The 57,671-nt window shown below is 48.7% G+C and carries 47 protein-coding genes and 1 tRNA gene (2 of these 48 only partly in view); 35 read left to right on the plus strand and 13 right to left on the minus strand.

Features of this window, described 5'->3' with window-relative positions; all coding sequences use genetic code 11:
- Positions 1 to 90 carry the end of a regulatory protein RecX gene (locus L6475_RS14125; RefSeq protein ID WP_237821129.1) on the plus strand. 366 nt of this gene lie to the left of the window's left edge, so the window shows 90 of its 456 coding nt (coding positions 367–456); the start codon falls outside the window, past its left edge; it ends in the stop codon at positions 88 to 90.
- Here L6475_RS14125 and L6475_RS14130 read toward each other — a convergent pair.
- The 3 genes from L6475_RS14130 to L6475_RS14140 form a co-directional block, all read right to left on the minus strand.
- The gene (locus L6475_RS14130) at positions 87 to 1,004 is read right to left on the minus strand and encodes a ComEA family DNA-binding protein (protein ID WP_237821132.1); all 918 of its coding nucleotides are present in this window, start codon (positions 1,002 to 1,004) and stop codon (positions 87 to 89) included. The genes L6475_RS14125 and L6475_RS14130 overlap by 4 nt on opposite strands.
- Before the next feature lie 49 nt (positions 1,005 to 1,053).
- Complete coding sequence (locus tag L6475_RS14135; RefSeq protein WP_237821133.1) at positions 1,054 to 2,412, minus strand: sodium-dependent transporter; 1,359 nt, start codon at positions 2,410 to 2,412, stop codon at positions 1,054 to 1,056.
- A gap of 77 nt (positions 2,413 to 2,489) precedes the next feature.
- Entirely contained in the window at positions 2,490 to 3,851 is a 1,362-nt protein-coding gene (locus L6475_RS14140; RefSeq protein ID WP_237821135.1) for a sodium-dependent transporter, read from the minus strand.
- A 142-nt stretch (positions 3,852 to 3,993) separates the two neighbouring features.
- Here L6475_RS14140 and L6475_RS14145 point away from each other — a divergent pair, with 142 nt between their 5' ends.
- Complete coding sequence (locus L6475_RS14145; RefSeq protein WP_237821137.1) at positions 3,994 to 4,416, plus strand: VanZ family protein; 423 nt, start codon at positions 3,994 to 3,996, stop codon at positions 4,414 to 4,416.
- A 79-nt stretch (positions 4,417 to 4,495) separates the two neighbouring features.
- Here L6475_RS14145 and L6475_RS14150 read toward each other — a convergent pair whose 3' ends face one another.
- The 4 genes from L6475_RS14150 to L6475_RS14165 all read right to left on the minus strand — a co-directional run bounded on the left by L6475_RS14150 (position 4,496) and on the right by L6475_RS14165 (position 8,225).
- Positions 4,496 to 4,996, minus strand: coding sequence for a CYTH domain-containing protein (locus L6475_RS14150; protein ID WP_237821139.1), 501 nt, complete (start codon positions 4,994 to 4,996; stop codon positions 4,496 to 4,498).
- 4 nt (positions 4,997 to 5,000) lie between these two features.
- Complete coding sequence (locus L6475_RS14155) at positions 5,001 to 5,165, minus strand: hypothetical protein (protein WP_237821141.1); 165 nt, start codon at positions 5,163 to 5,165, stop codon at positions 5,001 to 5,003.
- Positions 5,166 to 5,288: 123 nt separating this feature from the next.
- Positions 5,289 to 6,410 carry a peptide chain release factor 2 gene (prfB, locus tag L6475_RS14160; RefSeq protein ID WP_237821143.1) on the minus strand — a complete coding sequence of 374 codons (1,122 nt, stop codon included), beginning with the start codon at positions 6,408 to 6,410 and terminating at the stop codon, positions 5,289 to 5,291.
- A gap of 6 nt (positions 6,411 to 6,416) precedes the next feature.
- Positions 6,417 to 8,225, minus strand: a complete 1,809-nt coding sequence (locus L6475_RS14165; protein WP_237821145.1) for a long-chain fatty acid--CoA ligase — start codon at positions 8,223 to 8,225, stop codon at positions 6,417 to 6,419.
- Between the two features lie 126 nt (positions 8,226 to 8,351).
- On the opposite strand from L6475_RS14165, the gene L6475_RS14170 reads away from it, so the two are divergent.
- The 12 genes from L6475_RS14170 (at position 8,352) to L6475_RS14225 (ending at position 22,735) form a co-directional block, all read left to right on the plus strand.
- Positions 8,352 to 11,927: a two-component regulator propeller domain-containing protein gene (locus L6475_RS14170; RefSeq protein ID WP_237821147.1), complete on the plus strand. Its 3,576-nt coding sequence runs from the start codon at positions 8,352 to 8,354 to the stop codon at positions 11,925 to 11,927.
- 100 nt (positions 11,928 to 12,027) lie between these two features.
- Positions 12,028 to 13,356 (plus strand): DUF6242 domain-containing protein, encoded by a 1,329-nt coding sequence (locus L6475_RS14175; RefSeq protein WP_237821149.1) that lies wholly within the window; start codon positions 12,028 to 12,030, stop codon positions 13,354 to 13,356.
- Positions 13,357 to 13,398: 42 nt separating this feature from the next.
- A complete protein-coding gene (locus L6475_RS14180) occupies positions 13,399 to 14,109 on the plus strand; it encodes a DUF6089 family protein (protein WP_237821150.1) in 711 nt (236 codons plus the stop codon).
- A 14-nt stretch (positions 14,110 to 14,123) separates the two neighbouring features.
- Complete coding sequence (locus tag L6475_RS14185) at positions 14,124 to 14,855, plus strand: isoprenyl transferase (protein ID WP_237821151.1); 732 nt, start codon at positions 14,124 to 14,126, stop codon at positions 14,853 to 14,855.
- A gap of 27 nt (positions 14,856 to 14,882) precedes the next feature.
- A complete protein-coding gene (locus L6475_RS14190) occupies positions 14,883 to 17,558 on the plus strand; it encodes an outer membrane protein assembly factor (protein ID WP_237821153.1) in 2,676 nt (891 codons plus the stop codon).
- A 35-nt stretch (positions 17,559 to 17,593) separates the two neighbouring features.
- Positions 17,594 to 18,112, plus strand: a complete 519-nt coding sequence (locus L6475_RS14195) for an OmpH family outer membrane protein (protein ID WP_237821155.1) — start codon at positions 17,594 to 17,596, stop codon at positions 18,110 to 18,112.
- Positions 18,113 to 18,218: 106 nt separating this feature from the next.
- Positions 18,219 to 18,722: an OmpH family outer membrane protein gene (locus L6475_RS14200; RefSeq protein WP_237821156.1), complete on the plus strand. Its 504-nt coding sequence runs from the start codon at positions 18,219 to 18,221 to the stop codon at positions 18,720 to 18,722.
- A gap of 18 nt (positions 18,723 to 18,740) precedes the next feature.
- A complete protein-coding gene (locus L6475_RS14205) occupies positions 18,741 to 19,301 on the plus strand; it encodes an OmpH family outer membrane protein (protein ID WP_237821158.1) in 561 nt (186 codons plus the stop codon).
- A gap of 118 nt (positions 19,302 to 19,419) precedes the next feature.
- Positions 19,420 to 20,253: a glutamate racemase gene (gene murI, locus L6475_RS14210; RefSeq protein ID WP_237821160.1), complete on the plus strand. Its 834-nt coding sequence runs from the start codon at positions 19,420 to 19,422 to the stop codon at positions 20,251 to 20,253.
- 84 nt (positions 20,254 to 20,337) lie between these two features.
- Entirely contained in the window at positions 20,338 to 20,673 is a 336-nt protein-coding gene (gene rbfA / locus L6475_RS14215; RefSeq protein WP_237821162.1) for a 30S ribosome-binding factor RbfA, read from the plus strand.
- A gap of 37 nt (positions 20,674 to 20,710) precedes the next feature.
- The gene (locus L6475_RS14220) at positions 20,711 to 21,940 is read left to right on the plus strand and encodes an FtsX-like permease family protein (RefSeq protein WP_237821164.1); all 1,230 of its coding nucleotides are present in this window, start codon (positions 20,711 to 20,713) and stop codon (positions 21,938 to 21,940) included.
- 123 nt (positions 21,941 to 22,063) lie between these two features.
- The gene (locus L6475_RS14225; RefSeq protein WP_237821166.1) at positions 22,064 to 22,735 is read left to right on the plus strand and encodes a four helix bundle suffix domain-containing protein; all 672 of its coding nucleotides are present in this window, start codon (positions 22,064 to 22,066) and stop codon (positions 22,733 to 22,735) included.
- 74 nt (positions 22,736 to 22,809) lie between these two features.
- Here L6475_RS14225 and L6475_RS14230 read toward each other — a convergent pair whose 3' ends face one another.
- Both L6475_RS14230 and L6475_RS14235 read right to left on the minus strand, forming a co-directional pair.
- A complete protein-coding gene (locus L6475_RS14230) occupies positions 22,810 to 23,727 on the minus strand; it encodes a site-specific tyrosine recombinase (protein ID WP_237821168.1) in 918 nt (305 codons plus the stop codon).
- A gap of 252 nt (positions 23,728 to 23,979) precedes the next feature.
- Positions 23,980 to 24,747: a lipocalin family protein gene (locus L6475_RS14235; RefSeq protein ID WP_237821170.1), complete on the minus strand. Its 768-nt coding sequence runs from the start codon at positions 24,745 to 24,747 to the stop codon at positions 23,980 to 23,982.
- A 215-nt stretch (positions 24,748 to 24,962) separates the two neighbouring features.
- Here L6475_RS14235 and aroQ point away from each other — a divergent pair, with 215 nt between their 5' ends.
- From aroQ to L6475_RS14270, 7 genes are all read left to right on the plus strand, one after another.
- The gene (gene aroQ, locus L6475_RS14240; protein ID WP_237821173.1) at positions 24,963 to 25,388 is read left to right on the plus strand and encodes a type II 3-dehydroquinate dehydratase; all 426 of its coding nucleotides are present in this window, start codon (positions 24,963 to 24,965) and stop codon (positions 25,386 to 25,388) included.
- Between the two features lie 215 nt (positions 25,389 to 25,603).
- Positions 25,604 to 26,341, plus strand: coding sequence for an O-methyltransferase (locus tag L6475_RS14245; protein WP_237821175.1), 738 nt, complete (start codon positions 25,604 to 25,606; stop codon positions 26,339 to 26,341).
- Between the two features lie 41 nt (positions 26,342 to 26,382).
- Complete coding sequence (locus L6475_RS14250; RefSeq protein ID WP_237821177.1) at positions 26,383 to 28,422, plus strand: tetratricopeptide repeat protein; 2,040 nt, start codon at positions 26,383 to 26,385, stop codon at positions 28,420 to 28,422.
- A gap of 77 nt (positions 28,423 to 28,499) precedes the next feature.
- Complete coding sequence (locus L6475_RS14255; RefSeq protein ID WP_237821179.1) at positions 28,500 to 29,258, plus strand: LytTR family DNA-binding domain-containing protein; 759 nt, start codon at positions 28,500 to 28,502, stop codon at positions 29,256 to 29,258.
- Between the two features lie 182 nt (positions 29,259 to 29,440).
- Positions 29,441 to 32,263: a pitrilysin family protein gene (locus tag L6475_RS14260; protein WP_237821181.1), complete on the plus strand. Its 2,823-nt coding sequence runs from the start codon at positions 29,441 to 29,443 to the stop codon at positions 32,261 to 32,263.
- An 88-nt stretch (positions 32,264 to 32,351) separates the two neighbouring features.
- Entirely contained in the window at positions 32,352 to 32,648 is a 297-nt protein-coding gene (locus L6475_RS14265; protein ID WP_237821183.1) for a DUF4160 domain-containing protein, read from the plus strand.
- A gap of 27 nt (positions 32,649 to 32,675) precedes the next feature.
- Positions 32,676 to 32,909, plus strand: coding sequence for a hypothetical protein (locus L6475_RS14270; protein WP_237821185.1), 234 nt, complete (start codon positions 32,676 to 32,678; stop codon positions 32,907 to 32,909).
- Between the two features lie 114 nt (positions 32,910 to 33,023).
- Here the strand turns inward: L6475_RS14270 and L6475_RS14275 are convergent, their stop codons facing one another.
- Entirely contained in the window at positions 33,024 to 33,221 is a 198-nt protein-coding gene (locus tag L6475_RS14275) for a hypothetical protein (RefSeq protein WP_237821187.1), read from the minus strand.
- A 48-nt stretch (positions 33,222 to 33,269) separates the two neighbouring features.
- On the opposite strand from L6475_RS14275, the gene L6475_RS14280 reads away from it, so the two are divergent.
- From L6475_RS14280 to L6475_RS14335, 12 genes are all read left to right on the plus strand, one after another.
- Complete coding sequence (locus tag L6475_RS14280) at positions 33,270 to 34,004, plus strand: hypothetical protein (RefSeq protein WP_237821189.1); 735 nt, start codon at positions 33,270 to 33,272, stop codon at positions 34,002 to 34,004.
- Positions 34,005 to 34,263: 259 nt separating this feature from the next.
- The gene (gene metK / locus L6475_RS14285) at positions 34,264 to 35,550 is read left to right on the plus strand and encodes a methionine adenosyltransferase (RefSeq protein WP_237821191.1); all 1,287 of its coding nucleotides are present in this window, start codon (positions 34,264 to 34,266) and stop codon (positions 35,548 to 35,550) included.
- Between the two features lie 59 nt (positions 35,551 to 35,609).
- Positions 35,610 to 36,497, plus strand: a complete 888-nt coding sequence (locus L6475_RS14290; RefSeq protein ID WP_237821193.1) for a DUF4271 domain-containing protein — start codon at positions 35,610 to 35,612, stop codon at positions 36,495 to 36,497.
- A gap of 13 nt (positions 36,498 to 36,510) precedes the next feature.
- Complete coding sequence (locus L6475_RS14295) at positions 36,511 to 37,260, plus strand: uroporphyrinogen-III synthase (protein WP_237821195.1); 750 nt, start codon at positions 36,511 to 36,513, stop codon at positions 37,258 to 37,260.
- A 20-nt stretch (positions 37,261 to 37,280) separates the two neighbouring features.
- On the plus strand, positions 37,281 to 37,793 hold the full coding sequence (locus L6475_RS14300) for a ribonuclease P protein component (RefSeq protein ID WP_237821197.1): 513 nt from the start codon (positions 37,281 to 37,283) through the stop codon (positions 37,791 to 37,793).
- Between the two features lie 101 nt (positions 37,794 to 37,894).
- Positions 37,895 to 38,137 (plus strand): membrane protein insertion efficiency factor YidD, encoded by a 243-nt coding sequence (gene yidD, locus L6475_RS14305; protein WP_237821199.1) that lies wholly within the window; start codon positions 37,895 to 37,897, stop codon positions 38,135 to 38,137.
- A gap of 257 nt (positions 38,138 to 38,394) precedes the next feature.
- The gene (tyrS, locus tag L6475_RS14310; protein ID WP_237821201.1) at positions 38,395 to 39,693 is read left to right on the plus strand and encodes a tyrosine--tRNA ligase; all 1,299 of its coding nucleotides are present in this window, start codon (positions 38,395 to 38,397) and stop codon (positions 39,691 to 39,693) included.
- Positions 39,694 to 39,904: 211 nt separating this feature from the next.
- Positions 39,905 to 41,851 carry an Omp28-related outer membrane protein gene (locus L6475_RS14315; RefSeq protein ID WP_237821203.1) on the plus strand — a complete coding sequence of 649 codons (1,947 nt, stop codon included), beginning with the start codon at positions 39,905 to 39,907 and terminating at the stop codon, positions 41,849 to 41,851.
- Positions 41,852 to 41,983: 132 nt separating this feature from the next.
- Positions 41,984 to 42,054, plus strand: a tRNA-Gln gene (locus tag L6475_RS14320).
- A gap of 159 nt (positions 42,055 to 42,213) precedes the next feature.
- Positions 42,214 to 43,071: a 5-dehydro-4-deoxy-D-glucuronate isomerase gene (gene kduI / locus L6475_RS14325; protein WP_237821205.1), complete on the plus strand. Its 858-nt coding sequence runs from the start codon at positions 42,214 to 42,216 to the stop codon at positions 43,069 to 43,071.
- Between the two features lie 237 nt (positions 43,072 to 43,308).
- Positions 43,309 to 44,112: a gluconate 5-dehydrogenase gene (locus L6475_RS14330; protein ID WP_237821207.1), complete on the plus strand. Its 804-nt coding sequence runs from the start codon at positions 43,309 to 43,311 to the stop codon at positions 44,110 to 44,112.
- Positions 44,113 to 44,260: 148 nt separating this feature from the next.
- Entirely contained in the window at positions 44,261 to 46,261 is a 2,001-nt protein-coding gene (locus L6475_RS14335; protein ID WP_237821210.1) for an alpha-L-arabinofuranosidase C-terminal domain-containing protein, read from the plus strand.
- A 224-nt stretch (positions 46,262 to 46,485) separates the two neighbouring features.
- On the opposite strand, the gene L6475_RS14340 is transcribed toward L6475_RS14335, so the two are convergent.
- Both L6475_RS14340 and L6475_RS14345 read right to left on the minus strand, forming a co-directional pair.
- Positions 46,486 to 47,808, minus strand: a complete 1,323-nt coding sequence (locus L6475_RS14340) for a hypothetical protein (RefSeq protein ID WP_237821212.1) — start codon at positions 47,806 to 47,808, stop codon at positions 46,486 to 46,488.
- Entirely contained in the window at positions 47,805 to 50,537 is a 2,733-nt protein-coding gene (locus tag L6475_RS14345; RefSeq protein ID WP_237821214.1) for a family 78 glycoside hydrolase catalytic domain, read from the minus strand. The genes L6475_RS14340 and L6475_RS14345 overlap by 4 nt, the downstream gene beginning before the upstream one ends.
- 325 nt (positions 50,538 to 50,862) lie before the next feature.
- On the opposite strand from L6475_RS14345, the gene ndk reads away from it, so the two are divergent.
- Entirely contained in the window at positions 50,863 to 51,327 is a 465-nt protein-coding gene (ndk, locus tag L6475_RS14350) for a nucleoside-diphosphate kinase (RefSeq protein WP_237821216.1), read from the plus strand.
- A gap of 457 nt (positions 51,328 to 51,784) precedes the next feature.
- Here the strand turns inward: ndk and L6475_RS14355 are convergent, their stop codons facing one another.
- Positions 51,785 to 55,552 carry a glycosyl hydrolase gene (locus L6475_RS14355; protein ID WP_237821218.1) on the minus strand — a complete coding sequence of 1,256 codons (3,768 nt, stop codon included), beginning with the start codon at positions 55,550 to 55,552 and terminating at the stop codon, positions 51,785 to 51,787.
- Between the two features lie 247 nt (positions 55,553 to 55,799).
- Between L6475_RS14355 and L6475_RS14360 the strand changes: the two genes are divergently transcribed.
- Positions 55,800 to 57,671: the 5' portion of a hypothetical protein gene (locus L6475_RS14360; protein ID WP_237821220.1), read on the plus strand. It continues 1,302 nt past the right edge of the window; 1,872 of the gene's 3,174 nt are visible here — the first part of the coding sequence; it begins with the start codon at positions 55,800 to 55,802; the stop codon falls past the right edge of the window.

Here is a 57,671-nt window from a genome sequence, read left to right on the forward strand (position 1 = left end):
GAGCGTAACATGAAACTCATGAAATGGGCTCTTGGCCGCGGTTTTACCATGGATATCATCCGACAGTGCATAAAGGTAGAGGATGACTAAAACTCTACGTAGGGTTTCAATCGGAGAAGTTGTTCAGGAGAGAAATCGGGCAAGAGGCGCAAATCGTCAAGACTCTTAATAGGCCCATGCTTACGACGGTAGTCGGTGATGGCCCGTGCCTGATAATAGTTCAGGTAGGGATGCTGTTTAAGGGCATTGACAGAGAGCTCGTTAAGATTCATACGCTTTGGCTCTGCTGCGACAATCACAAAATATTGTTTGGCAGAGGTAGGGAAATGCTCAAGTTCGTCCAACTGGTCAATATTGACAAACCCTCCCAGACGACGACCATAATCCACAATACGACGGGCATAATAGGAACCGATGCCCGGCACTCGTTTCAACTGAGCGGTATCGGTGAGGTTCAGATCGATGGTTTCACCTTCTTTTAATTTCTTTGGAAACAGGAGCGAGTCTTTGGAAACGGACTTTTCCCTGACCAATAGTGCCGCAGGTTGATAATCAGCCGATATACTGATATAGGGTTCCAGCTCGCGATACTCTTTCTGAGTAAGACCATATAGACGGGCAAAATCTTCTTTAGTGCGATAGATACCGCCTGCAACACGGAACTTATAGATGTTGCGCACCTGCCATGGTTGAAGACCAAGACGCAACAGGGCTGTAGAATCGGCCGTATTGGGATCGAAAACAAAACGTTCGACTTGACGCTTTGGAACATTATAGGAGGATTTTGGACTATCATAGGTGCCATTTCTCGTTCCATTCATGGTACGAAGAGGACGGGAAAGGGAATCAGACTGTTGGAGAAGGTGCTCGTCGGACTGTATGCCGCCTATCTCCACCGTAGCAAAAAAGACATTGCCCGTTATGACAAGCCCCACAAGAACAGCCACAAAAACCAGTATTCTACGATCGGATTTCGGCAGGTAGAAGAATTCTTTCAAGAACATTTATGCAATAAAGATTTCAAATAGCAGGTTAGGTTGACAAGGTAAGTATTTACAGCACCCCAAACTGATGTAGGAAGATGAGCAGGATGCACAATGGCACGATATAGCGAACCGAGAACTGATAGGCCCGGAAAAGTCCTTCGGCCACAGTGCCTTGATTGGTCAGTTCGTCATGTACCAATCGCTGATCGACCACCCAACCGATGAACAGACTGGTGAGGAAGGCTCCTAAAGGCAACATAATCTGAGCAGTGAGCATGTCACAGAAATCCATAAGTGACTGTCCGAAAAGTGTCAAACTATCGACAGCGCCCACACTGAGCGAACAGCCTATCGCCAACAGGATGCACACAAGGGTCTCAATCCACGCTGCCTTCTTGCGCTGGAGATTCAGCTCTTCAGCAAAAAAAGCAGTACTTATCTCATGCATGGAGATTGTTGACGTAAGGGCAGCAAACACCAACAGGGCATAAAACAGAATGCCAATGACATAGCCCAAGAGGGGTAAATGGCCAAAGGCCTGTTGGAACACGTTGGGAAGGGTGATGAAGATGAGCGAAGGACCGGCATCGGGCTCAACACCTACCGAGAAAGCGGCAGGGAATATCATGAGTCCGGAAAGAATAGCAATGAACGTGTCAAGAAAGGCTATCTGACCGGCACTCTTCAACAGGTTGGTATCGCGACTGAAATAACTGGCATAGGTGCACAGGCAGGCGGTGCCCAACGACAATGAGAAGAAGGCCTGGCCCAACGCTTCGAGCAGCACACCGCCACTGACTTTTGAGAAATCGGGCTTCAACAGGAACTCCACACCCGCCATAGCTCCTGGCAGTGAGCAAGAGGCTATGACAATCAGCACTAAAAGTACCAACAGCAAGGGCATCAGCAGTTTGGAGGCCCGCTCGATGCCGTTCTGAACGCCCCGCACGATGACCAAATGGGTGATAAGAATAAAGGCAACGGCCCATAACACTGGTTTCCAGGGATGGGAAGAGAAAGACTGGAAATAATGCAGCACATAGTCGGCATCGCCACTTAGATGTCCCATCAATGAGGCAAAGAGATACTGAAGGCACCAGCCTGCCACTACTGCATAAAAACCTAAAATGATAGTAGAAGTGAGAATACCAAGATAGCCCACCAGCCGCCAACGACGTTGACCGCCAGAAATCTCGTAATAGGCGCGTGCAGCATTAGACTGTGAATGACGGCCAATGATAAACTCGCTGACCATTCCGGGAATTCCTAAGAGAAGAATACACCCGAAATAGAGTACGATAAAAGCTGCTCCACCATTATGTCCCGCCATAAAGGGGAAACGCCACACATTTCCTAACCCTACAGCCGAACCTGCCGTAGCCAGGATTATACCCAATTTAGATGCAAAATTACCTCTCGCCTTCATACAATTGTCAATTATCAATTCTCAATTGTCAATTCTCAATTGTCAATTGTCAATTGTCAATTATCAATTAAATACTCTCACACCCATCCAAACTGGTGGAGGAAGATAAACAGAATACCTAATGGACACACATATTTCACCAGGAAAAGATACAGGTGGAAGAAACGTCCACGCAGGGTTCCCCAGTTGGTGAACTCGTCACGAACAATTCTATGAGGAACAAACCATCCGATAAACACACAGGTGAGGAAGCCTACCACTGGAAGGAATATCTGACCGGTCACAAAGTCGAAAATATCGAATAGCGACATACCCAACAACTGAAGTCCGTCGTATCCGCCCAACGACAACGAGCAGAACACTCCTATAATAGAAGCAAGCACTACCACAAGGAAAGTGGCTGACTTGCGCGAAATATGCATCTCCTCCTGACAGAAAGCTGTGCTCACCTCAACCAACGACATCAGCGAGGTAAGGGCTGCCAGTGACAGCAGGCTATAGAACATCAGTGATACTACATAACCCACGATGGGCATACTGCTGAAAGCCTGTTGAAACACATTCGGAAGGGTAATAAAAATCAACGAAGGACCACTGTCAGGACTCACTCCCACAGAAAAGGCTGCTGGGAAAATCATCAGTCCGGCAAGGATAGCCACGATAGAATCGATGACGCCTATTTGGATGGCTGAATTGGCCAAATTGGTCTGACGGGAGAAATAGCTGGCATAAGTACAGATACAGCCCATGGCAATAGACAGGGAATAGAACGACTGTCCGAGTGCTGAAAGGAACACACTACTGTTCAGCGCCGTCCAATCGGGCTTTAACAGGAAAGCAATACCTTTGTCAGCACCGGGCAACAGACAGGATGCTATAACAATAATCAGCAACAGCACAAACAAGGTAGGCATCAGAATCTTGGATGCTCGCTCTATACCTTTCTGAATACCGTGCTCAACAATCAGATAGGTCAGCAGCATAATGACAACCAACCAGAACACCGGTTTGCCGGGATGGGTAGAAAAGTCGGAAAAGAACTGCTGGAAATAGCTGGGCTCTCCATTGAGATGACCTATTCCTGCCGACCAGATATAGTGAAGGCACCAGCCCGACACCACAGCATAATAGCCTGTAATAAGAAAACCGGTAAGCACGCCCATATAGCCTATCAGCGACCATGCCGTGCCATTCGACATCTTACAAAAGGCACGTGCCGTATTCGATTGAGCATGACGACCAATAATGAACTCACTGATCATGCAGGGAATACCCAGTAATAACACACAAAGAAAATAGATGAGAATGAATACTGCTCCACCATTCTCGCCTGCCATATAAGGGAAACGCCAAACATTACCCAGTCCCACAGCCGAACCTGCCGTAGCCAGGATAATGCCTAACTTAGACGCAAAATTTCCTCTTTCCGATTGTGACATTTATATACACTTTTTGAAAAAACGCTGCAAAATTATAAAAAGAATCTCACTTTTCTTGTAAATTTATAAGTAAAAGCAGAAAAAAGTGGTAATTTTGCAAGAAAAATGAATAATGTGGAAGAAAAGAACACAAAAAAACAAAATGAATAATATAATCCACTTCATACGACGCTATCCTCTGTCATTGCTCTGTATTGCAAGTATCTGGTATCTCTGCATCTGGTTCCTTCCTCCTGAATTGCCAGAATTGGATAATGTAGCCTTTCTGGACAAATGGACTCACTTTGTGATGTACGGTGGTACCTGTACCATTATCTGGTGGGAATATCTGTACAATCATGAGCGCATGTCATGGTTCAACATACTACAACAAGGATGGAAGCGCCTGCTTTTGTTTGCTTGGCTGGCTCCCATCCTTATGAGTGGATGCATAGAAATTGTTCAGGAATACTGCACGGAGAATCGTGCCGGCGAATGGCTCGATCTTGCAGCAAATGCCACAGGATGTACATTGGGAGCCATCATCGGTCTTATCATGACCTTTCATAGAGGAAAGGTGCGTTGACCTTTTCTAAGAAAAGTGTGTTGACACTTCACTAAGAAAAGTGTGTTGGCCATTCTTAAGAAAGACGCATTGGCTATACCTATTTTAATAAATGGGCAATATCGTCTTTCCAGAGTTTATAGGGATTCTGGCGCATGTGTGAATTATAGAAACGGCGGTCGCCAGTTACCTCACAACCAATAAAGTCGGGTTTAATAAAAGTTTCGTCGGGGTTGGAGAGTTCTACTTCAGCCATCACCAGTCCTTCGTTCTCGCCATAGAACTCGTCAACTTCAAACACATGTTTTCCGGAAGGTACCAAAAAGCGTGTTTTATCAATAATACCGGGTTCGCATAATTGGAACAGGTGTTCGGCCTCATCGAGGGTTATCTCTTTCTCAAACTCATAGCGTGAGAGACCATTATCAAGAGAAGGTCCTTTGATGGTGAGAAAAGCCTGCTGATCGCGGCGGCGCACCCTTACGGTGCAGCCGTGACCACTGCAGATATAACCTTGTTGGATTCGGCTCTTACTGGTAGCCTGACGTTTGTAATCGTCGCCTTTTACGAGAAACTTGCGTTCTATCTCAAGTCCGCTCATTGGCTTAGATTCCCATCATAAAAAACGCCCAAATAATATAGAAAAAGGCCAGCAGTATCAGCACGCCGATAATCCACTTCACGATTCTGTCACCTTGTTTAGCCTGCTTTTCCTCGTAGGCTCTCTGCTTAGCATTCAGATGCTTTTCTTCTTGATTCTTCTTAGACATAATATTAGTCCCCTAAATTAGGGGGTGGGGGTCTGAACAAGCGTAACTCAGACTTATTAAAGGTTAATATAATTTTATTGGGAGTCTGCGCTTGTTCAGGCTCCCGCCTCCTATTCAGAGGTTTTATGCTTCGTCATTTACCGGGAACTCCATCAAGTAGGCCTTGATAAAGCCATCGAGTTTGCCGTTCATCACACCATCTACATCCGAAGTCTGATAGTTGGTACGATGGTCTTTCACTCGTTTATCATCGAACACATAGGAACGAATCTGTGAGCCCCACTCAATTTTCTTCTTGCCGGCTTCAATTTTGGCCTGTGCCTCCAGACGTTTCTTCATGGCACGGTCGTAGAGTTGTGAACGCAGCAAAGCCATTGCACGCTCCTTGTTCTTCGGCTGGTCGCGAGTCTCGGTATTCTCAATAAGGATTTCTTCCGATTCGCCTGTATCGGGATCGGTGTACCAATAGCGCAAGCGGACACCCGACTCCACCTTGTTCACGTTCTGACCACCGGCACCGCTTGAACGGAAAGTATCCCATGAAAGTTTGGCAGGATCAACATATACTTCGATAGTATCATCTACCAGTGGAGAAACGAATACTGAGGCGAAAGAGGTCATACGCTTACCCTGTGCGTTGTAAGGAGAAACACGCACCAAACGATGCACGCCATTCTCAGATTTCAGGAAACCATAGGCATACTCTCCACCCTCTATCTGCATGGTCACACTCTTGATTCCGGCATCTTCGCCATCAAGCAGTGAACTGATAGTCACCTTATAGCCATGAGCCTCAGCCCAGCGCATATACATACGCATCAGCATCTGTGCCCAGTCTTGTGCCTCAGTACCACCTGCACCGCTATTGATTTTCAGTACACAGTCCATCGGGTCTTCCTTCTGGCGCAACATGTTCATCAACTCCAGTTCCTCAATAGCAGCAATAGCCTGTTCATAGTCGTGGTCAACCTCTTCTTCGGTGACCATCTCTTCTTTATAGAAATCAAAAGCCAGTTGCAACTCATCTGCCTTGGCGCGACAGTCGTGATAGCCGTCTATCCATTTCTTGATAGACTTAACTTTCTTCATTTGTTCCTCGGCACGCTTAGGATCCTCCCAAAAGTCGGGAGCCTGCGTACGGAGGTCTTCTTCCTCAAACTCTATCTTCTTCTCGTCGATACGAAGATAGTGGTTCAGCTTATCTACTCTTTCGAGTACTTCTTTCAGTTGATCTTGTGTAATCATAGAATCTTATTCGTACATGCGCTCAATTTCCTTTTTATAGTTCTCGTTAAGCACACGGCGCTTGATTTTCAGCGTGTTTGTAAGTTCGCCGCGCTCCAGAGAGAAGGGATGAGGCAGGAGTGTAAAGCGTTTCACCTGCTCGTAGTGGGCCAGTTGCTGCTGAAGGGTGTCGATACGTTCCATCAGCATCTGGTGAATCTTTTCGTTTTCACAGAGGTCTTCACGGCTATTGAAAGGAATATCATGCTCACGGGCATATTCCTCCAAAAGGGGATAGACCGGGATGATGAGTGCCGAAACGAACTTGCGCTGGTCGGCAATGATAGCAATCTGGTCAATATACTTATCGACCAGCAGCTTTGACTCAATCATCTGTGGAGCAATATATTTACCGTTAGAGGTCTTGAAAAGGTCCTTGATACGCTCTTTGAGGAACAACTCACCATTCTGGATAAAGCCAGAGTCACCTGTCTTGAAATATCCATCGGCAGTGAAGGCCTCACGAGTCAGTTCTTCACGATTATAATAGCCACGGGTGATGGTAGGGCCTTTCAGCAATATCTCGCCTTCCTCACTGATTTTCACATCGAGTCCATCAATAGGATAACCCACTGAGCCTACTGTGAAAGGTTTTCCGATATGATTACAGCTCACGGTGGCCAAACTTTCGGTAAGTCCGTAGCCTACATCCATGGTTATACCAATAGAATGCACAAACTCCTCAACATGACGGTTTACAGTAGCACCAGCAGTGGGAAAAAAATGAGCATTCTCAAGCCCCAACTCCTTGCGAACCAGCGAGAATACAGTCTTGTTCAGCATCTCATATTCCAGATGCAAAGCCATTGGCGGGCGTTTTCCACAAGCCAGATATTCGATATTGTGCTTACGGCCTACGTTCAATGCATGCTTGAACAGTTTGCGCTGGAACACACCGCTGGTCTCAATTTTCTCTTGTACGCCCTGATATACCTTCTCCCAAAAACGGGGAACTGACGACATACAGGTGGGATGAGTTTCGCGCATTGACTGCTGGACCTCCATCGGACGGGTGTTCACAATCAGTCGGGCACCTACTGTGATACAAAGAATCTTCCAGGCCTTCTCGAAAATATGAGTGAAGGGCAGGAAGTTCATCACACGATCATTTTCAGTAACAGGTACACACTTATGGTTGGCCTCGAAAGCAGCATGATACTGACTGTGACTGAGAATCACACCTTTCGAATCGCCTGTAGTACCACTGGTATAAAGGATATTTGCTATTTCGTCGAATGATGCTTTTTGCTGAAGTGCATCCACTTCCGTCTGTCTGGGCAAACCTTCGCCCAACTTCAGGAAATCGTCGAAATGCATGGCAGTCTGGTCGTTTTCGTCAATATGAACGGCAGGATCGAAAACTATAATTTTTTCCAACGACTTGCACATAGCAAACACACGGCGCGCCTTGTCGTACTGTTCCTGTTCGCCAACAAAGAGGAAACGCACCTTGGCATCACTAATCATAAACTGTATTTGCTGTTCGGAACTGGTGGCATAAAAAGGAATTGTGACAGCACGGATGCCCCAAGCTCCAAAGTCGGTAAACAGATACTGGACGGTGTTCTGCGAGAACACACCTACATTTTCCTGCACCTTTATTCCCAGATTCAGCATGGCGTTGGAGGTCTTCTTGACAATTGCCGAGAACTCATTCCAAGAATACGATTTCCATTGCGTACCGCCAAATTCTTTATAAATCAGGGCTTCACGATCTCCTAACTGAGCTGCTACATCATGAACGAGACGTGATAGGTGCGAATTGATTTGTTGCATATTATTGAAACTTTTAATAATATATTAAGTGCAAAATTACTGCAATTTATGCAGAAATCCAAATTTAGCATTAAATTGTTTTGAAAATTTATGGCTTTTTGATTGCTTCATTGTATCTTTGCAAACGTGAAACGACTTATCTTTACTTATCTACTATTAACCTTTTTTGTTTTTGCTCAGGCACAAACAAATATTCACCAACGTCAATTAACAATGGATGATGGCCTGTTGGCCAATTCCGTCACACAGATAGTTCAGGACAACCGCGGTTTTCTCTGGATAGGCACCGCCAACGGTCTGTCGAGATACGATGGCGTGAGCATCGAGAACTACCGACTCTCCGAACTTGATGCCACCCACGGCGTAAATGCACTGTTAGCGCTTAATGACGGTGACCTGCTGATAGGTACCCGACAGACGGTCTATCAATTCAGTTTCGACACTGAGGAGTTCACTGCTCTTCCTTTTGAGGATACGCTCAACGTTTCGTCTCTGGCCACTGATTTCGACGGCAACCTGTGGATTGCCACCCACAACCAAGGAGTTGTGCGATATAACAAGAAGGAAGAACTGGTTCAGGAATATCATCTGTATGAGGTTTCCGATGATGTCGATATGATCTATGCAGACAACGACAATCAGATTTGGGCATTGAGTAAGGATGGTGTGGTTCCACTATGGCGCCTCGACAAGTTGACTGACACTTTCTCACCTGCCAACCTATTGTCGGCCTCACCCAACAGCATCACAATGCTGCAAACCAGTGACAAGCGTTTATGGCTGGGTACTTGGGAACATGGTATCATGCTCATTCACGACGATGGCTCGTTGGAGCCCATGCCTATTCCTACCGGCGGTCATTGTCAGCATATACGCACTTTATTTGAACTATCGCCCACCCAACTGCTATTAGGCTGCGACGACGGACTATGGGTCTTCGACACCCAACTGCACACCTACAATCTCTACACTCCACAGCGCTTTATACAAGCTATCACCCGTGACCACGAAGGCGGTTTGTGGATAGGAACAATGCACAATGGCGTAACCTATCTCTCCCCCATTGCCCATCGTTTCAGTCACTCGCCCGTTGGCCTTACTGCCCATTTCTGTGAAGACCGGTATGGCAATCTATGGGTGACCCGCGAACACGGCGGACTGGACTGTTATCGCAATCATCATCTCGTAGAGACATTCAACACATCCAGACTCGACGGTCTTAGCATCCACTCACTCTGTGCCGATGGCAGCAACCTTTGGATTGGCACTTATAGCGATGGTGTCTATCAGTTCTCGCCCACAACGGGAAGACTGCGTCATTATGAGACGACCAACGACGAACAGAGTCTTTACGATCCGAACTCCTGCACACTACTACGCGACAGGAAAGGCCGCATCTGGGTGGCCACCATGCAGGGACTGTGCGTCTATAACCCCAACACCGACCGTTTTGAGCGTAAAGCCGCAGTGGCATCAGTGCCCATAGATATTGACGAGGACAGCAAGGGACGCCTTTGGATCTCGACACAAGGCAACGGTATCTGGCGCTACGATAAGAATAATGGCAGTATCAAGCATTTCCGTCGTGATGGCAGAAATGAGGCTACACTCAGCGACAACATCGTCAACAGCACCATTATCGACAGCAATGGAACTCTTTGGGCTGGCACCCAGAACGGTCTTTGCCATTTCGACGAAAAGAATGACTGTTTCAGACGCGTCAAGCTCGGTGTGCCACGACAAGTGGTGTCGGCCATTATTGAAGATCAAGGTGCGTTGTGGCTCTCAGGTGATTTCGGTATTCTGCGCTATCAAGAGGGTAAGAACTTACAACGTTTCACCCGACAGGACGGACTCGGAAGTGAAAAGTTCCAGCCAAACTCAGCCTGGAAAGCCAACGACGGATGCATCTATTTCGGCAACATCAGTGGCATTGACTCTTTCTATCCCTACCAAATCAAAGTGAATCAGCATGCACCAGCTGTATTCATCACCGGACTTGAAATCAACAACCAGCGTGTCGATATCGGCGGCTGGCATCTACCCATCGTCTTTGAGAAGCTGAAACAACTTGATATTTGGTACAATGACCGCATGTTCAGTCTTTCGTTTGCCTCACTGAGCTATTGCTCGCCTGAAAAAAACATGTATGCTTACAAACTGGAAGGCTTTGACAAAGACTGGAACTTTGTTGGCAACACTCAAAAAGTCACCTACACCAATCTTCCTGCCGGAAAATACACATTCTTAGTCCGTGGTACGAACAATGACGGTATCTGGTCGGAGAATATCACTTCTTTACCCATAGAAGTGCACCCGCCCTACTGGTTGTCCACTTATGCAAAGATATTCTATGTCATCCTGTTCATCGTACTCGTCACTGGTTTCATCCGTTTCCGTCTGTTCCTGACTGAACGCCGCCACCGTAAGGAGATTGCCCTGCTGAATGAAGCCAAGAAGGAAGAGATGCGTGTAGCACGCATAGAGTTCTTCACCATGATAGCCCATGAGATCCGGACACCTGTTTCACTCATCATCGGTCCGTTGGAAACGCTGAAAGAGAAACTGAAAACCTATCTCTACAATCATTCTGTGAACACTGAGGAACTGGACTTCCAGGAACTGAAAGGTACCCTACAGGTTATCGACCGCAACGCCAACCGACTGTTGGAGCTGATCAACCAGCTCTTGGATTTCCGTAAGGTAGAACAGCACCGTATGGAGATGAATTTCAGCCCACAGAATATCCGACAACTCCTACAGTCGGTAGCCGACAACTTCAGCACGGCCCTCAAAACACAAGGTCTGAAGTTCAGCGTTAGTCTGCCCGACAGTCAGTTTACAGCCTCGGTGGACCGCGAAGCCATTGTCAAGGTGGTCACCAACCTGCTGTCGAATGCCCAGAAATACACACATAGCTCTATTGAGTTGTGCAGTAAACCACTCCCCGACGGCAAACATTTCAGTATCGCCGTTTACGACGATGGTGAAGGCATTGCCAAGGAAGACCTGAAGAATATTTTCGATCCTTTCTTCCAAGGCCGGAACAACAAGCCGGGAACAGGTATTGGTCTGAACATCGTCAAGCATGTCGTGGAACAACATCACGGAACAATCGACATCCAATCCGAACCTGGCAAAGGTACCCGTTTCACGATTATCCTACCCATCGCCCAAGACTTCAACAGCGACAGCAAGGCAGTAGATTCTCCATCAGAGAAAAACGATGTTTCTCCTGCTATAGTCGAACAGAAAAAAGACGAGAAACCCACCATGCTTATTGTTGATGACAACGAAGATATGCTTACCTTCCTCGTTACAACTTTCATGGACAATTTCGAGACCATCGCTGCCCACGACGGCAATGAGGCACTACAGATTCTGAAAGAGAGTCTGGTGGTAAAAGACGGTCAGACCCCCACTTCGACCGTTGACATCATTATCAGCGACTGGATGATGCCTGATACCGACGGCATCGAACTGTGCAGTAGCATACGTCAGAACACTGCCACCAAGCACATTCCTTTCATCCTGCTCACCGCCAAGACAGATAGTGATTCGAAAGTTCGTGCCATGGAGGCCGGTGTCGATGCCTATATTGAGAAACCTTTCGCCGTCAAATATTTAGAGGCCTGCATCCATAATTTACTAAATCGCAAGCCTCAAACAGACGGACTTTTAAGTAAAAACAACTTAAAATAGAAGCCATTATGATATTTTTTATTTAATAAAATGGTGAAAAAGGCCACTTTTTGCAGATTTGTGCGTAAATTTGCAGCCGAATTATAATTCAACTGATCAGATGAAAAAATATCACTATGTGTTCGGCATGCTGTTGTCGATGTCTATCACCCTCTCTTCTTGCCTGGGCGAAGGTAGTTCTGAGGTCTCTCTCTACGACGATGCCGTCATCACCAGTTTTACACTTGGCACACTAACCCAATACAAACCCGGTACAGATGAGGTTGTTACTACCTTTTCCGGTTCAACATACCCCATGTCTATTGACCAGCTCAATGGTCGTATTTTCAACCGCACTCCCCTGCCTGTGGGCACTCGTATCAACGATGTGCTCTGCACTATTGGCACTTTGAACAATGGCGCCGTGGCTCTTCAGAATCTTACCGATGAATATTTCAACTGGCACAATTCTTCAGTGGGCGTAGATTTCTCAAAAGATTCTACACGCACCTTCAGAATTTTTGCCTCCGATGCTTCATGCTACCGCGACTATAAAGTAAAGATTACCGTTTCCAGCAGCGAAGGCACTAATTTCAGCTGGGGGGATCCCGTTGCCGACACCACCCTTTTGAAAGGATTCAGCGACATGCGCCTTGTGGCTATCAGCGGAAAACGTATGCTGGCACTTTGTGGCGATGGCAGTCAGACGGTAGTACGCACCTCTGCCGACAATGGCACTACTTGGAACGATCCTTCCACTGCTCCCGCCCTTGCCGACAGTGCCTGGGCCAGCGCTGTCGTAAAGGACAGCACCCTGTATTTGCTGAGCAACGGCCTGATTTATTCTACCAAGAACGGTGAGGAATGGAACAGCATCACTGCAGCCCCAGAACTGAAACAACTGGTGGCCATGAGCACGGGCGAACTGTTTGCCCTGTGCAAGGACAACACCCTTCAGGCCTCGGCCGACAATGGATTGAGCTGGACCCCACAGATTTTTGAAGAGGGGCTTTCTGCCGACTCGGCGAAGACACTGCTCAACATAAAAGATATTGCCAGCACCACCTTCAACTACCCGGCCAGCTATCATGCCGACTACGTGCTGATGGTGGGCAACAATGGCAACAACACTGTGGTATGGCGCAAGATAGCCCACTACGATCCCATTAAAGCCACTGACACATGGTCGAACATTCCACAAGAGGAAATCAATAAGTTCCGCTTGCCAGTTCGTCATCACCTCTCACTGGTACACTTCGATGATACAGTTTTAGCTTTTGCCGATGGCACAAGTGCATTCCAGACTACCGATCAGGGTATTACCTGGAAAGACAACAGCACTTATGCCCTGCCTCTTGGCGAGCCTATTCGCTGTGTGGCTGTCGATGGCGACGGTCGTCTGATGGCTATCAGCCAAGGTGGAAAAGTTTATAGAGGCATCAAATACTAAAAAGCTGTTGCCTCGCGTGCACGCATATAAATAAGGTTGAGAATGGTCAGAAAGTTCATCGTATCCACCGTCGCTTTTTTGATGGCAATAGCCGTTTCAGCACAGGATGAGCCCGAATATCGGCTCGAACTTGGAGCCGGAGCTGGTCTTGCAGCCTATGAGGGCGATTTCAACGGAAACATTCTCAAAGGGATGAAGCCCATGGGTACAGCGGTGGCAAAATACAAGATGAACCCCCGCATGGCCTGGGCAGCACTGATAGGCTACGGCAAACTGAAAGGTTCTTCGACCAACGCCGACACCTGGCTTCCCGAACTGAACAAGCATCCTGTCGGTTTCAACACCTCGGTGGTCGATGTCACCTTGCGCTATGAGTATAACTTCTGGCCGTTCGGCACAGGGCGCGAATATTATGGTGCCACCCGCATCACACCGTTCATCACCCTGGGTGTGGGCATGTCTTTCGGCAGTGCCGAAGCTACTAAGGACGGTAACACCGAGAAAGTGTCGTCAGCAGGATTCCAGTTTCCTATCGGACTGGGCATGAAATACAAACTGGCCGACCGCTGGAACCTGGCCGTGGAGTGGACCATGCATTTCACCGGCACCGACAAACTCGACGGAAAGGCCGACCCCTACGGCATCAAGAGCAGCGGACTGTTCAAGAACACCGACTGCTACAGCATATTAGGCGCCACACTTACCTACGACTTGTGGGCCAAATGTAAAACCTGTCATAACGACAGAGAATGACCTAATTAGAGAATATGAATAACGAACTTGACATGAACCGCATACCCCAGCATGTTGCCATCATCATGGATGGTAACGGCCGATGGGCTACCGAACGCGGAAAGGAACGCAGTTATGGTCATCAGGCTGGTGTAGAGGCAGTACGCCGCATCACATCGGAATGTACAAGACTGGGCGTAAAATACCTGACGCTCTATACCTTCTCTACCGAGAACTGGAACCGTCCTGCCGATGAGATTTCAGCCCTGATGGGACTGGTGCTCACTTCGCTCGAAGATGAAATCTTCATGAAGAACAACGTGCGTTTCCGCGTGATTGGCGATATAAAGCGACTGCCTGCCGAGGTTCAGCAGAAACTGCATGAAACGGAAGAGCATACAGCCAAGAACGATGCCATGACCATGGTGGTAGCCCTAAGCTATTCAAGCCGTTGGGAGATTACCAATGCCGTTCGTGAGATTATCAGTGAGAATCCTCAGGAAATCACTGAGGAGACCATCACCAAGCATCTCACCACCTCGTTCATGCCCGATCCCGACTTACTCATCCGCACTGGTGGAGAATTACGTATATCCAACTACCTGCTGTGGCAGATAGCCTATTCCGAACTCTATTTCTGTGACACCTACTGGCCCGACTTCAACGAGCAGGAACTGCACAAGGCAATCCGCAGTTTCCAGAGCCGTCAGCGTCGTTTCGGCAAGACCGAGGCACAGGTGGAAGAAGAAGTGAAGGATGAGAAATGATTCGATATTAGTGAATAATATAAGAAGATGTTCTATAATAAACAAATTAATGAGATAAGAAGTGCATGGATAGTAAAAGTGCTGTTCACACTGTTTACTATTCACTGCTCACTATTCACTGCTCATGCTCAGGATTTCGTACTGAACCCCGACATCAACTATGCCGGAACACCACGCCAGTGTGAGATTGGCGGACTGGCCGTTGAAGGCGTTGAGGGCTATGAAGACTATGTCATCACCGGACTTTCAGGATTGTCTGTCGGACAGTCTATCAGTGTGCCGGGTACTGAGATTACCGAAGCTGTAAAGCGTTACTGGAAGCACGGACTGTTCTCGAAAGTGCGCATCACTGCCGACAGTATCGTCAATTCGAAGGTGTTCCTCACCATCCATCTGGCTCTTCGTCCAAAGATTACCGATATCACCTATACCGGTGTGAAGAAGAGCGAGCGTGAAGACCTGGAAGCCAAACTGGGTATGGCTAAGGGAATGAGTCTGACCAAGAACCTCATTGACCGTGCCAAAATCCTGGCTAAGAAATATTTCGATGATAAGGGCTACAAGAATGCCGATATCATCATTCAGCAGCGCGACGATGTCACTGGCAAAAACCAGGTGGTGCTCGATGTCATCATCGACAAGAAAGACAAGATGAAGGTGCGCAAGATTATCTTCGACGGCAACGAGAAGCTCTCCGACAGAAAGATCAAGGGCCACCTGTTCAGCAAAGGCCATTTCGGTAAAATCCATGAGGCGGGCAAACTGTACAGTTTCCTGAAATCAAAGAAATTCACACCCGAACGTTATACCGAGGCCAAACAGAAGTTGATTGAGCGTTACAACGAACTGGGCTTCCGCGATGCTACTATCCTCGAAGACTCTGTTTATACGGTCGATGAGAAGCACCTGAACGTGTACCTTAAGATTGACGAAGGCGAGAAATACTATCTGCGCAACATCAACTGGGTGGGCAACACGGTGGTGACCACCGACTATCTGAATGCCGTTCTGGGCATGAAGAAAGGCGATGTGTACAACCAGAAACAGATGAACAAGCGTCTGCGTGATGATGATGACGCCGTGGGCAACTACTATTACAACAACGGTTACGTGTTCTCGAACATCGAACCCACCGAAATCAACATTGTCGGCGACTCCATCGATCTGGAGATGCGCATCTTTGAGGGTCCTCAGGCCCATCTGAACAATGTACGCATCTTCGGTAACGACCGCTTGTATGAAGAGGTGGTACGCCGCGAACTGCGCACCAAGCCCGGTGACCTGTTCTCGAAAGAGGCACTGATGCGTTCGGCTCGTGAAATTGCCTCTATGGGCTATTTCGATGCTGAGAAAGTATCCCCGGATGTGAAACCGAACTACGAAGACGGTACCGTAGATATCAACTGGAACCTTGAGCAGAAATCCAACGACCAGCTCGAACTCTCATTAGGTTGGGGACAGACAGGTATCATCGGTCGTGTGGGTGTGAAGTTCACCAACTTCTCTATGCGCAACCTCTTGGGCAAGAACAAGCTGCATCGCGGCATCCTGCCCTCTGGCGATGGCGAACAGATTGGCCTCAGTTTCCAGACCAACGGACGCTACTATAGCTCGGTATCTACCAACTACTCTACCGGATGGTTTGGCGGCAAACGCCCCAATGCGCTCAATGTCGGAATGTACTACTCTAAGCAGAGCGACGTGTCAAGCAGTTACTACAACAACTCCTGGATGAACACACTCTATAGCTACGGCTCTTATAACACTGGTTATTACAACAACTATGAAAGTTTCCTTGACGATGATAAGTATGTGAAACTCTTTGGCGTTTCCGTTGGTTGGGGTAAGCGTCTGCGCTGGCCCGATGACTACTTCCAGTTGTCGGCTACAGTGGCCTACCAGCGTTATATGCTGAAAGACTGGCGCTACTTCCTCATCTCCAATGGTAACTGTAACAACCTGAACTTCGGTCTGGCACTGTCACGTACCTCAACCGACAATCCTCTCTTCCCCCGTCACGGATCAGAGTTCTCCATTTCACTGACCCTTACTCCACCCTGGTCGCTCTTCGACGGTAAGGACTATGCCAACCTGGCTACTGCCGAAACCTATCAGAACGACCGTGAGCGCTATGACGCCGAACAGCAGGATAAATACCGTTGGATTGAATATCATAAATGGAAGTTCAAGACCCGAACCTATACCGCACTCACCGGCGGACAGAAATGTTTCGTGCTGATGACACGTATAGAAATGGGCTTGCTCGGTGCCTACAACCACAACAAGAAATCTCCCTTCGAGTATTTCTACATGGGTGGCGACGGCATGAGCGGCTATAGCACCAGCTATGCTGAGGAGACCATCGGTCTGCGTGGTTACGAGAACGGTTCGCTGACGCCCTACGGACAGGAAGGCTATGCCTACGACCGTTTCTCACTCGAACTGCGCTATCCCTTCATGCTGGGCAACACCACCATCTATGGTCTGACCTTTGCCGAAGCAGGTAATGCATGGCACAGCACACGCGACTTCAACCCCTTCTCAATGAAGCGTTCTGCCGGTTTGGGCGTGCGTATCTATCTGCCTATGGTGGGTCTGATGGGTATCGACTGGGCCTACGGTTTCGACAAGGTTTACCAGGGAACAACTCAGGAAAGCCGTGGTGGCAGCAACTTCCACTTCGTACTCGGACAAGAATTCTAACATAGTTTACAGTTAATAGTTAAAAGTTTACAGTTATGATTAGAAAAATTATTCTTTGCGCTATCTGCATCATCTGCAGTTTCAGCTCGGCTTCTGCCCAGAAGTTCGCCTTGATCGACATGGACTATATATTCAAGAATATACCCGCCTATGAACGTGCCAACGAGCAGTTGGCCCAGGTGTCACGCAAGTGGCAGGCTGAGGTCGATGCCCTGAACACAGAGGCCCAGACCATGTACAAGAACTATCAGAACGAAGTGGTATTCCTTTCTGCTGAGCAGAAGAAGAGCCGTCAGGATGCTATCATGGAGAAAGAGAAGGAGGCAGCCGAACTGAAACGTAAGTACTTCGGACCAGAGGGCGAACTGTTCAAGAAACGCTCGTCGCTGATGTCGCCCATTCAGGAAGAGGTATATAATGCCGTTAAGGATATCGCCGACCTGCGCGGCTATCAGCTGGTGCTCGACCGTGCCAGTGATACCGGCATCATCTTCGGTTCGCCAAAGATAGACATATCCAATGAGGTGCTCCAGAAACTGGGCTATGCCAATTAAACGAAACTGGCAGTAGCTCGTCATATCGATAAACAATCTTTACAATAAAATGAATCAATAAACAGTTTTTATTATTAAGGAAATAACAAAAATCAATAACACAACAATGAAAAAACTTATTCTTTGCGCTATCTGCGCTATCTGCGGTCTCACCGCTCAGGCTCAGGCCAAGTTCGGCCACGTGAACACTCAGGAGATCATTCAGGCTATGCCCGAATTCACCACTGCCCGCACTGAGATTGAAAACCTCACCAAGCAGTATGAAGCTGACTTGAAGTCTATGCAGGACGAACTGCAGAAGAAGGGCGAGGCTTTCGACAAGGAGCAGGCCACTCTTCCCGATAATATCAAACAGCGCCGTCAGCAGGAACTGCAGGATATGTACCAGAAAATCCAGCAGAGCTTCCAGGACAACCAGCAGGCTCTTCAGCGTGCTCAGCAGGAGAAGATGGCTGCCATCCAGACCAAGGTGATCGATGCTATCAAGGCAGTAGGCCAGGCTGGCAACTATGTTTACATTATGGAGATGGGTGCCGGTATCCCCTACATCAGCACTACCCTTTCTGAAGATGTTACTGCTCAAGTGAAAACCAAGCTTGGACTGAAGTAATCAATTAAAATATCGTATATGAAGCGAATTATTCTTACATTCTTCGCTTTCCTGCCATTGGCTCTTCTGGCTCAGTCAGAACAGCCAATGGCAGGTGAGGTTTCAGAAGAAACAACCGAAACAGCCCCTCAGCAGACCCTCCTTTTTGGCTATCTCAGCTATGATGCCGTGATGAAGACCATGCCGGAATATGCAGCTGCTCAAGATACGCTCAGAGTGGAGCGTGAAGCCTTTGAAAAGGAGATGAAGCGCATTGAGGACGAGTTCAACCAGAAATATGAATCGTTTCTGGAAGGACAACGTGAATTTCCCCGCACCATTCTTCTCAAACGCCAGAATGAGTTGCAGGAACTGATGCAGCGCAATGTAGAATTCAAGGCTCAGGCTCGTGAGGAACTGCGTCAGCGCGAGGAACAGCTCATGATGCCTGTACGTATCCGCCTGAACGAAGGCATTGCCGCCATTGCCCGCAAAAACGGTCTGGCCCTGGTGGTGAACACCGATACCAATGCCTGTCCCTTTATCGAACCTTCCATGGGCCTCTCTATCCAGAACGAGACCATAGAATTTTTGAAATAGGAACTATAAATACTATAGGCACTATAGGTACTATAGGCACTATAGGTACTATAGATACTATAGCCACTATAGAAACTATCCCCACTATCCCACTCCCCCTCTCTAAAAAAAACAACCCATGTTCTCCAAATCTCCCGGCCCCATCGGCATCTTCGACAGCGGTTACGGCGGACTGACCATCCTTCATGGTATTCGCCAGCAACTACCCGAGTACGACTATCTGTATCTGGGCGATAATGCACGTGCACCTTACGGTCCACGGTCGTTCGATGTGGTCTATGAGTTCACCCGTCAGGCAGTACGATTCCTTTTCGAGCGAGGCTGTCAGCTGGTCATCCTGGGGTGTAATACTGCCTCGGCAAAAGCCTTGCGCAGCATACAGCAGAAGGATCTGCCCCAGTGGGATGCCGACCGCCGTGTGCTAGGCATCATCCGTCCTACTGCCGAAATCATCGGTTCACTGACCAAGAGCCGTCATGTGGGAATACTGGCCACTGAGGGTACTATCAAGAGTGAGAGTTACAACCTGGAGATAAAGAAGTTGCATCCAGACATTGAGGTGACTGGTGTGGCCTGCCCGTTCTGGGTGCCACTGGTAGAATACAATGAGGCCGACTCGCCCGGAGCCGACTATTTTGTGAAGAAGAACCTCGACCAACTGATGCGTATCGACCCGCAAATCGATGCCATCATTCTTGGGTGTACCCATTATCCCCTACTCATGCCGAAGATTCTGAAGTATATCCATCCGGGCATACGTGTCATCCCGCAGGGAGAGTATGTGGCCAGCGCCTTGACCGACTACCTGCACCGTCACACGGATCTTGAGGCACGCTGTTCAAAGGGAGGCACCGCCCATTATCTGACCACCGAGAATGCCGACACCTTCCGTCAGCAAGCCCAGCTGTTCCTTCACGAACCGGTAGAGGCCGAGAAAATAATATTAGGATAAAACTATAGGAACTATAAATACTATAGGAACTATAGCCACTATAGGAACTATAGGCACTATACCCACTATAAAACAAAAAAAACTATGCAAGAAACCCGCCAAAATAAAATTGCTCGCCTGCTACAGAAAGAGCTGAGCGTTATTTTCCAGGAACAAACCCGCTCCATGCACGGAGTGATGGTATCAGTGACCCGCACCAAGGTGTCGCCCGATTTGGGCATCTGCACTGCCTACCTGAGCATTTTTCCCTCAGAACGTGGTGAGGAACTGCTGAAAAACATTGAGAAGAGCAACCAGCAGATTCGCTTCGCTTTGGGCCAGCGTGTACGCCACCAGTTGCGCATCATCCCCGAGCTGCGCTTCTTCATCGACGATTCACTCGATTATATCGAACGTATTGACGAACTGCTGAAAAAATAATGCATAATTCATAATGCATTATGAATTTCAAAAAGCTATGCGTTTCCCTTTCTTCATCGCCCGCAGATACCTGTTTTCAAAGAAGTCAACGAATGCTATTAATGTGATTAGTGGCATCTCGGTGGTTGGTGTTGCCGTGGCCACCATGGCCTTGGTGGTGACACTCAGCGTGTTCAACGGTTTCAGCGATCTGGTAGCAACCCTCTTCACCGCTTTCGACCCTCAGTTGGAGATAACGCCCACTGAAGGCAAGACAGCACCAGCCGATGATCCTATACTCACCGAGATACGCCAGTTGCCACAGATTGCCGTGGCCACAGAGTGTGTAGAGGATTTGGCACTGGTCACCTATCACGACCGTCAGGCCATGGTGACCATCAAAGGCGTAGAGGACAATTTCGACCAACTCACGCATATCCGGGAAATTCTTTATGGCGACGGTACGTTTGAACTGCATGCCGCCGACCTCCAATACGGTATAGTAGGCATCCGTCTGGCCGAACAGCTGGGCATGGGCTACCGCTTTGAAGACCCACTTCAGGTGTATGTGCCCCGCCGTGAAGGACAAGTGGATATCACCGACCCGGAGGATGGTTTCGAACACGACGAGCTCTTCTCGCCCGGCGTACTGTTCTCGGTGATGCAAGCCAAATACGACAAGAACTATATCCTCACCTCGGTAGGCTTTGCCCGCCGCATCTTCGACCAGCAGGGCATGATCTCGTCATTAGCTTTGCGACTGAAGCCCGGCAGCGATTTTGAAGGGGTGAAGAGCGAGATAAAGCGTATTGCCGGCGACCGCTATCAGGTGCGCGACCGCTATGAACAGCAGGACGACACGTTCCGCATCATGAAAATCGAGAAATTCATTGCATACATATTCCTGACCTTTATTCTGGTGGTGGCCTGTTTCAACATTATCGGATCCCTGTCTATGCTTATCATCGACAAGCGCGATGATGTAGTGACCCTTCGCAATCTGGGTGCTTCCGACCATCAGATTACTCAGATTTTCCTTTTTGAAGGCCGTATGATTTCGGCCATGGGTGCCGTTATTGGCATCCTCATCGGCCTGTTGCTTTGCTGGATTCAGCAAACATTCGGGGTGATTGCCTTGGGTTCGAGTGCCGGTTCGTTTATTGTAGATGCCTATCCCGTGAGTGTACATTTCACGGATGTCCTTCTGGTGTTCGTCACCGTGCTGGTGGTAGGCTTCCTCTCGGTATGGTACCCAGTAAGGTATTTTTCAAAAAGATTAATAGAATAAAACTATAGGAACTATAGGTACTATAGATACTATAGGAACTATAGAAACTATAGATACTATAGGAACTATAGGCACTATAGGCACTATAAAAAACAAAAAATAAAACAAAAAAAAACAACAACAATGCCAAACCCTAACCCCGAAAAACCATATCAAGTCCTCAAGCGACAGAAACCTTGGCGCGATGCTTACTACTACCAGAAATCAGAAGTGATATACCAGATGACATACGTGTTTTGCCAGCGATTTCTACCCCCTCACGGCGACCGAACTGTAGATCAGATGGTACAAGCCGCACGTTCGGGAAAACAAAATATTATTGAAGGAATTGAAGATGGCGAGACCTCTACTGAGATGCATATCAAACTGCTGAATGTTGCGCGCAGCTCATTACAAGAACTTCGTGAAGACTACCGTGACTATCTGCTTTCACGCAACCTGACAATCTGGACAAGCGGTTTTGAGAGATATGAGAAGATGCAGACCTTTTGCCGACAGCACAACAAGTTTGAGGATTATCAGCCCTTTCTCCCAAAATGGGATGAAGAGGAAATGGCAAATATTGCGTTGACCCTTTGTTGCATGACAGATACGATGCTGAATCATCAGTTACAGAAGTTAGAGAAGGAATTTGTTGAGATGGGTGGAATTAAAGAACGAATGCATGCCGCCCGCACCGGATACCGCCAGGCCCAAGACCAAGAACTGGCCGCCCTCCGACAGGAAGTACCAATGCTTCGAAAAGAAGTAGAACGCCTAAAAGCCCTATTAAGAATAAACAATATAGAGTTTTAGCCCTATAGGAACTATAAATACTATAGGTACTATAGGAACTATAGGTACTATAGAAACTATAACCACTATCGCCACTATAAAGACTCTCTATCCTTTATATTCCTTGGATGATGCTCCAGCACGGCTTGGCGCAATGACTGGTTAGACAGGTGCAGATAGATTTCGGTGGTACCTATCGACTCATGCCCCAGCATGGCCTGAATAACACGCAGGTCGGCACCGCCCTCCAACAAAGCCGTAGCGAAGGAATGGCGCAGCGTATGGGGCGAGATGGTTTTCTGGATGCCTGCCTCTTCGGCCTGCTGCTTCAGCATTATCAATACCATGGTGCGTGTAAGGTGACTACCCCGACGGTTCAGAAATAGATAGTCCTCTTCTCCCGGTTTGATTTTCAAGCTGTTGCGCCAAGGCAGATAATTATCTATTTCGTGCAGGGCCAAATCAGAAATAGGCACCAGTCGCTCCTTCGAACCCTTTCCCAAGATACGCAGAAAACGCTCTTCGCGAAAGAGTTGCGACCACTTCAGGTTCACCAGTTCCGACACACGCAGTCCACAAGAAAAAAGCACTTCGATGATGGCTCGGTTGCGGTGACCTTCAGGTTTTGACAAGTCTATCGAGTCCTTCAAACGGTCCACTTCCTCGGGTGTGAGATACTCCGGAAGATGCTGTCCAATGACCGGATTTTCCAACAATTCCGACGGATCTTGTTCAAAATATCCGTCAATTACCATAAATTTGAAGAATGCTCGCACCCCACTCAGGATGCGACACTGCGAACGTGGTCCGATGCCAATATCGTGCAACTGTGCTGCAAATGTCTGAAGATCTTCGAGTTGCGTTTCCACGACGGGGCGCCCTTCCTGTTCCAGAAAGTTCAATAGTTTGTCAACATCGTGCTCGTAAGCATCGATGGTGTTCGCATTTGCGCCGCGTTGCAGCTTCAAATATCGCAAGAAATCGCTTCTTAGTTTCAGATTCTCAGTTGTCATTCTGTTGGTCGGCAATTGACGTTCAGTTATACTGCAATTGAATAGTAATTATTTTGCAATTGAATGGTAGTTATTCTGCAATTGAATGGTGGTTATTCTGCAATTGAACGGTGGTTACTATTCAATTGAACGGTGATTGTTCTGCAATAGAATGGCTGTTGCGTTGCAGTAGAGCTTTCATTTTTAATTGAAAAAGAGCTCCCCACAATGGTGTGGAGAGCCCCATACTTTTAAACTTAACTTATATAGTGATTAAAACAAATCGAATGAACGAGCTCCGTTGGTGTAACGGATATAGGTATATTCATCGCCACCTTCCTCAACAACCATCTGGTTGTCGTTCTTGCTCTTGATAGTCCAACTTTCACCACCGCCCTGGTAAGAAATACTTACGGTATTACCAGAAATACTGTAGGTGAAAGGTACGGTCTGCTGTACCTGACCTTGTGCATCCAGAACATAGATGTTACCTGAATTTGCTTTTTCGAATGAATAAATGGCAAAACCATCATTTATCTGAACGCCCCACATCTCGCCCTGAAGAGAAACACTACCCTTTTGGCCTTGTCCGTTCACCTCTTCAACCGATGCGAGTGAGCTTGGATCCAATGCTAAGAACTCATAGTCAGTTCCACTAATATTCATGGTGAGCGACTGTCCTGCCTTAAAAGCTGAAACGGTGTAGGTCTGACTGCCAATGGTCAGCGTATTCTGTTCCTGATTATACGACCACTGAACATACTGAGCACTGGTGTATTGTTTATTTTCAACTTCATACATGCGTCCCTGATTGCCGCTGTCGAAAGCCAGCACGAGAGTATAACCGCCGTTTTCCAAATCGCCAGTGTACCATGCTGTTCCTTCAAGTTGCTTCACACCGCCATTGCCCCAGATAGCCTCATAGAGGGCCAAGCCTGTGTTTATCGTATCAACCACATCGTCTGAATCACAACTGGTGCTTGAGAACGACATTGACATCATCATAAAAAATGACAGCGCATAAGTAAAGAATTTCTTCATAATCGAAAAGATTTAAAATTATTTTTGGAGTAGTGATTTTAATTTTCGTTGGCAAAAGTAAAATATAATTTGCAATTCTCCAAAAATATTTGCGTCAATTTCACAAAAACAGGCGGCATTCCAAACATTTTCAACAACGAACTCTTTCACTTACAATATTTTTTCGTATTTTTGTCGGCAAGAATATCAACCAATTTTTCCACGAGAAGAAAACGATGAAAATTCTGATTGTAAACGGTCCAAACTTGAATCTGCTGGGTCAGCGCGAACCTGGCATTTATGGAAGTGAGTCGTTCGAGAACTACCTTGAGCAGTTGCGCAAGCGTTATCCCGAAATAACGATAGACTACTATCAGAGCAATGTGGAGGGCGAACTGATCAACAAGTTGCAGGAGGGCGGTTTTCTGGCCGCTCCGGTATATGACGGTATTGTGCTGAATGCCGGTGCCTACACCCATACCAGCATTGCCCTGCACGACTGCATCCGCTCGCTGAAGTCGCCCGTCATCGAGGTACACATTTCCAATGTACACACCCGTGAGGAATTCCGCCACCACAGCTACCTCTCACCCGTATGCAAGGGCGTGATCTGCGGTTTCGGACTGGACAGTTACAGGTTGGCAATAGAAGCGTTGAAGTAACGGACTCTCCCCCGACCAGAAAGACTCTCCCCCGGCCCCTCCTAGAGAAGACTCTCCCCCGACCCCTCCCTGTGAGGGAGGGGAGTATATAGACCGACTATAAATATTCATGGCGAAGATTAAAAAACTCTTGAAGAGAAAGACTCCACGAATAAGAAAAAGACTCCACGAATAAGAGAAAGACTCCACGAATAAGAGATTGACTATAAATTTTCATGGCGAAGATTGATAATAGCATAAAAAAAACTCTTGAAGAAAAGGGTTCCGCAAATAAAACTATATACTCCCCTCCCTCACAGGGAGGGGTCGGGGGAGAGTCCGTTTCTACGGGAGAGTCCTCTTACATAACTTCCCACATCTCCCCGGAGCCCGACTATCTCTACCGACTGTGGAGGGCCACGAATATCCACCTGCTGCACGGGCGAATGGCCAGCGGACATCTGCAAGGCCGACTGCTGAAAATGCTGGTTCAGATGGTGCGCCCGAAGAACATCCTTGAGGTGGGCACCTTCAGTGGCTATTCGGCCATCAGTATGGCAGAGGGACTGGAAGAGGGCGGAATGGTATATACCTTCGAGATCAACGACGAACAGGAGGATTTCACCCGCCCGTGGATAGAAGGCTCGGCCGTGGCCGACAAGATACGCTTCATCATCGGCGACGCCATCACCGAGGCCCCACGGTTAGGTATCACCTTCGACATGGCCTTCGTTGACGGCAACAAGCGCACCTATGTAGAAACCTACGAGATGGTACTCAGTGTGCTGCGCCCCGGCGGATTCATCCTGGCCGATAACACCCTGTGGGACGGGCACGTCATCGACCCAGCCTACGATCACGACCAACAGACCGTGGGCATCAGAGCCTTCAACGACATGGTGGCCAACGACCCGCGTGTAGAGAATGTGATACTGCCCTTGCGCGACGGACTGACCATTATCAGAAAGAAATAGACGCCGATTGCATTATCCGGCAAAATGGCAATATAAAAACCATGAAACGAGTACTGACCCTATCTTTACTTGCAGTTATGGCCTGTTCAAACCCCAGCACAGACCCAGTACTGCCGAAGGACTTCTATGAATGTGAGGAAGCCCTGCACAAAGGCGATACCCGCATAGCACGCGAAATCATCGAGAACGGAAAGGCCCATGCCAAGGACAGCGACAACTACTACGACTATGTGGTGCTCGACGCAAAGTATTATTTCTACACCATGCAGGCCGACTCGTTTCTGCTCACCCATCAGAAAATCCAACAGTATGTGGACCGCCATTCCGCTCATCACAGACCGAAACTGAAGATGCTACAGGTGGAATGCGAGGTGCAGCAAGGCGTTTACGAGGCCAAGATGACCGGCAGGATGGACTCGGCACTGACTCACAACCTGCATGCCCTCGAACTGCTGCAAATCACTCCGCACCAGCCCCATTACCGACTGATGGTGCTCTCGAACATCGCCGATGTGTACAAGCAGATGGGCCAGTACGACAAGAGCGTCAGTTACTACCGACAGGCCATGGAACTGGGTGATTCGACCAATATGGACGACGCTACCCGTTTCTCCCTCTATACCGCCATCGCATCGGCCTATGCCGCCATGGGCAGTTTCGACCAGAGCGAAACCTGGTGGAAACAGGCCGAACCACTGAAACCATTGATGGAACGCACCGAACTGTTCCACTACCTGAACAACCGAGGCAACGACTACTATCTGCAGGAACGCTACAAAGAGAGTCTGCAGTGCTTCCTAGAACTCGACTCACTCATGGCCGGCGATCCCAACCTGCAGTGGGAACGCATGTACGGATGGGCCAACATGAGCGACCTCTACATCAAACTGAGACAGGAAGAGCGTGCCCGGGAACTGCTGGCACAGACAGAACCTTTCTTCACCCAACAGAAACAACTCATCCCCCTGTTCTACCTCACCACACAGCGCATCGAACTGGCCATCCTCAACCACAACCTGACCGAAGCAAGGCGACTGGTAGGCGAGAATCCTATTCCAGAATGGATGATTCCGGAACAGAAACAACTGCGCCGCAAGCAACTCCTCAACCTGTATGAACAAACCGCCCAATGGCAACACTACGGCGAGACACTGCGCGAATATACCCAGATGAAAGACAGTCTGGCCAGCAACAACATCAAGATGCGCTTTGCCGAAGTGCTCACCCACTACCAACACGAGCATCAACTACTGGCCAAACAGAAACAACTGGAAGCCAAAGACTTGTCGTACCGATGGGCCTTGGCCCTGCTGGTGGTAGCCATTGCCTTCATCTTCATGCTGGTGAGGTTCATCATTCAGAAACAGCGCGAACAGAAACTACGCGAAGCCAACATCCGAGGCAGTATGGCCCAACTGCACATGGAAGCGGTACGCAACCGCATTACACCCCATTTCATCAGCAATGTGCTGACCGCCGAGATGATGGCTCAGATGGAGGGGCGCGAGGTGCATCTGGACAATCTGGTGCACCTGCTGCACAGAGGCATCGAGCTCACCGACGTTGAGCAGACCACCCTGAGCGATGAACTGGAATTTATCCAATTCTACTGCTCAATAGAGAGTCGTTCCATCGGTAGCGACTTCCAACTGCACACCAATCTGGCCAGCGATATCGACGCCAACCGTGTCATCCTGCCTTCCATGTTCGTACAGATACTGGTAGAGAACGCTATCAAACACGGACTGAAAGCCCGCAAGCCCGAACCCGGACTGCAGCGCAGTATATGGGTGAACGTGAGCACTAAGGACGATGCCACACTGGTGGAAGTGATAGACAACGGCATCGGTCTGAACGAAGCAAACACCCGGAAGGAGCACACCGGTCTGCGCATTATCCGCCAGACCATCCGCCTGCTGAACGAGCAGAACCTTCGCTCGCGCAACAAAAACAAGCATACTGCCACCCTCATGGATTTCGGACTGGCCAACTATACACAAGCCGACGGCCAGACTGGCTGCCGCAGCTGGCTACTCCTGCCCCACCAGTTTGAATACTCGCTGAAAAAGATAAGGGGATAGTTACTGTGGTTCCTATAGTTCCTATAGTGCCTATAGTGCCTATAGTTACTATAGCCCCTATAAAATAAAGAAAAAAAATGAGAACAAGCCTCGTCAAGGTATTCATTGTCGATGACGACCAGAATGCCACCCTCTTCTTGCAGAAAATGCTGGAAGACTACTCAGTAGAAATTGTGGGCGTGGCCACTGATGCCACTGCCAAGACTCGCAACGAGATTGTAGAGAAAGAACCCGACCTGCTGTTCCTCGACGTAGAGATGCCCTCCATGTCGGGGCTCGAATTCTGCGCCACAGTACGCCCGCTGACAAAGCCAGAGATGAAGGTGGTGTTCTATACCGGCTACGACAAATACATGCTTCAAGCCATTCGACAACAGGCCTTCGACTACATGCTGAAACCTGCCAGCAAACAAGAACTGGCCCAGATCATGACACGCTACTACGAAAACAAACTGAGCAATATACAACAGGCCATTGCTATCCACCCCACCATGACCATTCCCAATATCATGGTGGTCAATTCCATGAACCAGCACACCGTACTGCGCCACGACGATATTGCCTTCTTCCGCTTTGACAACGATCACCGCATTTGGGAGGTTGTCACTACCGACAACCAGTGTCATCAGTTGCGACACCGTTCCACGGCCGATGTCATTCTGTCCTACTCCTCCTGCTTTGTACAGATTCACAAAGGCTATATCGTCAACGTCAACCAGATCAGCAGAGTGCTCGACAACCAGTGCCTGTTGCGCCCACCTCTGGAACATATCACCGAACTGCGCATCAGCAAGAATTTCCGTCACGACCTAATGACAACTTTCTGCAACCTGTAAAACAAACGCAGACCATTTTACTGTATAAATATTAGACGATTTATGCAGTATTGTGCAAAAATTTACTAATCTTGACCCCTTTTTCCTATAACTTATACGAAAATACGTATCTTTGCACGCTATTATATTTTAATAATCGCATCAGACAAAAACCATATACAAAACATTATTTTATCAAAATCATGAAGAAAATCCAATTCTTTCTTGCAGCCCTGCTGCTGATGATGGTTTGTCCCTCATCACTATTTGCACAGCAGATGCCGCCCATCCCCGTAGATAGCGACATTCGCATGGGCAAACTCGACAACGGACTGACTTACTACATCCGTCACAATGCATGGCCCGAACAGCGTGCTGAATTTTACATCGCGCAGCGCGTAGGTTCTATTCAGGAGAACGACGACCAGCGCGGTCTGGCCCACTTCCTCGAGCACATGTGCTTCAACGGCACTGAACACTTCAAAGGCAACGACATCGTGAAATGGTGTGAGACCATCGGTGTGAAGTTCGGACGCGACCTGAACGCATATACCTCTATCGACCAGACGGTCTATAACATCTCGAATGTTCCTACCACCCGCGACGGCATCGTTGACTCTTGTCTGCTGATTCTGCACGACTGGGCCGACGGTCTGCTGCTCGAGGCCGAGGAGATTCAGAAAGAGCGTGGCGTGATTCACGAAGAGTGGCGCATGCGCACCAGTGCTACCATGCGCATGCTGGAGCGCGACCTGCCCCAGCTGTACCCCAACTCAAAGTATGGCCACCGCATGCCTATCGGACTGATGGAAATCATCGACAACTTCGAACCGAAAGTGCTGCGTGACTACTATGAGAAGTGGTACCGCCCCGACAATCAGGCTATCATTGTGGTAGGCGATTTCGACGTAGATCGTGTAGAGAACAAAATCAAGGAACTGTTCTCGTCCATTAAGATGCCCGAGAACCCCGCTCCTGTAGTAGCCGAGGAAGTGCCCGACAATGCCGAGCCTATCTTCGTGGTCGATAAAGACAAGGAGATGCAGTACTCTATCGTTGAGATGATGTTCAAGACCGATCCCATTCCCACCGAGATCAAGGGCAATATGCAGTACCTGATTATCGACTACCTGAAGAATGCTGCTGTAGGCATGCTGAACGACCGTCTCAACGAACTGGCTCAGAAACCCGACTGCCCCTATCTGCAGGCATCGGCCAGCTACAGTCAGTACCTGTTGTCAAAGACTAAGGATGCCTTCGGTGTCGATGCCCTTCCAAAAGAGGGACAGACCGAAGCTGCCATCAAGGCGGCCTTCATCGAGGCTCGCCGCGCTGCACAGTTCGGTTTCACCGCTACTGAGTACAAGCGCTACCAGCAGAACTTCACCAGTCAGCTGGAGAAGCAGTACTCTAACAAAGACAAGCGCTACAACAACCAGTTCTGCCGCGAATATGTGAATCACTACCTGGACAACGAGCCCATCCCCTCTATCGACGACTACTATCAGGTGATGAAACAGTTGGTACCCATGATGCCCGTAGAGGCCGTGAACCAGCTGATGGCTCAGTTCATTCCTGCCAACGACTCTAACCTGGTGGTTCTGAACATGAACCAGGAGAAGGAAGGTGCCGTTTATCCCACTGCCGAGAGTCTGAAGAAGGCCATCGCCGAGGCTCGCGCCACTGAGCTCACCGCCTATGTAGACAATGTGAAGGACGAGCCCCTGATCACCAAACTGCCCAAGGCAGGCAAGATTGTGAAGGAGACCGCCGGCAAGAAGTTCGACTACAAGGAGCTGAAACTCTCTAACGGTGCTACCGTGATTCTGAAGCAGACCGACCTGAAGAAAGACCAGGTGATTCTGACTGCCGAAGGTTTTGGCGGAAGCTCACTTTACGGAGAGAAGGATTTCGCCAACATCAAGTTCTTCGACGATGTGATTGGAGCCAGCGGACTGGGCAACTTCTCACACACTGAACTGGAGAAGGCTCTGGCCGGTAAGATTGCCAGCGCCAGCATGACACTGGGCACACAGCGCGCCAACATCACCGGTTCTTCTACACCTAACGATGTAGAGACCATGCTGCAGCTCGTTTACCTGTACTTCACCAAGATCAACAAGGACCAGGAGTCGTTCGACAACACTATGAAGACCACTGAGCTGATGCTGAAGAACAAGCTGCTGCAGCCCGAGGCCGTGTTCTCTGACTCACTGACCCTCACCCTGCAGAACCACTCAAAGCGTTTCGCCCCTGCCAATGTTGACGACCTGAAGGATGTCAACTACGACCGCATCCTCGAGATGGCCAAGGAGCAGACCGCCAATGCCGCTGCCTATACTTTCACCATCATCGGTAACTACGACGAGGCTACTATCCGTCCTCTTATCGAACAGTACCTGGCTTCTCTGCCCGGCAATGCCAAGAAGGTGGTAAAGGGCAAGGACGTAGAGGAATCGTTCAAGGGTAATGTGAAGAACAACTTCAAGCGCAAGATGGAGACTCCTAAGGCTATCGCCTTGATGGTGTGGAAGAACGACAAGATGGGCTACACCCTGGAGAACAGCATCCGTGCCTCTATAGCCGGACAGATTCTGATGATGACCTACACCGAGAAGATTCGCGAAGAGGCTTCTGCCGCCTACTCAGTAATGGCTCAGGGCAGACTGTCACGCGATGATTTCCGCACCAATGGCACTGTGCTCGTTTACTGTCCTATGAAGCCTGAGAAGGGTGACATTGCCACCAAGATCATGGATGAAGAGGTACAGAACCTGGCCAAGACCGTTGATGCCGAGAAACTGGCTAAGGTGAAGGAATACATGTTCAAGGCCATCGACGACGAGGCCAAGACCAACAACTACTGGATCCGCACCGTCAACCGTCTGCGCGACTACGGTGTTGACTTCCACACCGACTACAAGAAGACTGTAGAGGCTCAGACTCCTGAGACCATTGCTGCCTTCATGAAGGAACTGCTGAAGAGCGGTGACAAGGCCGAAGTCATCATGCTGCCAGAAGAGTAAATTCCAATTACTTCATAAAACAAAATCTCCGAATCACTTGTGGGTTCGGAGATTTTGTTTTATCTTTGCAAAAAATAGTATATAAAAAATGGGGCAGTTGGCATTCTTAAAGATGTTCATTCTGGTAGCCATCTCATTGGATGTTAATGATAACAGAAGACATATACATGTTTTCAAAAAAGGCAAACGACATCAACAGTCACTTGCTAAAATCTGGATAGAATCTGACGGAAAACAATGTGTGGAGATTGCAGAATCCTCTTTATCGACAAAAGAAAACGAATTATTAGTTTCTGCTATCAATCGTCATTGGAATTCCATAAACGAACAGATTACCAAGATTTTTAATGGAGAAAAAACAATTGCTATCAACATAGAGAAATAATTTATAGGAGGAAAAGATATGTGTAAAATGAAGAATGTACATGTTGGTATCAAGGATCTCAACTTTACAGCTCATCGCGGTAAAATGCTTGTAAGACTGACCGACGGAAGAGAAATCTTAATACCTGTTTCGTTTTTCCCGGACATCAAGCAGATGCCAGTAAAAGAGCGAAACAAATGGATGGTGCTCGATGATCAGTATTTTACATTTGAGAATATGACTCGAGTTTACTCCGTCCTCGATCTGTTCAAAACTGCATAGAACAGCAGGCTTTTCATTTTGCGTTATTTTTCACAAAGTTCATTTAACTCTGAAGTAACATATAACAATATATAATCCTAAAAAACATTTGCTTATGAATTAAAACCAATTGAATTAATAAGGACATATAGGATGAACATCCACTTTTGATTCTTGTTTCCGGAATTCGCCAAATTTCAAAGAAATATACGAGAACTGAAGTAGGTAGTTCACGCTCCATGCGTGGGCATTTACTCGTTTAGTATATTGGGCGTTTGGCGATGCCTCGGAAACGTAGACGAAGATAATTGTCCACGTTTTATTTTTCTGCATAGTTTTAGCAATCATTTCTATTATTAACTTTTAAACAAAACCTAAATTATGAAACGACTCAAATTATTTAGTTCGGTAGTATTATTCATCATTTCTATGACTTTCAATTCATCATGTAGTAAAGACGACAAAGAAGATGATATAGACACTACGCCAATCTCATTGTACGTAGGAGATCAAAAAGAAATACAAGGCGCTAAATCCCTTAGCTCTGCAAATGATTTTATTGCTGTAACCAAAGATAATACTATCGAAGGATTTCATGTTGGAAAAACAAGAATCTCAGTTAATAACAGCAAGTCCATTGACATCACGGTGAAGTCTATTCACAACTTATACGATGATCCTGTATGCAACTGGGGATGTACGATGAACGAAGTAAGACAGAAACAAACCCAAGGCAAATACAGCAGCAGATCAGATAACGATGCATTAATATATGAAAATGCAGGAGGCGCCAGTTTCATTATGTATTCTTTCAACAACGGAAGTCTTAAATCAGTTGGAGTTATTGTCAGCACCAATCACCTGTCACAATTTACTGACTACCTTTTAGATAGATTTCTCATGACAACCGTTTATTATGGTAAAGACACATACTTTGCCGGTATAGACGGCTCAAGCATGGAGATTGCAAAAACCTTTGTTATGATGGAAGTGTATAATGTTGATTATATGATTGCTCTTTATACTCCAGTAAGCAAAACCCCGACACGTTCTGCCCAAGACACTAGTTATACAGACGAAATAATCAAAGAAATAAAAAACCGCCTTCAGTTATAATTCAGATACAAGTACAAGATAATCTCCGAGCTACTAAACAAGTTCGGAGTTTTTTTTTTGCGTAATCAAGAACTATTGAAAGGACAAACAACTTCTGCCTATTGGCAACCCAACTCTTGAAAGTACAGAAGAACCACTTTTGACGCTTTTTATCGCAAATAGTTTTGCCATTTCGCCAAATTGACGTAACTTTGCACCTCTTATTATATAAATATACGCATACGCGTACACACAATAGTAATAAAACAACAGTAGAAATATGTCATATCTCTTTTCATCAGAATCAGTTTCGGAGGGACATCCCGATAAAGTAGCCGACCAGATTAGCGATGCTATTCTCGACCAGTTCCTTGCTTACGACGATAAGGCGCGCGTGGCCTGCGAATCGTTTGTAACCACTGGTCAGGTAGTCATCATGGGCGAAGTGCGCAGCGATGTGTACATCGACCTGCAGACCATTGCCCGTCGCACCATTCAGAAGATTGGCTATACGAAAGCCGAATACCAGTTTGACGGCAACTCTTGCGGTATTCTCACCGCTATCCACGAGCAGAGCTCTGATATCAATCAGGGAGTTGACCGTGAAGACGAGGACAACCAGGGCGCTGGCGACCAAGGCATGATGTTCGGTTATGCTACCAACGAAACGGAAAACTATATGCCTGTGAGCCTTGATCTGGCCCATCTGATTATGCGCACACTGGCCGACATCCGTAAGGAAGGAAAAGTGATGACCTATCTGCGTCCCGATTCAAAGAGTCAGGTGACTATTCAGTACAGCGATGCCGGTATTCCCGAGCGCATCGACACCATCGTTGTTTCTACCCAGCACGACGAGTTCCTGGCTGGTGGCAATACCGCCTTCGGTACAGAGAACGACGAGGCCATGCTGAAACAGATTAAGGACGATGTAATCAATATCCTCATTCCCCGTGTAAAACAGCAGATTCACTCTCAGAAGGTACTCGACCTCTTCGGACTGGACATCAAATACTACGTGAACCCCACCGGCAAGTTCGTGATTGGCGGTCCTCATGGAGATACTGGTCTGACAGGCCGTAAGATTATCGTTGACACCTATGGAGGCAAGGGCGCTCACGGTGGTGGTGCTTTCTCAGGCAAAGACTCATCGAAAGTGGACCGTTCAGCAGCCTATGCTGCCCGTCATATAGCCAAGAATATGGTGGCTGCCGGTGTGGCCGACGAGATGCTGGTACAGGTGAGCTATGCCATCGGTGTGGCTCAGCCTATGAACATCTATGTGAACACCTATGGTCGTTCGAACGTTCAGATGAGCGACGGCGAGATTGCCAAGAAGATTGAAAAGCTCTTCGACCTGCGTCCGAAGGCTATCGAACGCTCACTGAAGCTGCGCCAGCCCATGTACCTCGAGACTGCCGCCTACGGTCATATGGGTCGTAAGCCCGAAGTGATCAAAAAGACGTTCACCAGCCATTATCACGAAACAAAGACCATTGATGTGGAACTGTTCACTTGGGAGAAACTGGACCGCGTGGACGACATCAAGAAAGAATTCGGATTGTAAAATACAAAATAACAGACTCTCCCCCAACTCTTCCTGTGAGGGAGGGGAGTAGATAGTTGATGGAAAACAGCGACAGCGTTTCAATTAGTAATACTATATACTCCCTTCCCTCACAGGGAGGGGGCGGGGGAGAGTCTGTCGGGTGCGAGTCCGTTTCCACGGGAGAGTCTGTTTCTTTACCTCTCTATTACCGCGAAATATTCTATCCCGGCGACACACTATACTACACCGCTCACGAAGGGCCATCGTATGGCGTAGCCGGCGACCCCATTCCCTATACTATTCATGGCGACAGCCTGCTCACACTACTACTCATTCTAAGCTTTGTGGTACTCACGGTGAGTGTGGCCCAGTCACGCCGCTTCATTGGCCGACAACTGAAGGATTTCTTCTATATCTCTCGCAACGACAGCAACATCAGCGAAACCTCGTTAGAAATTCGTTTCCAGTTCTTCCTGGTCATCCTTTCTTGTCTGCTCATGGCCATCGCCACCCAGCAGTATGTCACAAAATATATCACAGAGACCTTCATCGTTGACAGCGAACTGATTGTTATCAGTATATTTTTTGCCGTCTATTTGGGCTTTCAGTTCTTCAAAGGGCTATCCTATACAATTGTCAATCTTGTGTTCTTCGGAAAGCGCTTGAACCAATTTTGGATGAAGATGCTATTGTTCATCGGAGCCTCACAAGGCATGCTTCTTTTTCCTGCCATTCTACTCATCGCATATTTCAACCTTTCCCTCAAAAGTGCGGCTTTTTATTTGAGTTTTATTCTGTTTTTTACTGAAATACTAACAATTTATAAGGGTTGGAGCATCTTTTTTAGGCAAAATGGTGGTTTTTTACAATATTTTTTGTACTTTTGCACCCTCGAAATCATACCTTTACTCAGTTTAGTGGCTGGGATAGGGGTATTGATAGATGATTTGAAATACAATTTTTAGGATACAGAGACAGATGATCAAGAAGATTTTGGTTTCTCAACCAAAGCCAACAAGCGAGAAGTCACCTTACTATGATATTGCCGAGCGTTTCGGTGTAGAATTGGTCTTCCGCCCCTTCATCAAAGTTGAAGGAATCAGTTCACGCGAGTTCCGCACTCAGAAAGTGAGCATACTCGACTACACTGCAATCGTATTTACTTCACGCCATGCCATTGACCATTTTTTCACCTTGGCTAAGGAGCTTCGTGTCAACATTCCTGAAGACATGAAATACTTCTGTGTAACAGAGACCATTGCTCTCTATATCCAGAAATACGTACAGTATCGCAAGCGTAAGGTATTCTTCGGCTCTACTGGTCGTGTTGACGACCTGCTGCCCACTATGCTGAAGCACAAGACCGAGAAATATCTGGTGCCCATGAGCGATGTACACAACGATTCACTCACCAATTTACTCGACTCAAAGAAACTCATCCACAAGGAAGTGGTGATGTACAAGACCGTGAGCAATGACTTCACCGAGGAAGAGGTGAAGGCATTCGACTACGACATGCTTATTTTCTTCAGTCCTGCAGGTATTGAGTCGCTCACAAAGAACTTCCCCAACTTCGATCAAGGCAAGATTGCCATCGGCACCTTCGGTCCTGCTACGGCAAAGGCTGTGAAAGACGCTGGTCTGCGCCTGGATTTGGAAGCTCCCTCAGAGAAGTATCCCTCTATGACGAGTGCACTTCAGCACTTTCTCTTGATGAACGAAGAGTAATTTAAAGTGAAGAGTGAAGAGTGAAGAGTGAAGAATCTTCATTTAAGAAAGTAGAACGTATTGTCAGCAAAAAGCTGATAGACGAGATATTCAGCGGAAACAGCAGTCAGTCGATGGCTGCTTTTCCGCTGAGAATTGTTTTTATGGAGCGTGAACGTCCTCAGGTTTCCGATCCCAGTGTTGTGGTGCTGACGAGTGTGTCGAAGCGTCATTTCAAGCATGCTGTTGACCGCAATCGTGTAAAACGACAAATGCGCGAAGCCTATCGACTGAACAAGCAGTTGATTATAGAGACTGTTCCAGCCGACAAGCAGCTCTGTCTGGCTTTTATCTGGCTCAGTGACCGACTGGCCCCCAGCCATGTTATTGCCACCAAGACCAAACGATTAATGAAATCCCTCGCCGAGCAATATCAGAATAATCAGAGTATTCAGAGTAATCAGAGTAATCAGAGTATTCAGAGTAATCAGAATAATCAGAGTAATCAGAGTGCTCAGAATATTCAGAATAATCAGAATCCTCAGAGTTCTTAGCTCAGTAATAGTTCTTAATTCCCAACTAACCATACCTCTCACCTCTCAATTCTCATCTCTCAATTCTCATCTCTCAATTCTCATCTCTCACCTCAAAAAAAATGAAGCGTCTCTGGCACATACTCTGTTGGCCGTTAAAATGGATGTTGCTGTTGCCGATACTTTTTTATCAGCACTTCATCACCCCCTACACGGGTCCTTCGTGCCGCTTCACCCCCACCTGCTCACAATACGCAAAAGAGGCCATACAAAAACATGGACCGTTCAAAGGATTGGCATTAGCCATTTGGCGCATCCTGCGCTGCAACCCCTGGGGCGGCAGTGGATATGATCCAGTACCATAAATTTCGCCCGAAGTAAAAACTACGACTTGCTGACAAAATGAAAATCAACTGATTTTGGCAAACAGATTATCCAGATACACTTGACTCTGAATCATTTCAGCGTGCCTTCAATGACACCTAATCCAACTATTTATGCTATTTTCAATTAACAAGAATTGAAAAAATGAATTAATGTAAGAGAATCATTCTAATAAATGCTACTTTTTTTATAATTTTGCAGGCTGAACAGTGAATCAATATCAAAAAAAAAGATAATAATGAGAAAGAATTTTGTAGAAGAACTGCGTTGGCGCGGAATGCTGGCACAGATCATGCCAGGCACAGAAGAGTTGTTACAGAAAGAGATGGTAACAGCCTATCTGGGTACTGACCCCACAGCCGACTCACTGCACATCGGTCACCTCTGCGGCATCATGATGCTGCGCCACTTGCAGCGTTGCGGTCATAAGCCCATCATCCTCGTTGGCGGTGCCACCGGTATGATTGGCGACCCCTCAGGAAAGTCTCAGGAGCGTAACCTGCTGAACGAAGAAACCCTTCGTCACAATCAGGAGTGCATCAAGGCCCAGGTGGCTAAGTTCCTGGACTTTGAAAGCAAGGAAGCCAATGCTGCCGAGATGGTGAACAACTACGACTGGATGAAGAACTTCACCTTCCTCGACTTCGCCCGCGAGGTGGGTAAGCACATCACCGTCAACTATATGATGGCTAAGGACAGCGTTCAGCAGCGTCTGAACGGTACTGCTCGCGACGGACTGTCATTCACCGAGTTCACCTATCAGTTGTTGCAGGGCTACGACTTCCTCTACCTCTATCAGCATAAGAACTGCAAACTGCAGTTGGGCGGTAACGACCAGTGGGGTAACATCACCACCGGTACCGAGCTGATTCGTCGTACACTGGGTCATGAGAACGAAGCCTATGCACTTACTTGCCCATTGATTACCAAGGCCGACGGCAAGAAGTTCGGTAAGACCGAGAGCGGCAATATCTGGCTCGACCCCAAGCGCACCACTCCTTATCGTTTCTACCAGTTCTGGCTGAACGTGAGCGATGACGATGCTGAGAAATACATCAAGATTTTCACCTCACTTGAAAAGGATGTTATCGATGCCCTTGTTGAGGAGCACAAGCAGGATCCCGGTCGCCGTGTACTGCAGAAGCGCCTCGCCGAAGAGGTTACTATCATGGTACACGGACAGGCTCAGCTCGACATGGCTATCGAGGCTTCAAACATCCTCTTTGGCAAGGCTACCAAGGAAGCACTCGAGAAACTCGACGAGCAGACTTTCCTCGACGTATTCGACGGTGTAGAGAAGTTCGAGATTGCCAAGGACCAGTTAGGTCAGCCCGCCATCGAGCTGTTCACTACCGTAGCTCCCGTATTCCCCTCAAAGGGTGAGATGCGCAAGATGGTACAGGGCGGCGGTGTTTCTCTGAACAAAGAGAAGCTCACCGACCAGCAGCGTCCCATCACCACCGACGACCTCATCGACGGCAAGTATCTTCTGGCCCAGAAAGGTAAGAAGAACTACTATCTGATTACCGTTAAGTAATACGATATACCCTTTATATATTAAGGTAAACCCTCATTGCATACCATAAATTTGGTAAATTGAGGCTATTCGCATGCAATCTGCAGAGAAAACCACCCGTTTTCTTTGCAGATTGCTGCTTTTTGTGTACTTTTGCCAACAGTTTTTAGGTTTAACGAGCATAAATTATTAAAATCATAAGCAAAACCCATTTAACGCAAAAATTATATTTATGAGAAAAAGTTTACTCCTTCTCGCAGCCTTAGTGCTGTCAGCAACAAGTGTGTTTGCACAGTTTGCTTCCGTTCCTTACCAGTTTAACGCCCCCCGTGCCGCCAAGGCCAATACTTTCCGTGCTGCCGAAGCCGGTACTGTTTGGTGGGGTTATACTCCCGAAACCGATCAGTCAGGATGGAACCTGCTTGGTGTTCAAGCTGCCGACACCTACCATTGTGCCATCTTCATTCCTGGCAATCATGCTTTTGCTGGTGGAAAGACTATTCAGGCAGTTCGCTTTGCCTTGGTTGCCGAGCACGCAACAGATGTCAAGGCGTGGATAGCTACAGAGGCTCCCGGTGCTGTTGATGAGACAAGCACCGCTCGGCTGAAGAGTGTAGATAACAGTGAAATTGGTGCAGACGGTGTTGCTGAGGTTACCTTCGACCAGCCTTTTGAAATTCCTGTCGATGGCGCTTATGTAGGCTACAGCTTCACCATCACAGAAGCTACCACCCAGAACGACAAATATCCTATTATCTTCATTGCAGGTGAAGATGAGCCCAATGCACTTGTCATCAAGACCGATAATGCAGTTCCTAACTGGACAGACATGTATGGTAATGGCTTTGGTAAGCTCTACCTGAACGTTAAGCTCAGTGGTGAGTTCCCCGACAATGTAGCAAGTCCTGTAGATTTCGGCACTCACTATGTTGAACTGGGCAAGGAGACCACAGCCAAGGTTCAGGTGACCAACGGTGGTGAGACAGCCATCAGCAGCCTCAGCTATACCATTACTGCCAACGGTGAGACAAGCGCAGAGCAGACTGTTACACTCGACAATCCCGTGGAATTCCTGAAGAGTGGCTACTTCACCATTCCTGTAAAGGCCGATGAAAAATCCGGAATAGTTGAAAAGACCCTTACCATCACTAAGGTGAATGGCAATGCCAACAATGCCACTTCTAAGTCTGCCAACTTCACCGTTGCCACCGTCAGCAAGTTCGTAAAGCGTGGTGTAGCAGTAGAAGAATACACTGGTACAACCTGTGGTTGGTGCCCTCGCGGTCTTGTCGGTATGGATAAGATGCGCAATGAGTTTGGCGAAGACTTCATCGGTATCGGTATCCACCGCTATACCTCAAACCTCAACCAGGATGCTATGTACATCAGCACCTACAACCACGTATCATACGAAGGTGCTCCATCTGCTCGTATCAACCGTGGTGATCTGATTGACCCCTACTATGGTAGTGGTAACGACGTATTCGACGACTTCCGCGCTGCACTCGCTATTCCGGCCACAGCTGGACTGAGCGTAAAAGGCGAATGGAATGCAGACTCCAGCGAAGTAACGGCGACAGCCACCATCGAACCGGTGATTGACGGCACCTACAAGATAGAGTATGTGCTCATTGCCGACGGTCTGACCGGTACCACACAGCCTTGGCGTCAGCACAACTATTATCATAGTGCATACGGCCAGTTTACCAGCCCCTCGCAGCTGCCTGCTGATCTGCAATTCCTGTTTAGCACGGGCCAAATCTATGACCAATCTTACGTGGCCTACTATCCTGTGTTCAACGACGTAGCTATTGCCAACGCTAAGAGCACTCAGACCACCGCTCCCGGTGAGCTGAAAGATGGCGAAAAAGTTACAAACAGCTACACACTGTCTATGCCTGTCGGCACAGCAAAGAAAGAATTGGTCAGTGCCATTGATAAGAAGAAAGTATTTGTCGTTGCCCTTCTCATCAATAGCGAAGGCAAGATAGCCAATGCTGCTAAGTCAACCATCGATGGTACAGATAATGCAGCAGGCATTGAGAATACTCTCGGTACCGCAACTTCTGGCAAACAGCAGCGCTATGCCCTCGACGGTCGTCAGCTCAATGCTGCCCAGCATGGTCTGAACATCATCCGCATGGCTGATGGATCGGTAAAGAAAGTGATGATCAAATAAGTCCCAAAATGCCATAAAAGGCATCTACTCAATTCTTTCATTGTAAAGAATTAGAATAAAAATTTGGTAATATCACGAAAATGAACTACCTTTGCATGCGATTTCGAAAGAGGTCGCATGCTTTTTTTGTATTGGACGATGGTGTAATGGTAACACTACAGGTTTTGGTTCTGTCATTCCCGGTTCGAATCCGAGTCGTCCAACACATTCCTAAACAGCTATCCGTTGGATGGCTGTTTTTTTGTCTTCCTATTTTCTGTTAACATCTACGAAAAAACATTTAATAGTGTTTTTCATTCACCATTGTACTATTGTGCTCCTAACTTTTTTCGTAAATTTGCGGACAGTCAATACTTATCAAAATGAAAACTAACTACGAAATCCGCTATGCGGCTCATCCTGAAGATGCCCGTAAGTACGATACTACTCGCCTGCGCCGCGACTTTCTGATAGAGCAACTGTTTGTGCCCAACGAGGTGCAGATGGTTTATTCCATGTACGACCGCATGGTGGTAGGCGGTGCCATGCCCCAAGGCGAGGAATTGCTGCTCGAAGCCATCGACCCTTTGAAGGCTCCCTTCTTCACTACTCGTCGCGAGGTGGGTATCTACAATGTTGGCGGTCCTGGCTGTGTGCACGTAGGTGCCGGTAGCAATGGAGAGCCTGAACAGCTCTTTGAACTCGGTTTCAAGGAAGCGTTATACATAGGCAGAGGCGACCGCAAAGTGCATTTCATTTCCAAGGACCAGCAAAATCCTGCCAAGTTCTATTTCAACTCTACCCCCGCCCACTGTGCCTATCCCTGCAAAAAGGTAACCAAACAGGATGCCGTGGTAGCCCACATGGGTGCTTTGGAGACATCTAACGAGCGCAACATCAATAAAATGCTGGTCAATCAGGTGCTCCCTACCTGTCAGTTGCAGATGGGTATGACCGAACTGGCCACTGGCAGTGTGTGGAACACCATGCCTGCCCATACTCACTCCCGCCGCATGGAGGCTTATTTCTATTTCGACATTCCAGACGACCAGGCCATCTGTCATTTCATGGGCGAGCCTCAGGAAACCCGTCATATCTGGATGCGTGGCAATCAGGCTGTTCTCTCGCCTGAATGGAGCATCCACTCTGCCGCTGCCACCCACAACTACACCTTCATCTGGGGCATGGGAGGAGAGAATCTCGACTATGGAGATCAAGATTTCACAGGCCCCCTAAGATAGGGGGGTGGGGGTCTGAACAGACGAATCTTCACGAGCCCCCTAAGTTCTTAGCTGCGCAAAGCGGCTGAGCCGAGCGAGGGGGATGGGGGGCTGAACAGACGAACGAACAGGTTGTGGGTCTGAACGAACAGACGAATAATAAATATAACAAACAAACATTTTATTAACAATTAATCGGGGCGATGAGCGCATGTTCAGACCCCCATCCCTCTAACTTAGGGGGCTTATAGAACAATTATGACAAACATGTTTTCACTTGAGGGAAAGAATGCCTGGATCACAGGTGCTTCCTATGGCATTGGTTTCAACATCGCTAAGGCTTTCGTGGCTGCCGGTGCAAAGAACATCATCTTCAACGACATTAACGAGGCTGCCCTGGAGCGCGGCCTGGCCAACTACAAAGAGGCTGGTATTGAGAATGTAAAGGGCTACGTATGCGACGTGACCGACGAGAATGCTGTGAAGGCTCTCGTTGAGAAGATTCACGCTGAGGTAGGTCAGATTGATATCCTGGTGAACAATGCCGGTATCATCAAGCGCATCCCCATGCACGAGATGAAGCGCGCCGAGTTCCAGCAGGTTATCGATATCGACCTTGTTGGTCCGTTCATCTGCTCTTCTGCCGTTATTCCTGAAATGATGGAGCGCCGCGAGGGTAAGATCATCAACATCTGCTCAATGATGTCTGAGCTGGGTCGTGAGACCGTTTCTGCCTATGCAGCAGCCAAGGGTGGTCTGAAGATGCTCACCCGCAACATCTGCTCTGAGTATGGTGAGTACAACATCCAGTGCAACGGCATTGGCCCGGGCTATATCGCTACTCCTCAGACCGCTCCTCTGCGCGAGCGTCAGCCCGACGGAAGCCGTCATCCGTTCGACAGCTTCATCTGTGCCAAGACACCTGCCGGCCGTTGGCTCGATCCTTCTGAACTGGGTGGTCCTGCTGTATTCCTGGCTTCTCACGCTTCAGATGCCGTAAACGGTCACATACTCTATGTAGATGGCGGTATCCTGGCTTACATTGGCAAGCAGCCTAAGTAAGATTGTGCTATTATTGAGGAGTGTAGGAGTTAAACTCTCCTAAGCTCCTCCTTTTTTTATAAACAAACAACCAATAACTATGCTCAAGAAAACTCTTTTTGCAAGTTTACTATGCTGTTTTTCGCTTTCTTCCATGGCGCAGAAGCCTATGAACGCTCCGAAAGGCGGCAAAGCCATCAGCGACCAGCTGATAGGCATTTTCTTTGAAGATATCTCATCGAGTGCCGACGGCGGCCTGTTTGCCGAACTGCTACAGAACGGCTCGTTCGAGTTCAATGCCAACGAGCACGACGGCTGGGGCCCTTCCACAGCGTGGAAGATTGCACGCCCAGGCCATTCACTCGGCTTCGTCCGCCCCACCACAACGGGCATACCGGCATTCCAAAGCTATACCCATCCTTATATCTCCAACACCGAAATGCTGCTGCATGTGGAGCGCGTCAAGGAGTATTACGACTACAAAGGCTGGAAAGGATTCGGTCTGCAGAACGACGGTTTCGGCGGCATCGTACTGAAGGCTGGTGCCAAGTACGATTTCTCCATGCGCATGATTAATATCGGCGAAGCCAAACAGGTGCGTGTAGCACTGGTAGAGCCGCAGGGATGGGGCAAAGACCCTAAACTGCTGGCCGACACCATCTTCGACCTCGCTGCCAAGAAGATGCCCGAAGGCAGAGAAAACAGACTGCGTTTCCATTCCTCATGGACTGAATACAAGGCTACCCTCACTCCCAGTGAGGACTGCACGAAAGCAGCCCTTCAGATTCTGATGCTCAACGAGGGTGATGTGCGCCTCGACGACGTGTCACTCATGCCGCAGGACACCTATAAGGGTCACGGTTTGCGCAAGGACCTCGTTCAAGCCTTGGCCGACCTTCATCCAAAGTTCATGCGCTTCCCCGGCGGATGCGTGGTACATGGCGGCGGTGACGGTTTTTGGAACACCTATCGCTGGAAACAGACCATCGGTCCGCGCCACCAGCGCCAGCAGATGAAGAACACGTGGGGCTACCATCAGTCCATGGGTCTCGGCTACTATGAGTATTTCCTGTTGTGCGAAGACCTGCAGATGGAGCCGCTGCCCATCCTTCCCTGTGGTGTGAGCTGTCAGGGTGCCGGTGGCGGTTGGGGCATGCGCCATCAGGCACAGGACGTGGTTCCCATGAACCAGATGGACGAATGGGTACAGGATGCCCTCGACCTTATTGAGTGGGCCAATGGCGATCCCGCCACATCGGCATGGGCGAAGAAGCGTGCCGAGGCTGGTCATCCCGCTCCCTTCAACCTGAAATACTTAGGTATTGGCAATGAGGAGCGCATCTCGCCCGAGTTTGCTGAGCGATTCAAGTATATGTATGAGAAGGTGACGGCCGCCCACCCCGAGATTATCATCGTGGGTACTGCCGGTCCTGGCTCTCATCCCGGCAACGGCGATTTTGAAAACGGTTGGAAACTGGCTGAGGAAATTGGCATGCCCATCATCGACGAGCATTACTACGAGAAACATGACTATTTCCTCAATTCCCGCCAGTACGACAAGTATCCACGCGACCGCAAGACGAAGGTCTATCTGGGTGAGTATGCCGCCAAGGACAAGAAACTCATCGATGCCCTGGCCGAGGCTCTCTACCTGCTCCATGTAGAGCGCAATGGCGATGTGGTGTGCATGACCAGCTATGCGCCCCTCTTTGCCAAGAAGGATGCCACCAACTGGAACCCCGACCTCATCTATTTTGACAATGAGCGTCTCTATCTCACCTGCAGTTACTATGTTCAGCAGATGTTCGGACAGTCGTCGGGACAGTATTACTATGGCGACTGCGTCCGTTTCGAGGGCGACGAGCCCGACGTCTGCCAGCCTGTTGACAAGAGCCGCTACGGCCAGTCGGTGGTACTGAACGTGAAGACGCGCCGCCTTTATGTGAAACTCTGCAATGCCGGCGACCAGCCTGTCGAGGCCCGACTGAACCTCAGTCGCTTCCCCTTGAAGAAGACCGCCACGAAGACCGTACTCACGGGTGCTCCCGATGCCGAGAACAACTACGAGGCACAGCCCGTTGTTCCGCAGACCACTACCGTGAAGGCACAGAAGAAGGCGACCCTCACCGTAGCCCCCTATTCGTTCGTGATGCTGGAATATCAGTTGTAAGGACAAAATCGACAATTTGCCTTGACGGCAAACCTTGATAAAACGAAGAGTCGGACTATCATTGAAATAGTCCGACTCTTTGTGTCTTTCGATAGTTTTAGTAAATTAGTTTTTCACTATTTGTTTTTTTCTTGTTGCAAAGGTACAAAAAAAGTAAATAACGGCCAAGCTTTTCTTAAAAAAACTTTTCAATGCCGAAAAAATTTAACATTTTACCCTCTTTATCACTTCATCTTTGAAATGACCAGACCTTTATAATTGCTGTTCACTTTCTGTCCTTTTAAATTATACAATTCCGACATTTCACCATGAGCAGAATGCTTTATCGTAGTCACCTTCAGGGTGGTCTGTTCTCTGGCATCTTGTGGTTGTTTCAGGGGAATAAAATCAAGATTTTCGTCAACGATTGACAAGTAGGCTTTGCCGGCAGGAACCTTCTCGCCTCTCTTCAGTCGGTAGAAGCCAAGTCCCTGACTTTTATCGGCAAGCACATAGAGCGTGCCATCAGCCTCTACCTCTTTGTCGCCACATCCTTTCAGTAGGTTGTTGCTATAAAAGGAAGGTTCCGTCTGGCTGAGAAAATGAAATTCATCACTTTCGGTCACATCAGTACAGAAGTCGAAATTGCCGCTGGCCTCACTCCTCAGCAGTACCCCGGCACCATGCGGAATGAAATCTACCTGTCGGGGGCTTAGCTCGTCACGCCATGTCCACACCAGAAAATAGGCTTTGATGTCCTGTCGTCCCTGCAGGTCAACGGCTTTCGTAGCACTGAACGTACGTGTGAGGGTGGGCCCCACTTCAACGGCATCCATTTTGAAATGGGCTGTATAGGCCACCCCTTCTTCAGCCGTAAACGTTAAGTTGGGGTTGGTAGTCACGGTCTTTCCCGCATCATCAGTCCACTTCACAAACGAGCATCCTTGACGAGGTTTCCCTACCGCTGTCACCTCGTCACCCTCGAAGATGACTTCGGGATGCTCAATACTGCCCATTGCCCCGCTTCCGTCGGGTTGCTGACAGTCGGCATAGCGAATGAGTCCTGTGAGCATCTTTTTATCACTTTTCTGTACAAACACGGCATAGAAACGGGCATCGGGCTCATCCGGCCAAGGTTCTTTCTGCCGGGCCACATTACGTGTTCTTTCCAGTTCTGTATCCGATGCGTCAATGGCCACCGCAGTCTCAGTTGTACGATCAATGGTAATGAACACCTTGGCCGGATTGTCCCTACTCACGAAGTCGCTGTTCTGATAGTTTCCGTCTTCACGCAGTATATTGGTAAAGCCAATGAATGTCCACCCCTCTTCAGGAATGGCGTGAAGCGTGACAGGATATCCGCCGCTGTTTTCGGTAAGGGTGCATTGTAACTCTGTCGTTACACCGGTTTCCGATTCTTTCTTCGGATTGGGGTCGTCACAGGTCATATAGACGGTACCGGCTCCGGTGGTGGCTGTTTCCAGTGTGGCCCACACGTTTTTGAAAGGTGTGGCACTGGCCATGATGCTGAAAGCCACACAAACAATTACTGCAAATATCTTTTTCATTTTCTGATTTCCTTTCTTCCGTTATTAATCACTATCCCTTTGAATTGAGAGTCCACCTGTTGTCCGACAATGTTGTACAGGCGTGTATTCAGTCTGTACGTTTGTTTCTGTTCGTGAATACTTGTATCGAAAGGCAAGTTCACCTCATGATGCCCCGACTGCAGCAGCATGTTCTCGGTCATTCCGTCATGTCTGCCTACGAGTGTAGCCGTAGCGCCAACGGGCACGTCGATACGATAGCTGATGCTTGCGGCCTCCTTTTCTTTTGTCCATTCTATTACGACGGGGCCAAAGGGGGTAGGCTTTGACATTTTCACATGAGTGATTCCGTCGGGGCATTGCGGGTCAATAAAGAAATGCTTATAGCCCGGTTGTGTCTCATCGGGAATCAGTCCTGCCAGTGCCTGATAGAACCAAGTGCCTATGCCGTTGTAGCAGTTGTGCAGATGCGAGCGCGACCCTCCCCACTCTTCCCAGGTGGCAGTGGCGTTATTGTCTATCATGTAGAGATAGCCTGGATAGTCTCGTTTTTTCAGCAGGGTCATCATCATGTCGGCCTGTCGCTGTTGTGTAGCCCATTCGGTGAACACCGGCACGCCCACAAGTCCTACGGCTATATGGCTCTTGTATTTCTCTTTTTGCAACGCCAGCAGTCTGGCCACGACAGCCTCACGTTCATTCTCCGGAACGACACCCGTCAGCAGGGCATACGACATATCCAGTGGAGTTGCGGCTCCTACGGTGTGTGCTTGCCGGTTGTAGTATTTGTCACGGATGGCACGGTTAATGGCGTTTGCCTTCTCTTCATACGCCTGTCGGTCATCCTCCTTACCCAATACGCTGGCCATTTTCATCATGGTCTGACAGGCATCGCTCACCACACAGTTGTTCACCAGTCCTTTGGTAGTCTCGCTGTCGGCATCCACCCCGTTTGGAGCCAGCCAGTCGCCCAGCCACCAGATACGCTGTTGGGTGTCGGGCCAGGGAGTGAGCAGATGATCCTTCGACCATGACTCCACATAATCCATCCATTTCCTGGCCTGGTCATAATAGCGTTCCAGCAGGCGTTTGTCGCCATAGTTCAGAAAGGTGCGCCATGGTGCCTTGACAAAGAACTCGCACCAGAACGGACCACCGCCGCCTCCACCGGCCGGAGCCACATAGGGCAGACTGCCGTTATCGTCCATCACGTCGCTCCATGCCTGCATCCAGTTATAGTACGTGTCGGCGGTGTTATACATGGTCTGCAGCGTCATGATCGAGGCATTGCCGTCACCGCCATAGCCCTGTCGCTCCAGATGCGGACAGTCCACCATATAGCCGCTGAAGGTGAGATTCTCTACCGTACGGTGTATCATGTCGTGTATCTGGTTGATGTCTTCGTCATTGCAGGAGAAAGTCGATGTCTCCTCTTCTGTACCGGTGATGGAAAATCCTGCTACTTCAGGTTTTTGCGTAACGGGCGCCCTCAGCGAAACGCCTCTTGCCAGAGCTTCCTCGCCCAAAGCCTCTTCAAAGGGAGTGATACGGGCATAGCGTATAACATGATGGTGAAACTTATTTAGGAATACATCATGTTCGGGAATGCCGCTACTGCTATATTCATCCTTTTCGCCCTGCGACTGAAAACCTTCGCCTGGCATAATGTGGTCGGTATATTCCACCCTGAAGCCATCACCCATTTTCATGTTTGGAAACGATACCTTCAACCACCCTGTAAACACCTTTCCCATATCTACCATCCACGAGCCGTCGCTCTGCAGTGTCACGCTCACCGGCTGGACGGTTTCTCCAATCCTGTTGCCACCAAACATCTGAGGCGTAGCCGCAATACCCATGATCTCGGCCACACAGGGACGGTGCCAGTCGCGCTCATCCAGTTCGGCCGTTGTCAGGGTGTGTGGATTTTTCGCTCCGTCTATCAGTTCGCCTCCAAAACCCAGTCCGTCCCAGCGACCTGTATCATAATAGCCACTGGCCGATACCTGCCAGTCAGCGCCGGTACTGGCTATCGTCCTCCAGCCGTCGCTACCCAACTGATCTATCTCGGCTTTCACCACCGGACCGTCATACTGGGTTTTGAACACCGTGTGCTTATACCATCCTTTTCCCAGCCAGATAACAATATCGTTGCTTCCCGAGTGAATATAGGGTGTCACATCATAGGTTACAATCAGCGAGCGTTTGTCCAATTGCGATACGGCAGGTTGCAGCACATGGTCGGTGGCTTTCTGTCCGTTGACATACAACTCATGATAGCCTAGCGAGTTGACGTGTACAAACACCATCCCCTCGGTGTCTATCTGCAACATCTTTCTCACCAGCGGCGCTTTCGCCTCATATTCTTCTTTGGCACCGATATAACTGCCAGCAAGTTCATTGTTCAGGATGCCAATACTGAACCGCTCCACACTACTCCAGTCGGATGCCTCGCCCTGGGCATCCCAAACGCGCACCCGCCAGTAGCAAAGGTCGCGTGAGACCAGACTCTTTCCTTCGTAATCTACCATCACACTTTGATCAGACTCTACCCTGCCCGATGCCCACAGGTCTGGACTCCCGTTTGTCAGGCTCTCAACCGATGTGGCCACCTGAACCTCGTAGGCTGTCTGATGGTTGCCGTTTTCAGTACTGCTCAGTTTCCAGGAAAAATGCGGATGGGTGTTGTCGATGCCCAGCGGACTGTGAAGGTTCTCGCACCTCAAGTCATAGATACTCGTCTGAGCCATCCCGCCAACTGCAAAAAGGCTAAAGACAAATAAAAAAAAGACTCTCCCATACAAAAAGGTTAAGTTACTGCTATTCATTATTCTCTCAAATAAGTTAGTTATTGGTACATTCGTTAGTTATTGAATCATTCGTCATGACGAAAACTTGCTGCAAAAATAGAAAATAAACGAATCGGAGTATATCAAAAACGAACATAACTGTATCAATATCAAGTTTTTGAGAACGAAATTTGTATGATTCAAGATTATTGCATATATTTGCAACCGAAGAGAAACAGAAATCTAAGCATTCAATCAAAATTACCTAAAAACAATTTATTGATACATGGAAACAACATTAGTATTGCTGAAACCCGGCTGCGTACAACGCCAGCTGATTGGTGAAGTGGTGAACCGTTTTGAGCGCCGCGGCCTGCGCATCTCAGGCATGAAGATGATGCAACTCAGCGACCAGATTCTTCGCGAGCACTATGCACACTTGGTTGACAAGCCTTTTTTCCCCGGACTGGCTGCCTCTATGCAGGCATCGCCCGTCATTGCCCTGGCCCTCTCGGGTGTAGAAGCCGTGAAGGTGGTACGCGCCATGGCCGGACCCACCAATGGCCGCGAGGCTGCCCCCGGCACCATCCGTGGCGACTATTCAATGAGCAACCAGCAGAACATTGTTCATGCCAGCGACTCGGTAGAGAATGCAGAGATTGAGCTAAAGCGTTTTTTCCGTCCGGAAGAGTTATTCGATTATCAGGCAAATGCCTTTCCGTTCGTCTATGGCGCTGGTGAAGCAAAATAGAATTATAGCTAAAATTTAAAGAATTATAGCTATAATTTTCGCGATTATAGCTATAATTTTTTTGTGGCCTCATCGTGTTCCTCCGCAAAACAAGAAGCATTCCTTTGAAACAGAACCGTACCTACGGTCCAAAAAAACGCTGAGCAGAGGCTAAGATTTTAAAAACCGCTGCGCAGAGGCTAAGATTTTGAAATCAGATTTTTCGTTCGATTTTAAGCGGAGCGCCCAGGAATTAAGGGTCGTCGTTTCACTCCTCAAAATCTGACGAAAAATCTAAAGAGAAAATCTTATAAAAATCCGTCCAATCAGTTCAATCCGTTCAATCCGTGGTCGAAATAAGTGGTATTTGTTTAAGAATACAAACTCAGGAATAAGTCGGTGAAAATAAATTTTGGCCATTATTTTTAAAATTTTGGCCAGAATTTTTCGAATTCTGGCCAAAATTCATTTTCGTGTCTTATCTGACAACCTTCCTTGCTTTACCTTTTTGATCCACTTCGATGAGCAAACCGTTGGCAGTTGTTGTGCGGCGGCGTCCCTGCAGATCATAGAGAGCGGAGGGCTCGGCGGGCGAAGCACTCATTCCTTCAATGCCCGAAGGCTTGCCCAGTTCGTCAACGACCCCGTAGATAGGCATCATCACTCCACCCCATTCATCGAGGATGTCCATACCCTTGGCCTTGATGATATAGGCCTGGTAGTAACCGGGACTCTCAGGCTCGGTGATACGGTGCCATGCACCATCGTCACGCAACAGGTAACTGCCGGCGGCGGCCCTGATGCTCGACTTGAAGAAGCCCGTGATATTGTTCTTTCCGCGGTTGACGGGGGTACGACGGGCATCACCATATACATAATAGGTCACATCCTTCTGGTCGGCTATAAAGATATAGGCCATACCGGGCTCGGCCTCTTCCACCTCCTGCAGGGCAATATGCTGGTAGTCGGCCATCAGACCGGCAATCTCGTAGAGTTTCATACCCTTTGGCACACGATAGGCATAGGGCAGACAGATGGTGCCCCATCCGGGGGCGACCGTCTTCTTGATGAGCGGATGGAAAAGCAGACGGAAGTCGGTGGCGCACCACCATCCTTCGCGCTTGTCGCCGGTATTGGTGGATGCGTCATCGTATTTCACGCCATAGCTGCGCCATGCATTATCAACGGCACCTTTCTTCGAGCCCTTGAAACCGATGGTCACCTGACCGTCTTCAGCCACATAGACTGGAGTAGAGGTCATGGTCTGCCAGGCCGAGATGGTATTGGGAATATCCAGGTAGTCGCGTTTCAGAGTTGGGGTTTCGGATGATTCTGAATTTTCTGATTTATCCGAAGACACTACTTTAATATATCCGTGCTGGTCGCTGAGACAGTTGTGTTCGGTCAGGGCCTTGCACTCCAGCACATAGAGGCCTTCGGGCAGGTTGCTGACGGTTTGGCGTATCTCCATGGTCTGCTGTTCGCCCTCGGAAGCACTGATTCCGCTCCACCAGGCATTCCAGCAGGTGAGGTTTTCCTTCGTAGCCGTGCGCTGATCGCCCTTGGTATAAGTACCCACCTTCACTTCCCAGCCGTCGGTAGCACTGAAACTGGGCGATTTAGGCTGCGTAGCGGCTTCGGCGAGGGGCAGGAAGTCGTTGAGCATGTGTTGCAAGTTCCAGCGGGCATTGTTGATCTCGTCGGCAGAAACGGCACTGGAGGCCTCTTCCATGGCCTGCTGCAACAGCTCGCGCCCGTCGAAGTCCCAGTCGGCCACGGCACGTGCAACGATGAGCAGCGAGTCGATGGCCTGCTTGTTGACAATGGCCTGCTGCATGTTTTCCATGGCCTGGGTGATGGTGAAGAGGAGGTCTTCGGGGGAGAGGGAGGAGTGATGGGGTGAATGGGCGATTTGGGTTGAATGGGCAATTTGGGCAATTTGGGGTGAATGGGCCTGTGGGGCGGGTCCGGTTTGTTGCGACTGAGTCGCAACGGAGAGGATGGCCTGCAGTTCGGCATTCAGGGCGGGCAGCTGGGTGTTCCATTCCATCAGCATCTGTGCCTGCTTGCGGGTTTGTTCAATACCGTCGGCAATGGCCTCTTCGCGTGTGGGGAACAGGCGGTACAGTTCCATATCGCCCAACTGGGCTGTTCCGCCCAGCCAACGGAAGGCCAGTACAGCCTCGTTGTGACTCTCAGTATTGAAAATGGCCTGCTGCGTGGTCCAGAAGGTCTTGTTGGCCAGGGTGAGACGGTTCTTCTCGTTGTTCTCATCCCCCTTCGGACGAGTCACCACCTTGATATATTCACCCGCATTCTGACCGCCCATGCGAAACACGTAGTCGGCACCCGGTACCACCTCAAAGGCAGTGAGCAGAGAGGCCTCGTTGGTCTTGCCCTGATCGCCCAGGCACTGGAGGAAATAGCCATCGGTGAGTGCTTTCGGATAGACGCCGAACCAAGTCGGTGAGAGGGGTTGTCCCTGTCCGTTAGTCCATCCATAGAGACCCATACGGAAGTCGCCATTGGGCAACACATTACCGCCCACAAAGCACAGTTTTCCTTCACCCATATCGATGGGCTCGCCAGGTTCCATATCCTCTGAGCTCCAGTAGTCGCGACCGCTGAAACTACGTATATGCAGACGATAGCGGGTACCGTCGGTATAGCTGTCGTCAATGAGTGAGTAGTCGGCTTCGGCATCCTCCGGCTTCACCGTCTGCCACACCTGCCAGGCACCGTTCGGCTCTTTGCGCAGCACCTCCATCAACTGGTTGTACTCACCGTCGTAGTCGTGCCAGGTGATGGTGGCCTTGCCTGCAGCTGTGTTTACACGGAAGTCGCGATAGCCGCCACGCATTTTGGGCAGGTTGGGCACCTTCTCATAGCTCTTGTTATAGCCCATGCCCGAAAGCATGTTGGCATATTTCTTACCGGCCTGCGTGAGCGAGCCGCCACTATATAGCTTGCCTTTCGACTCGCTGTTCCAGTAGAAATAGCGCTCTACATAGCCATAGCTGTTCAGTTTGTTGTAGATCTGTTCCACCGCCCAGGCAATGTCGCCATCGGTTTTTCCGCTTTCAAAGGCACCGTTATTGTTCCATGAAGCGCCCCAGATCCATTCCGATATCCACAGCGGGCGCTTGTATTTCGAATGCATGGTTCCCAGGTTGTTGAAGTTGTCGATGAGCCAGTAGCAGTGCAGATCGACCAGGTCGCATCGCCAGCCACGTGCATCGATACTGTCGAGGAACTGTTTGATGAAGCCCGAGCCGTCGGTATAGTCGCTGCCGTCCCATGACGAGGGCGAGCAGAGGCGCATTCCGGTGCGCATCAGGTTTTGCCAGTTGTTAAGAATAGTAGTGAGCGACTGCGGATTATCGTCCGACGAGTTGCGGGGCTCGTTGTTGGTCTTCATGTGAGCCGACCACGTGACCTTTCCGCAGGCAGCCGATGAAGGATAGTCCTCGTAGATATGATTAGGCACACACTCCACGTCGGGATTCATGTCGCGACCGGTGTCCCATCCGTAGCAGCTGATGACGTTGAGGGCATCGCAGGCCGAGCCATCGGTATTGCTGGCCAGGCCTTTCTTGCCGGCGGTGTTCCATTTAAAGATTCGGTAGCTGGAGATTTTTCCGTCGAGAATCTGTGGCAGTGTGGCAAACTCCAGGTCTTCGTTGTTGGCAATAAAGCAACGCTGATAGCCGTAGCCGCTTTTCTGGGTGGCGAAGGTCACCATATAGCCGCGCTTGAGTCGGAACGAGCGGATGCGGTTGTTCAGTTTCTGGTCAGTGAGCGTCACCATATAGCCGCCATCGTTCTCCAGTCCGAAGTCGCTGCACTTTTCGCCTTGGAAGTTCTGTTCGCTATAGACGGTGAGAGGCTTGTCGGTAGAGGCGTAAGGCAGAATCATGGCACCGCGGGTACCATATAGACGCACCTGACAGTTCACATTATTCTTGGCCACGGCGCCCTTGATTTTCACACGGTTAGCCAATAGCGATGCGATGACCTTTGAGGGTTTTACGCGCTCAATGATGAGCACAGCATGGTCGGTATTCACGATGTTCACCACGCCATCGTCGGCAAAGGGAGTCTCACCGTTCACCACATAATCGATATCGGTGGTCAGTTCGACGGCAGTAGTCACCTGACTGACGGTTTCTTTCGTGTTGGCAGCCCATAGGCTCAGGGCAGACAAAGAGGCCAGTCCCCAACAACAGAGCATTCGTTTCAATTGCATATTGTTTTGATTTATAATTAGTGTCTTGTGCGTGCAAAGATAAGGAAAATATGCTAAAAATGATATAAATCAAGTCTAAATTGATGTACAATGGCACTTTTTTTTAAAAAAAATAGCCGTTATTTTAAAAAAATTCCTACTTTTGCAATGATTAATCGCTGTATAAATAAATACTTCACAGCTACTAGCACTGAACAACCATATTTATTTAGATAATAATATTATTATTTACTAACTTTATTTACTTATGAAAAAACTATTACTTTTCGCAATGGGTGCAATGATGGCATCGCCATTATTGGCACAGGAAGTGGATGTAACAAGTTACATCAAGAATGCGGGATTCGATGAGGACCTGACGTTCCAGGCTGACGGAACCATGAAGGAGAAAGCTTCACAGCAGTCACTGAGTGACCGTAGCTGGGCCTTTATCGCTGCCGACAGTACCGTTTATGCCCGTCCAAAAGAGACCAGCTCGCAGACCCGCGCCGACGGTCGCAAACTGGAAGCCGTGAACGGATTTGCCGGTCGTATCAATGGATGGAAGTACATTGGTGCTGACTTCCCCAAGTGTGAGTGGACCTATTTTGGCAGTGTCGCCTATGACTTGGGCGAGACTGCAGTGCCCATCGCCGACGACGGAACAACCTATCTGCTTGTTCCTGCCCGTCCTCAGAACGGAGAGTTCGAAGCTGGCGAAGGCTTTGTCTATCTGCGTGCCGGATGGGGCGGAAAAGCTATCTACAGACAGGATGTTAACCTTCCCCCTGCAAGATATCGCTTGGAGTACTGGACTATCAACATCAATCCTAACACTACTCAGACGGCTACTGACCTGACACAGATCACCTGTCGCCGCGATGTGTTCAAGGATGAGGAGGGTACCGGTTTGCAGAATCAGGAGTGGACCAAGCATGAGTTCGAGTTCGACGCTACTGCCAGCTTCACCATGCAGTTCGGCTATCAGGCTGCCAACGCCGGTTCTGGCGGTATGCCTATCGTAGGCCTCGACGGTATCAAGCTGTACAAGATTGGCGAGGTGGATCCCGAGGAACTGATCAATGCCGACCTGAACGCTATGGCTGACAGTCTTACCGAGCAGAGCACAATTGCCGATGATGCAGGTATGAAAGGATTGGCTGCTGAAATCTATGGCTATTCACAGGACCTCAGCGATATCATCGACGATGGCACAATGGACCAAAAAGAGGCTGCCCTGAAAGATGTTATCGAGAAACTGGCTTACTTCAAGGAAGCTATTGCTGCTGCTGAAAAACTGGATGCCATTGTGCTGCAGTTGCAAGCTATTTCCGACAAGTATAACTTCCCTGGAAAGAATGCCTTCGATGAAGCTGTTCTCCGTATCACCAATTATTTCGAGAATGGAACTTCTGCACAGATTTTCGGTGCTGAGGAAGAGGCCAAGAATGCTATCAAGGCTTACGTATTCTCACAGAATGCTTCAGCTGAAGCTCCTGCCAACTACACCCTCCTGATTCAGAATCCCTGGTTCATCAAGTCAAATCTTGAGCCTACTCTCAATGATGGTGTAGCTGAGTATGAGAACGCTTACACCGCAGGCAGCAGCAGCGACGACTTCACCAGCGAGGGCTGGTACAAGAGCGGTGAGTTCACTGGCGGTGACCAGCGTCTGAACTTTGCTCAGGGCCGTAGCTGCTGGAACGCTTGGGGTAGCAACATCACTACTATCGGTATTGCACAGGATCTGACCGACCTGCCTAACGGTTACTACACCGTGAAGGGTGATCTGATCACTCAGGCCGACTGGGTAAGCGATCAGCATGTATATGCTATCAGCGAACTGGGTACCTTCAAGTCAGGCGCTCTTACAAGTGGTGACTGGGCTGACTCTAACGATGGTCTCTGGAGCACACTTGCTGCTGAGAAAGTACTCGTTACCAATGGTAAGCTGACTATCGGTGCTATGGGTTCTGGCCTTGGCATAGGCGGTTCTGCCGGCTGGTTCTGCGCTACCAACTTCCAGCTGGAATATCTGGGCGAAGCCGGTGCTGATGCCCTGAAGGCTCTGCTGCAGAGCAAGCTCGACGCTGCTACCGCAATGGTTGACACCATGCACTTCGCTGCCGACAAGAAGGCT

Source organism: Prevotella sp. E9-3 (assembly GCF_022024015.1).
GTDB lineage: Bacteria > Bacteroidota > Bacteroidia > Bacteroidales > Bacteroidaceae > Prevotella.

What these genes read in the sequence shown, in the direction of transcription:
- L6475_RS14175 (WP_237821149.1), top strand. Translation starts at nt 12,028, where the DNA reads ATGAAAAAATATCACTATGTGTTCGGCATGCTGTTGTCGATGTCTATC.
- murI (WP_237821160.1), top strand. Translation starts at nt 19,420, where the DNA reads ATGTTCTCCAAATCTCCCGGCCCCATCGGCATCTTCGACAGCGGTTAC.
- L6475_RS14135 (WP_237821133.1), bottom strand. Translation starts at nt 2,412, where the DNA reads ATGAAGGCGAGAGGTAATTTTGCATCTAAATTGGGTATAATCCTGGCT.
- metK (WP_237821191.1), top strand. Translation starts at nt 34,264, where the DNA reads ATGTCATATCTCTTTTCATCAGAATCAGTTTCGGAGGGACATCCCGAT.
- L6475_RS14335 (WP_237821210.1), top strand. Translation starts at nt 44,261, where the DNA reads ATGAACGCTCCGAAAGGCGGCAAAGCCATCAGCGACCAGCTGATAGGC.
- L6475_RS14235 (WP_237821170.1), bottom strand. Translation starts at nt 24,747, where the DNA reads ATGAAGAAATTCTTTACTTATGCGCTGTCATTTTTTATGATGATGTCA.
- L6475_RS14280 (WP_237821189.1), top strand. Translation starts at nt 33,270, where the DNA reads ATGAAACGACTCAAATTATTTAGTTCGGTAGTATTATTCATCATTTCT.
- L6475_RS14250 (WP_237821177.1), top strand. Translation starts at nt 26,383, where the DNA reads ATGAAACGAGTACTGACCCTATCTTTACTTGCAGTTATGGCCTGTTCA.
- L6475_RS14190 (WP_237821153.1), top strand. Translation starts at nt 14,883, where the DNA reads ATGTTCTATAATAAACAAATTAATGAGATAAGAAGTGCATGGATAGTA.
- L6475_RS14265 (WP_237821183.1), top strand. Translation starts at nt 32,352, where the DNA reads ATGGGGCAGTTGGCATTCTTAAAGATGTTCATTCTGGTAGCCATCTCA.
- L6475_RS14245 (WP_237821175.1), top strand. Translation starts at nt 25,604, where the DNA reads ATGGCGAAGATTGATAATAGCATAAAAAAAACTCTTGAAGAAAAGGGT.
- kduI (WP_237821205.1), top strand. Translation starts at nt 42,214, where the DNA reads ATGAAAACTAACTACGAAATCCGCTATGCGGCTCATCCTGAAGATGCC.
- L6475_RS14290 (WP_237821193.1), top strand. Translation starts at nt 35,610, where the DNA reads ATGGAAAACAGCGACAGCGTTTCAATTAGTAATACTATATACTCCCTT.
- L6475_RS14255 (WP_237821179.1), top strand. Translation starts at nt 28,500, where the DNA reads ATGAGAACAAGCCTCGTCAAGGTATTCATTGTCGATGACGACCAGAAT.
- L6475_RS14140 (WP_237821135.1), bottom strand. Translation starts at nt 3,851, where the DNA reads ATGTCACAATCGGAAAGAGGAAATTTTGCGTCTAAGTTAGGCATTATC.
- L6475_RS14225 (WP_237821166.1), top strand. Translation starts at nt 22,064, where the DNA reads ATGCCAAACCCTAACCCCGAAAAACCATATCAAGTCCTCAAGCGACAG.
- rbfA (WP_237821162.1), top strand. Translation starts at nt 20,338, where the DNA reads ATGCAAGAAACCCGCCAAAATAAAATTGCTCGCCTGCTACAGAAAGAG.
- yidD (WP_237821199.1), top strand. Translation starts at nt 37,895, where the DNA reads ATGAAGCGTCTCTGGCACATACTCTGTTGGCCGTTAAAATGGATGTTG.
- L6475_RS14195 (WP_237821155.1), top strand. Translation starts at nt 17,594, where the DNA reads ATGATTAGAAAAATTATTCTTTGCGCTATCTGCATCATCTGCAGTTTC.
- L6475_RS14295 (WP_237821195.1), top strand. Translation starts at nt 36,511, where the DNA reads ATGATCAAGAAGATTTTGGTTTCTCAACCAAAGCCAACAAGCGAGAAG.
- L6475_RS14205 (WP_237821158.1), top strand. Translation starts at nt 18,741, where the DNA reads ATGAAGCGAATTATTCTTACATTCTTCGCTTTCCTGCCATTGGCTCTT.
- L6475_RS14200 (WP_237821156.1), top strand. Translation starts at nt 18,219, where the DNA reads ATGAAAAAACTTATTCTTTGCGCTATCTGCGCTATCTGCGGTCTCACC.
- L6475_RS14315 (WP_237821203.1), top strand. Translation starts at nt 39,905, where the DNA reads ATGAGAAAAAGTTTACTCCTTCTCGCAGCCTTAGTGCTGTCAGCAACA.
- L6475_RS14330 (WP_237821207.1), top strand. Translation starts at nt 43,309, where the DNA reads ATGACAAACATGTTTTCACTTGAGGGAAAGAATGCCTGGATCACAGGT.
- L6475_RS14155 (WP_237821141.1), bottom strand. Translation starts at nt 5,165, where the DNA reads ATGTCTAAGAAGAATCAAGAAGAAAAGCATCTGAATGCTAAGCAGAGA.
- L6475_RS14220 (WP_237821164.1), top strand. Translation starts at nt 20,711, where the DNA reads ATGCGTTTCCCTTTCTTCATCGCCCGCAGATACCTGTTTTCAAAGAAG.
- L6475_RS14165 (WP_237821145.1), bottom strand. Translation starts at nt 8,225, where the DNA reads ATGCAACAAATCAATTCGCACCTATCACGTCTCGTTCATGATGTAGCA.
- tyrS (WP_237821201.1), top strand. Translation starts at nt 38,395, where the DNA reads ATGAGAAAGAATTTTGTAGAAGAACTGCGTTGGCGCGGAATGCTGGCA.
- L6475_RS14185 (WP_237821151.1), top strand. Translation starts at nt 14,124, where the DNA reads ATGAATAACGAACTTGACATGAACCGCATACCCCAGCATGTTGCCATC.
- prfB (WP_237821143.1), bottom strand. Translation starts at nt 6,410, where the DNA reads ATGATTACACAAGATCAACTGAAAGAAGTACTCGAAAGAGTAGATAAG.
- aroQ (WP_237821173.1), top strand. Translation starts at nt 24,963, where the DNA reads ATGAAAATTCTGATTGTAAACGGTCCAAACTTGAATCTGCTGGGTCAG.
- ndk (WP_237821216.1), top strand. Translation starts at nt 50,863, where the DNA reads ATGGAAACAACATTAGTATTGCTGAAACCCGGCTGCGTACAACGCCAG.
- L6475_RS14230 (WP_237821168.1), bottom strand. Translation starts at nt 23,727, where the DNA reads ATGACAACTGAGAATCTGAAACTAAGAAGCGATTTCTTGCGATATTTG.
- L6475_RS14355 (WP_237821218.1), bottom strand. Translation starts at nt 55,552, where the DNA reads ATGCAATTGAAACGAATGCTCTGTTGTTGGGGACTGGCCTCTTTGTCT.
- L6475_RS14340 (WP_237821212.1), bottom strand. Translation starts at nt 47,808, where the DNA reads ATGAAAAAGATATTTGCAGTAATTGTTTGTGTGGCTTTCAGCATCATG.
- L6475_RS14145 (WP_237821137.1), top strand. Translation starts at nt 3,994, where the DNA reads ATGAATAATATAATCCACTTCATACGACGCTATCCTCTGTCATTGCTC.
- L6475_RS14270 (WP_237821185.1), top strand. Translation starts at nt 32,676, where the DNA reads ATGAAGAATGTACATGTTGGTATCAAGGATCTCAACTTTACAGCTCAT.
- L6475_RS14260 (WP_237821181.1), top strand. Translation starts at nt 29,441, where the DNA reads ATGAAGAAAATCCAATTCTTTCTTGCAGCCCTGCTGCTGATGATGGTT.
- L6475_RS14275 (WP_237821187.1), bottom strand. Translation starts at nt 33,221, where the DNA reads ATGCAGAAAAATAAAACGTGGACAATTATCTTCGTCTACGTTTCCGAG.
- L6475_RS14150 (WP_237821139.1), bottom strand. Translation starts at nt 4,996, where the DNA reads ATGAGCGGACTTGAGATAGAACGCAAGTTTCTCGTAAAAGGCGACGAT.
- L6475_RS14130 (WP_237821132.1), bottom strand. Translation starts at nt 1,004, where the DNA reads ATGTTCTTGAAAGAATTCTTCTACCTGCCGAAATCCGATCGTAGAATA.
- L6475_RS14180 (WP_237821150.1), top strand. Translation starts at nt 13,399, where the DNA reads ATGGTCAGAAAGTTCATCGTATCCACCGTCGCTTTTTTGATGGCAATA.
- L6475_RS14345 (WP_237821214.1), bottom strand. Translation starts at nt 50,537, where the DNA reads ATGGCTCAGACGAGTATCTATGACTTGAGGTGCGAGAACCTTCACAGT.